Annotated in this window: 60 protein-coding genes (2 of these 60 only partly in view); 45 read left to right on the top strand and 15 right to left on the bottom strand. The window is 68.0% G+C overall.

Annotated features, from left to right (window positions below):
• Positions 1–183 carry the start of an OsmC family protein gene (locus C1927_RS05595; RefSeq protein ID WP_079220964.1) on the bottom strand. Its footprint begins 249 nt before the window's first position, so the window shows 183 of its 432 coding nt (coding positions 1–183); it begins with the start codon at positions 181–183; its stop codon lies beyond the left edge, outside the window.
• 370 nt (positions 184–553) lie between these two features.
• Here C1927_RS05595 and C1927_RS05590 point away from each other — a divergent pair, with 370 nt between their 5' ends.
• The 4 genes from C1927_RS05590 (at position 554) to C1927_RS05575 (ending at position 2,798) form a co-directional block, all read left to right on the top strand.
• A complete protein-coding gene (locus tag C1927_RS05590) occupies positions 554–952 on the top strand; it encodes an HU family DNA-binding protein (RefSeq protein ID WP_079220963.1) in 399 nt (132 codons plus the stop codon).
• 266 nt (positions 953–1,218) lie between these two features.
• Positions 1,219–1,527: a DUF3861 family protein gene (locus C1927_RS05585; protein ID WP_108746124.1), complete on the top strand. Its 309-nt coding sequence runs from the start codon at positions 1,219–1,221 to the stop codon at positions 1,525–1,527.
• A 56-nt stretch (positions 1,528–1,583) separates the two neighbouring features.
• The gene (locus C1927_RS05580; RefSeq protein WP_108746123.1) at positions 1,584–2,123 is read left to right on the top strand and encodes a hypothetical protein; all 540 of its coding nucleotides are present in this window, start codon (positions 1,584–1,586) and stop codon (positions 2,121–2,123) included.
• A gap of 78 nt (positions 2,124–2,201) precedes the next feature.
• The gene (locus C1927_RS05575; RefSeq protein WP_108746122.1) at positions 2,202–2,798 is read left to right on the top strand and encodes a DUF1439 domain-containing protein; all 597 of its coding nucleotides are present in this window, start codon (positions 2,202–2,204) and stop codon (positions 2,796–2,798) included.
• A 74-nt stretch (positions 2,799–2,872) separates the two neighbouring features.
• Here C1927_RS05575 and C1927_RS05570 read toward each other — a convergent pair whose 3' ends face one another.
• A complete protein-coding gene (locus C1927_RS05570) occupies positions 2,873–3,415 on the bottom strand; it encodes a type 1 glutamine amidotransferase domain-containing protein (RefSeq protein WP_108746121.1) in 543 nt (180 codons plus the stop codon).
• Between the two features lie 164 nt (positions 3,416–3,579).
• Positions 3,580–4,047, bottom strand: a complete 468-nt coding sequence (locus C1927_RS05565; RefSeq protein ID WP_012479369.1) for an SET domain-containing protein-lysine N-methyltransferase — start codon at positions 4,045–4,047, stop codon at positions 3,580–3,582.
• Between the two features lie 219 nt (positions 4,048–4,266).
• On the opposite strand from C1927_RS05565, the gene C1927_RS05560 reads away from it, so the two are divergent.
• The 5 genes from C1927_RS05560 (at position 4,267) to C1927_RS05540 (ending at position 9,559) form a co-directional block, all read left to right on the top strand.
• Positions 4,267–4,722 (top strand): SUF system Fe-S cluster assembly regulator, encoded by a 456-nt coding sequence (locus C1927_RS05560; protein WP_108746120.1) that lies wholly within the window; start codon positions 4,267–4,269, stop codon positions 4,720–4,722.
• Positions 4,723–4,739: 17 nt separating this feature from the next.
• Positions 4,740–6,215: a Fe-S cluster assembly protein SufB gene (sufB, locus tag C1927_RS05555; RefSeq protein WP_079220956.1), complete on the top strand. Its 1,476-nt coding sequence runs from the start codon at positions 4,740–4,742 to the stop codon at positions 6,213–6,215.
• A 64-nt stretch (positions 6,216–6,279) separates the two neighbouring features.
• Positions 6,280–7,044: a Fe-S cluster assembly ATPase SufC gene (sufC, locus tag C1927_RS05550; RefSeq protein ID WP_108746119.1), complete on the top strand. Its 765-nt coding sequence runs from the start codon at positions 6,280–6,282 to the stop codon at positions 7,042–7,044.
• Positions 7,044–8,306, top strand: a complete 1,263-nt coding sequence (sufD, locus tag C1927_RS05545) for a Fe-S cluster assembly protein SufD (RefSeq protein WP_108746118.1) — start codon at positions 7,044–7,046, stop codon at positions 8,304–8,306. Before sufC ends, sufD begins: the two co-directional genes overlap by 1 nt.
• Positions 8,303–9,559, top strand: coding sequence for a cysteine desulfurase (locus C1927_RS05540; RefSeq protein ID WP_079220952.1), 1,257 nt, complete (start codon positions 8,303–8,305; stop codon positions 9,557–9,559). Before sufD ends, C1927_RS05540 begins: the two co-directional genes overlap by 4 nt.
• A 68-nt stretch (positions 9,560–9,627) precedes the next feature.
• Here C1927_RS05540 and C1927_RS05535 read toward each other — a convergent pair whose 3' ends face one another.
• Positions 9,628–10,107, bottom strand: a complete 480-nt coding sequence (locus C1927_RS05535) for a hypothetical protein (RefSeq protein ID WP_159095298.1) — start codon at positions 10,105–10,107, stop codon at positions 9,628–9,630.
• 107 nt (positions 10,108–10,214) lie between these two features.
• On the bottom strand, positions 10,215–10,685 hold the full coding sequence (locus C1927_RS05530; protein WP_108746116.1) for a hypothetical protein: 471 nt from the start codon (positions 10,683–10,685) through the stop codon (positions 10,215–10,217).
• Positions 10,686–10,817: 132 nt separating this feature from the next.
• On the opposite strand from C1927_RS05530, the gene C1927_RS05525 reads away from it, so the two are divergent.
• The 12 genes from C1927_RS05525 to C1927_RS05470 all read left to right on the top strand — a co-directional run bounded on the left by C1927_RS05525 (position 10,818) and on the right by C1927_RS05470 (position 23,662).
• Entirely contained in the window at positions 10,818–11,357 is a 540-nt protein-coding gene (locus tag C1927_RS05525; protein WP_079220948.1) for a GNAT family N-acetyltransferase, read from the top strand.
• Positions 11,354–11,686: a non-heme iron oxygenase ferredoxin subunit gene (locus C1927_RS05520; protein WP_079220947.1), complete on the top strand. Its 333-nt coding sequence runs from the start codon at positions 11,354–11,356 to the stop codon at positions 11,684–11,686. The genes C1927_RS05525 and C1927_RS05520 overlap by 4 nt, the downstream gene beginning before the upstream one ends.
• A gap of 219 nt (positions 11,687–11,905) precedes the next feature.
• Complete coding sequence (locus C1927_RS05515) at positions 11,906–12,307, top strand: hypothetical protein (RefSeq protein ID WP_108746115.1); 402 nt, start codon at positions 11,906–11,908, stop codon at positions 12,305–12,307.
• Between the two features lie 117 nt (positions 12,308–12,424).
• Positions 12,425–14,749: a catecholate siderophore receptor Fiu gene (locus C1927_RS05510; RefSeq protein ID WP_108746114.1), complete on the top strand. Its 2,325-nt coding sequence runs from the start codon at positions 12,425–12,427 to the stop codon at positions 14,747–14,749.
• Between the two features lie 51 nt (positions 14,750–14,800).
• Positions 14,801–15,478, top strand: coding sequence for a Fe2+-dependent dioxygenase (locus C1927_RS05505; protein ID WP_108746113.1), 678 nt, complete (start codon positions 14,801–14,803; stop codon positions 15,476–15,478).
• Positions 15,479–15,655: 177 nt separating this feature from the next.
• Positions 15,656–16,057 (top strand): hypothetical protein, encoded by a 402-nt coding sequence (locus C1927_RS05500; protein ID WP_079225117.1) that lies wholly within the window; start codon positions 15,656–15,658, stop codon positions 16,055–16,057.
• Positions 16,058–16,214: 157 nt separating this feature from the next.
• Complete coding sequence (locus tag C1927_RS05495; RefSeq protein WP_108746112.1) at positions 16,215–18,632, top strand: TonB-dependent receptor; 2,418 nt, start codon at positions 16,215–16,217, stop codon at positions 18,630–18,632.
• 341 nt (positions 18,633–18,973) lie between these two features.
• Positions 18,974–19,612 carry a PepSY-associated TM helix domain-containing protein gene (locus C1927_RS05490; protein WP_108746111.1) on the top strand — a complete coding sequence of 213 codons (639 nt, stop codon included), beginning with the start codon at positions 18,974–18,976 and terminating at the stop codon, positions 19,610–19,612.
• 29 nt (positions 19,613–19,641) lie between these two features.
• Complete coding sequence (locus C1927_RS05485; RefSeq protein ID WP_108746110.1) at positions 19,642–20,160, top strand: DUF2271 domain-containing protein; 519 nt, start codon at positions 19,642–19,644, stop codon at positions 20,158–20,160.
• 73 nt (positions 20,161–20,233) lie between these two features.
• A complete protein-coding gene (locus C1927_RS05480) occupies positions 20,234–21,037 on the top strand; it encodes a DUF4198 domain-containing protein (protein WP_108746109.1) in 804 nt (267 codons plus the stop codon).
• Positions 21,038–21,089: 52 nt separating this feature from the next.
• Positions 21,090–22,061 carry an FAD:protein FMN transferase gene (locus C1927_RS05475; protein ID WP_108746108.1) on the top strand — a complete coding sequence of 324 codons (972 nt, stop codon included), beginning with the start codon at positions 21,090–21,092 and terminating at the stop codon, positions 22,059–22,061.
• Complete coding sequence (locus C1927_RS05470; RefSeq protein WP_108746107.1) at positions 22,058–23,662, top strand: flavodoxin domain-containing protein; 1,605 nt, start codon at positions 22,058–22,060, stop codon at positions 23,660–23,662. Before C1927_RS05475 ends, C1927_RS05470 begins: the two co-directional genes overlap by 4 nt.
• Before the next feature lie 1,439 nt (positions 23,663–25,101).
• On the opposite strand, the gene C1927_RS05465 is transcribed toward C1927_RS05470, so the two are convergent.
• From C1927_RS05465 to C1927_RS05450, 4 genes are all read right to left on the bottom strand, one after another.
• A complete protein-coding gene (locus C1927_RS05465; protein ID WP_079220933.1) occupies positions 25,102–25,707 on the bottom strand; it encodes a HutD family protein in 606 nt (201 codons plus the stop codon).
• Positions 25,708–25,741: 34 nt separating this feature from the next.
• A complete protein-coding gene (locus tag C1927_RS05460; protein WP_079220931.1) occupies positions 25,742–26,467 on the bottom strand; it encodes a murein L,D-transpeptidase catalytic domain family protein in 726 nt (241 codons plus the stop codon).
• Between the two features lie 17 nt (positions 26,468–26,484).
• Positions 26,485–27,555: a L,D-transpeptidase gene (locus tag C1927_RS05455; protein ID WP_108746106.1), complete on the bottom strand. Its 1,071-nt coding sequence runs from the start codon at positions 27,553–27,555 to the stop codon at positions 26,485–26,487.
• A gap of 354 nt (positions 27,556–27,909) precedes the next feature.
• A complete protein-coding gene (locus C1927_RS05450) occupies positions 27,910–28,305 on the bottom strand; it encodes a helix-hairpin-helix domain-containing protein (protein WP_254051539.1) in 396 nt (131 codons plus the stop codon).
• Positions 28,306–28,438: 133 nt separating this feature from the next.
• Between C1927_RS05450 and C1927_RS05445 the strand changes: the two genes are divergently transcribed.
• The 4 genes from C1927_RS05445 to murU all read left to right on the top strand — a co-directional run bounded on the left by C1927_RS05445 (position 28,439) and on the right by murU (position 32,066).
• Positions 28,439–29,932: a M20 family metallopeptidase gene (locus C1927_RS05445; RefSeq protein ID WP_079220928.1), complete on the top strand. Its 1,494-nt coding sequence runs from the start codon at positions 28,439–28,441 to the stop codon at positions 29,930–29,932.
• Between the two features lie 68 nt (positions 29,933–30,000).
• Positions 30,001–30,270 carry a GlsB/YeaQ/YmgE family stress response membrane protein gene (locus C1927_RS05440; protein ID WP_079220926.1) on the top strand — a complete coding sequence of 90 codons (270 nt, stop codon included), beginning with the start codon at positions 30,001–30,003 and terminating at the stop codon, positions 30,268–30,270.
• Positions 30,271–30,330: 60 nt separating this feature from the next.
• On the top strand, positions 30,331–31,356 hold the full coding sequence (locus tag C1927_RS05435) for a phosphotransferase (RefSeq protein ID WP_108746104.1): 1,026 nt from the start codon (positions 30,331–30,333) through the stop codon (positions 31,354–31,356).
• The gene (murU, locus tag C1927_RS05430) at positions 31,356–32,066 is read left to right on the top strand and encodes an N-acetylmuramate alpha-1-phosphate uridylyltransferase MurU (protein ID WP_108746103.1); all 711 of its coding nucleotides are present in this window, start codon (positions 31,356–31,358) and stop codon (positions 32,064–32,066) included. The genes C1927_RS05435 and murU overlap by 1 nt, the downstream gene beginning before the upstream one ends.
• 539 nt (positions 32,067–32,605) lie before the next feature.
• On the opposite strand, the gene hda is transcribed toward murU, so the two are convergent.
• The 3 genes from hda to C1927_RS05415 are packed head-to-tail and all read right to left on the bottom strand — an operon-like array spanning position 32,606 to position 35,609.
• Entirely contained in the window at positions 32,606–33,313 is a 708-nt protein-coding gene (gene hda / locus C1927_RS05425; protein WP_079225113.1) for a DnaA regulatory inactivator Hda, read from the bottom strand.
• Positions 33,313–34,485 carry an AI-2E family transporter gene (locus C1927_RS05420; RefSeq protein ID WP_079220921.1) on the bottom strand — a complete coding sequence of 391 codons (1,173 nt, stop codon included), beginning with the start codon at positions 34,483–34,485 and terminating at the stop codon, positions 33,313–33,315. The genes hda and C1927_RS05420 overlap by 1 nt, the downstream gene beginning before the upstream one ends.
• Entirely contained in the window at positions 34,482–35,609 is a 1,128-nt protein-coding gene (locus C1927_RS05415) for a DUF2066 domain-containing protein (protein WP_234458502.1), read from the bottom strand. Before C1927_RS05415 ends, C1927_RS05420 begins: the two co-directional genes overlap by 4 nt.
• Positions 35,610–35,721: 112 nt before the next feature.
• On the opposite strand from C1927_RS05415, the gene purM reads away from it, so the two are divergent.
• From purM to C1927_RS05385, 6 genes are all read left to right on the top strand, one after another.
• A complete protein-coding gene (gene purM / locus C1927_RS05410; RefSeq protein WP_079220917.1) occupies positions 35,722–36,780 on the top strand; it encodes a phosphoribosylformylglycinamidine cyclo-ligase in 1,059 nt (352 codons plus the stop codon).
• A gap of 19 nt (positions 36,781–36,799) precedes the next feature.
• Complete coding sequence (locus C1927_RS05405) at positions 36,800–37,291, top strand: hypothetical protein (RefSeq protein WP_079220916.1); 492 nt, start codon at positions 36,800–36,802, stop codon at positions 37,289–37,291.
• Positions 37,292–37,298: 7 nt separating this feature from the next.
• On the top strand, positions 37,299–37,736 hold the full coding sequence (locus tag C1927_RS05400) for a hypothetical protein (RefSeq protein ID WP_079220915.1): 438 nt from the start codon (positions 37,299–37,301) through the stop codon (positions 37,734–37,736).
• The gene (gene purN, locus C1927_RS05395) at positions 37,733–38,386 is read left to right on the top strand and encodes a phosphoribosylglycinamide formyltransferase (RefSeq protein ID WP_108746102.1); all 654 of its coding nucleotides are present in this window, start codon (positions 37,733–37,735) and stop codon (positions 38,384–38,386) included. The genes C1927_RS05400 and purN overlap by 4 nt, the downstream gene beginning before the upstream one ends.
• Before the next feature lie 67 nt (positions 38,387–38,453).
• Entirely contained in the window at positions 38,454–39,266 is an 813-nt protein-coding gene (locus tag C1927_RS05390) for a DUF3108 domain-containing protein (RefSeq protein WP_108746101.1), read from the top strand.
• A 2-nt stretch (positions 39,267–39,268) separates the two neighbouring features.
• Complete coding sequence (locus tag C1927_RS05385; protein WP_079220909.1) at positions 39,269–39,952, top strand: DUF3108 domain-containing protein; 684 nt, start codon at positions 39,269–39,271, stop codon at positions 39,950–39,952.
• A 120-nt stretch (positions 39,953–40,072) separates the two neighbouring features.
• On the opposite strand, the gene C1927_RS05380 is transcribed toward C1927_RS05385, so the two are convergent.
• From C1927_RS05380 to C1927_RS05370, 3 genes are read right to left on the bottom strand one after another with little or no spacing between them, the layout of a single operon-like run.
• Positions 40,073–40,390, bottom strand: a complete 318-nt coding sequence (locus C1927_RS05380) for a hypothetical protein (protein ID WP_079220907.1) — start codon at positions 40,388–40,390, stop codon at positions 40,073–40,075.
• A complete protein-coding gene (gene murA / locus C1927_RS05375) occupies positions 40,387–41,658 on the bottom strand; it encodes a UDP-N-acetylglucosamine 1-carboxyvinyltransferase (RefSeq protein WP_079220906.1) in 1,272 nt (423 codons plus the stop codon). Before murA ends, C1927_RS05380 begins: the two co-directional genes overlap by 4 nt.
• Positions 41,659–41,679: 21 nt before the next feature.
• On the bottom strand, positions 41,680–41,910 hold the full coding sequence (locus C1927_RS05370; protein ID WP_021202589.1) for a BolA family protein: 231 nt from the start codon (positions 41,908–41,910) through the stop codon (positions 41,680–41,682).
• 54 nt (positions 41,911–41,964) lie between these two features.
• Here C1927_RS05370 and C1927_RS05365 point away from each other — a divergent pair, with 54 nt between their 5' ends.
• The 14 genes from C1927_RS05365 to mgtE form a co-directional block, all read left to right on the top strand.
• Complete coding sequence (locus C1927_RS05365) at positions 41,965–42,966, top strand: KpsF/GutQ family sugar-phosphate isomerase (RefSeq protein ID WP_079220905.1); 1,002 nt, start codon at positions 41,965–41,967, stop codon at positions 42,964–42,966.
• 65 nt (positions 42,967–43,031) lie between these two features.
• The gene (locus tag C1927_RS05360; protein WP_108746100.1) at positions 43,032–43,580 is read left to right on the top strand and encodes an HAD hydrolase family protein; all 549 of its coding nucleotides are present in this window, start codon (positions 43,032–43,034) and stop codon (positions 43,578–43,580) included.
• Positions 43,577–44,152 carry an LPS export ABC transporter periplasmic protein LptC gene (gene lptC, locus C1927_RS05355; protein ID WP_108746099.1) on the top strand — a complete coding sequence of 192 codons (576 nt, stop codon included), beginning with the start codon at positions 43,577–43,579 and terminating at the stop codon, positions 44,150–44,152. Before C1927_RS05360 ends, lptC begins: the two co-directional genes overlap by 4 nt.
• Positions 44,153–44,256: 104 nt before the next feature.
• The gene (lptA, locus tag C1927_RS05350) at positions 44,257–44,778 is read left to right on the top strand and encodes a lipopolysaccharide transport periplasmic protein LptA (protein WP_079220901.1); all 522 of its coding nucleotides are present in this window, start codon (positions 44,257–44,259) and stop codon (positions 44,776–44,778) included.
• Positions 44,778–45,497 carry an LPS export ABC transporter ATP-binding protein gene (lptB, locus tag C1927_RS05345; RefSeq protein WP_079220900.1) on the top strand — a complete coding sequence of 240 codons (720 nt, stop codon included), beginning with the start codon at positions 44,778–44,780 and terminating at the stop codon, positions 45,495–45,497. The genes lptA and lptB overlap by 1 nt, the downstream gene beginning before the upstream one ends.
• 40 nt (positions 45,498–45,537) lie before the next feature.
• Complete coding sequence (locus tag C1927_RS05340) at positions 45,538–46,974, top strand: RNA polymerase factor sigma-54 (RefSeq protein WP_108746098.1); 1,437 nt, start codon at positions 45,538–45,540, stop codon at positions 46,972–46,974.
• Between the two features lie 58 nt (positions 46,975–47,032).
• The gene (raiA, locus tag C1927_RS05335; RefSeq protein ID WP_079220898.1) at positions 47,033–47,350 is read left to right on the top strand and encodes a ribosome-associated translation inhibitor RaiA; all 318 of its coding nucleotides are present in this window, start codon (positions 47,033–47,035) and stop codon (positions 47,348–47,350) included.
• A gap of 21 nt (positions 47,351–47,371) precedes the next feature.
• Positions 47,372–47,824, top strand: coding sequence for a PTS sugar transporter subunit IIA (locus C1927_RS05330; RefSeq protein ID WP_079220897.1), 453 nt, complete (start codon positions 47,372–47,374; stop codon positions 47,822–47,824).
• Positions 47,821–48,771, top strand: a complete 951-nt coding sequence (gene hprK, locus C1927_RS05325; RefSeq protein ID WP_079220896.1) for an HPr(Ser) kinase/phosphatase — start codon at positions 47,821–47,823, stop codon at positions 48,769–48,771. The genes C1927_RS05330 and hprK overlap by 4 nt, the downstream gene beginning before the upstream one ends.
• A 23-nt stretch (positions 48,772–48,794) precedes the next feature.
• A complete protein-coding gene (gene rapZ, locus C1927_RS05320) occupies positions 48,795–49,679 on the top strand; it encodes an RNase adapter RapZ (protein ID WP_079220895.1) in 885 nt (294 codons plus the stop codon).
• A gap of 352 nt (positions 49,680–50,031) precedes the next feature.
• The gene (locus tag C1927_RS05315; protein ID WP_005408386.1) at positions 50,032–50,424 is read left to right on the top strand and encodes a hypothetical protein; all 393 of its coding nucleotides are present in this window, start codon (positions 50,032–50,034) and stop codon (positions 50,422–50,424) included.
• Positions 50,417–50,686 (top strand): HPr family phosphocarrier protein, encoded by a 270-nt coding sequence (locus C1927_RS05310; RefSeq protein WP_108746097.1) that lies wholly within the window; start codon positions 50,417–50,419, stop codon positions 50,684–50,686. Before C1927_RS05315 ends, C1927_RS05310 begins: the two co-directional genes overlap by 8 nt.
• Positions 50,687–50,688: 2 nt before the next feature.
• Positions 50,689–52,458: a phosphoenolpyruvate--protein phosphotransferase gene (ptsP, locus tag C1927_RS05305; RefSeq protein ID WP_108746096.1), complete on the top strand. Its 1,770-nt coding sequence runs from the start codon at positions 50,689–50,691 to the stop codon at positions 52,456–52,458.
• A 643-nt stretch (positions 52,459–53,101) separates the two neighbouring features.
• A protein-coding gene (gene mgtE, locus C1927_RS05300) for a magnesium transporter (RefSeq protein ID WP_079220892.1) crosses the window boundary here: on the top strand, positions 53,102–54,114 show its 5' portion. It continues 349 nt past the right edge of the window; only the first 1,013 of its 1,362 coding nucleotides appear in the window; it begins with the start codon at positions 53,102–53,104; its stop codon lies beyond the right edge, outside the window.

The following is a 54,114-nucleotide window of genomic DNA, read 5'->3' as shown; positions in this document are numbered from 1 at the left end:
GAAGCAGCCGGCGTGCGCGGCGGCGATCAGCTCCTCCGGATTGGTGCCTTTCTCATCGCCGAAGCGGCTGTTGAAGCCGTAGCGGGTCTTGTCCAGCAGCCCGCTCTGCGGCGTGCTCAACTGGCCCTTGCCCGACTTGAGGTCCCCTTCCCAGTGCGCGGTGGCGTGTCGCGAGATTCCCATGTGCTGCTCCTGCGTGGCGGTGATGAACGGCTACCCTCGCACGGCTCGCGTTAGCCCTGCGTCGCCCCGCCGCAGGGCACGCCGCAGTCCCAGGCCAGCCCGGTGGACACTTCCTCGCCAGCGCGAAATGAATTTTTCCCTTGTTTTCAGCGGTTTCGCGCGTTCCGCAGCAGCGGCACCCCCTATTGCGCACTGCAGCGCACCGCCTGTTTGCCCGCTTCCGGACATGTACTGAATCGGCCTGGATATGAAAAAACATGCACTTTCAGCGCTCCGGGCTATTGGCGGCGCTCGAGAGTTGCCCTACATTGCGCTTGCCGACGGGGTTCGGCGCCGACCACACAACCAACCGTTCACGGAACAGGAAACCATGGCAAAGACCGCTAAGAAGGCTGCCCCGAAAAAGGCAGTGAAGAAAGTCGCGACGAAGGCTGCCGCCAAGCCGGCCGCTCCGAAGCCGATCAAGGAAGTGCTGACCAAGTCGGGCCTGGTTGCACACATCGTGGAAGCGTCCGGCGTTGTTGCCAAGGACGTGCGCGCGGTGCTGGCCTCGCTTGAAACCGCCGTTGCTTCCTCGGTGCACAAGAAGGGCGCTGGCTCCTTCACCCTGCCGGGCCTGCTGAAGATCTCGACCGTCAGCGTGCCGGCCAAGCCGAAGCGCAAGGGCATCAACCCGTTCACCAAGGAAGAGCAGTGGTTCGCTGCCAAGCCGGCCACCACCAAGCTGAAGGTGCGCCCGCTGAAGAAGCTGAAGGACGCCGCGCTCTAAGCGCGCGCCCAACGGCATCTTCCGACGGGACGGCGCAGGCCGTCCCGTTTTTGTTTGGGGCGGCGCCCGCCCCCATGCAAACCGCAACACAGCGTTTCCGTCCCGCAGCGTTCCCGCTGACAGCCGCACCAGCATTGGCCGGGACCTCGTTTTTCACTGTCGGGAACGGACCGGGTGGAACACTGCGTGCAGCCCCGGCCGTCGCCGCCGGTCGCCGCCTTGCCTATGGTGGGCACATCCCTCCACACCCAGGCGAGCACACCCTCATGGCCAGCCCCTCCACCCGCTACCGGATCTCGGTGACCCCGATCGAAAAGGACGGGCACCAGTGCACCGGGCGCTGCACCATCGAACTGGAACACCGCGCCCGCCGCGACCTGATGCGCCTGCTGGAAACCGCGCCGCGCACGGCCGGGCTGAGCGGTGACGAGCGCGCCACCCTGGTGGTCGCGACCCAGCTGCTGCGCGACATCGTGCAGCGCCACGCCGACACCGACGGCCATGCGCTGGCGGCGATCGCCGCACAGGTGCTGCCGGCCCTGGACGCGTTGGAACAGCTGCCCGCATCGCGCTGAGCCCGGCGCTGCCGATACACTGCCGTTCTCCAGGTCGCCTCGGGGAGGAGGCAGACATGCGCAGTGCCCTGTTGTTGATCGCGTCGTTGTCCATGCTGGGCTGTTCCAGCCCGACCCCGCCTGATGCCGCCGCCGAAGCCCCTTCCGCCGATGCGGCGACGGCAGGCCCGGGCCGCCCCGCTTCGACAGGCGAAGCACCCGCCGTGGCGGCGCTCGGCATCGATCCGCTGTATGCGGCCGTCGCGCCCGATGGCGAAACGCCGGCGCGACTGCTCAACCGCTACGTGCTGGACCTGCTCAACCACAACAAGGCCGGTATCGAAGCGGCGTGGGCCATCGCCCCGCCCGATGCACGCCGTGCCGATGATGCTGCGCTGCGCCTGCTGCCGGACGTGCGCAACCTGCGCCTGGACAGCGACCCGCCCGTGCCACGGGACGAACAGCAGCCGCCACGCCTGCTGGAAGTGCCGGTACGCATCCGCGCCACGACCGGCGAGGGCCTGTTCCGCTACCACGGCTGGTACCGCGTGCAGCCGCGCACCGATGGCCAGGGCTGGCAGATCCAGTCAGCGCATCTGCAGCCAACGCTGGACTGAACCGTTGCAGCGGCATGCACGCACGATTCAGCGTGCAAAGCTACTCTGTAGCCCTCATTCATCCCCCCGGCCACCGCCATGCGCCTGCGTTCCCTGATGACCCGCCTTGCCGCGTCCACCGTGCTGATCGCCGTGGCGATCGGCGCGCAGGCGGCCCCCTCGATTTCCGGCCGCGAACTGGCGGTTGGTGCCAGCGACGTGCAGCAGTATCTGGATGGCAGCTTCCCGCGCACCCAGGATGCGCTGGGCGGCCTGATCGCGCTGACCATGAGCCACCCGCAGCTGAGCCTGCCGGCGGGCGAGCGCCTCGACCTGGGCATGGACCTGGCACTGGCCACCGCCGGTGGCAGCCCGACCAACCTGGGCAAAGTGAAGCTCAGCAGCGGCCTGCGCTATGACGCGCAGACCCAGGGCTTCCACCTGCAGGACCCGACCGTGGATGACTTCAGCCCGGCCAGCCAGGGTGGCCGCCTTGATTCGCGTACCCGTGCGCTGCTGAATGCCGCGCTGAGCGACTACGCCCGCCGCGAACCGATCTACAAGCTGGATCCGGCCGTGGCCGGCCTGCTGGGCGCGCTGCAGGTGCAGTCGGCGCAGGTGAAGAACGGCAAGCTGGTGGTCACCTTCAACCAGAACCTGGGCAACCTGGTGCCGGCTGGCCTTCTCGGCAAGTAAGGGTAGTGCCGGCCGCTGGCCGGCAGCCCGGTTACCGCATCTGCCGGCCAGAGGCCGGCACTACCAGCAACGCATCATGCAGCCAGTGCCTTCACCACGGCCTCGCTGAAGGCCGGGATGTCGTCCGGCTTGCGGCTGGTGATGAGGTTGCCGTCCACGACCACCTCGGCGTCGCGCCAGCGCGCACCGGCATTGGCCAGGTCCTGCTGCAGCGAGGGCCACGAGGTCACCTCCCGACCCTTGGCCAGCCCGCTGTTGATCAGCAGCCACGGGCCATGGCAGATGGCTGCTACTGGCTTGCCCGCCCCCGCCACGCTGCGGATGAAGCCCAGCGCGGCGTCATCGGTGCGCAGGGTGTCCGGGTTGATGACCCCGCCGGGCAGGACCAGCGCATCGAAGCGGCCGGCATCGGCGTCGGACAGCGGCAGATCCACCGCCACCACGCCGCCCCAGTCCTTGTCCTTCCAACCCTTGATGCTGGCCTCTTTTGCCGGCGACACCACGGTGACGATGGCGCCCTCCGCTTCCAGCAGGCGCTTGGGTTCGATCAGTTCGGACTGCTCGAAGCCGTGGGTGGCGAGGATGGCGACCTGCTTGCCGGCGATACGCTTTGCCATGGTGTGTGCTCCGGGAAAGGGAGCACACAGGGTCGGCCAATGGCCATTGGACCGCGGTGACCCTGCCGTGCACGGCAGGTGCAGACGAGGCCGGTAGTGCCGGCCGCTGGCCGGCATCCCGGTCAGGCCCATGCCGGCCAGCGGCCGGCACTACCCCATACCGGTCAGCGCTTGGGCTGCAGCATCGTGCCGGTGCACTTGGGCGAGCCGCAGCGGCACTCCCAGATCTTCTTCAGCTTTGCCGTGTGGCGCTCGGCCAGGGTGATGCCGTAGTTGTAGGTCAGCTCCTCGCCGGCCTTGATATCGCGCAGGGCCTCGATGAAGACCTTGTCGCCGCGGCTGTCGCCGTCCTCGTCTTCCTCGATCACCGCTTCGCAGTTCGGGTCGCAGCTGTGGTTGATCCAGCGTGCGTCGTTGCCCTTGTAGTTGGCGTCGATCACCCAGTCGTCGTTGAGGGTGAACAGGAAGGTATGGCCGCTTTCGACGTCGCCGCTGTCATCGGCATCGACATCACCGTGGCTGCGCAGCAGGCCCTTGTACTGGATCACGCGCTCGCCCTGCTTGATCGGGGCCACGGCGAACACGCCGTTGCCATGGATGGCGGACTTGCGGGCTTGGATCTTCTTGGGCATCGGCAAGGGAGGTCTGCAGCGAAAGGAACCCCGATTCTCACCCATTCCGGGTGATTGCGAAAACAACCTGCATGCCGCAGCATTACGCCCCGGTGGCGCCCGGTGTGTTGTTCCCGGCCGGCCCAGGACCGCCCCCAGCGCTGGCTGAATGCCCGGGTTGGATGCTGGCGAAGAAAAGCGTACAATTTCAGTCCGCTTTAAGAACCACTCGCATCCCCCATGTTGCGCGTCACCAAACTTACCGATTACGCCACCGTCGTGCTGACCGTGCTTGCCGCCCGCCCGGGTGAAGTGCTGAGCGCGACCGAGCTGGCCGAATTCACCGGTCTGGAACCGCCCACCGTCAGCAAGGTGCTCAAGCCGCTGGCCCAGGCCGGCCTGGTCGAGGGCCTGCGCGGCGTGCGCGGCGGCTACCGGCTGACCCGCCCGCCCATCGAGATCTCGCTGTTCGAGGTGGTCGAAGCGATGGAAGGGCCGCTGGCCCTGACCGAATGCAGCCACGACCACCACCAGTGCGGCATGGCGCCCAAGTGCGGCGCGCGCAGCAGCTGGCGGCTGATCAACGATGTGGTCTCCGAGGCCCTGCGCGATGTCACCCTCGCCCAGATCCTGCCCCCCCTTCCCCTTGTCGATGACGAACAGCGCCGCACCATCGCTGTCGACGTCGTCTCCTGATCCGTAGGCAGCCCCCCATGGCCACCGAAACCATCGAAACCGTCGCCCACGACGACACCCCCAACCGCGAGATCCATGAGCAGCTCGGCCGCAAGTATTCGGCCGGCTTCATCACGGAGATCGAATCGGACTCCCTGCCGCCGGGCCTGGACGAGGACACCATCCGCGCCCTGTCGGCCAAGAAGGAAGAGCCGGAGTGGATGACGCAGTGGCGCCTGGACGCCTACCGCCACTTCCTGACCATGCCGATGCCGAACTGGGCCAAGCTGCAGATCGCCCCGATCGACCTGCAGGCGCTCAGCTACTACTCCGCGCCGAAGGGCCCGAAGTACGCCTCGCTGGATGACGTGCCCAAGGAACTGCTCGATACCTACGACAAGCTGGGCGTGCCGCTGCACGAGCGCGCCAAGCTGGCCGGCGTGGCGGTGGACGCGGTGTTCGACTCGGTGTCCGTCGGTACCACCTTCCGCAAGGAACTGGCCGAGAAAGGCATCATCTTCTGCTCGATGTCCGAGGCCATCAAGGAACACCCGGAGCTGGTGCGCCAGTACCTGGGCACCGTGGTGCCGGTGGGCGACAACTACTTCGCCGCGCTCAACTCCGCGGTGTTCTCCGATGGCAGCTTCGTGTTCATTCCCAAGGGCGTGCGCTGCCCGATGGAACTGAGCACCTACTTCCGCATCAACGCCGGCCACACCGGCCAGTTCGAGCGCACCCTCATCGTGTGCGAGGACAAGGCCTACGTGTCCTACCTGGAAGGCTGCACCGCGCCGATGCGCGATGAGAACCAGCTGCACGCCGCGGTGGTCGAGCTGGTCGCGCTGGAAGATGCCGAGATCAAGTACTCCACCGTGCAGAACTGGTACCCGGGCGACGAGAACGGCGTCGGCGGCATCTACAACTTCGTCACCAAGCGTGCCGAATGCCGTGGTGCGCGCAGCAAGGTCACCTGGACCCAGGTCGAGACCGGTTCGGCCATCACCTGGAAGTACCCCTCCTGCGTGCTGCTGGGCGACGATTCGGTGGGCGAGTTCCACTCGGTCGCGCTGACCCACCACCGCCAGCAGGCCGACACCGGCACCAAGATGATCCACGTCGGCAAGCGCACCAAGAGCAAGATCGTCAGCAAGGGCATCAGCGCCGGCCGCGGCCAGAACACCTACCGCGGCCTGGTCAAGGTCGACCGCAACGCCGATGGCGCGCGCAACTACACCCAGTGCGATTCGCTACTGATCGGCAAGCAGTGCGGTGCCCACACCTTCCCCTACATCGAGGTGAAGAACCCGGGCGCGACCGTCGAGCACGAGGCCACCACCTCCAAGATCTCCGACGACCAGCTGTTCTACTGCCGCGCCCGTGGCATCAGCCAGGAAGACGCGGTGTCGATGATCGTCGACGGCTTCTGCAAGCAGGTGTTCCGCGAACTGCCGATGGAATTCGCAGTGGAAGCCAAGAAGCTGCTGGAAGTCTCGCTGGAAGGTTCGGTCGGCTGACCCGCCTGCTGCCCTCGTTCTGATTATTCAGCCACGCATGGCGTGGCTCTACTGGATTCGTATCATGCTGAAGATCGACAACCTCCACGCCCGCATCGGCGACAAGGAAATCCTCAAGGGCCTGTCCCTGGAAGTGAAGCCTGGCCAGGTGCACGCCATCATGGGCCCCAACGGCGCCGGCAAGTCCACCCTGGGCAATGTCCTGGCCGGCCGTGACGGCTATGAAGTGACCGAAGGCAGCGTGCAGTTCGAAGGCAGCGACCTGCTCGACCAGGATCCGGAAGCGCGCGCCGCCGCCGGCCTGTTCCTCGCCTTCCAGTACCCGGTGGAAATCCCGGGTGTGAACAACACCTACTTCCTGCGCGCGGCACTGAATGCCCAGCGCAAGGCACGTGGCGAGGAAGAACTCGATTCCATGCAGTTCCTCAAGCTGGTGCGGCAGAAGCTGGCCGTGCTGCACCTGAAGGATGAACTGCTGCACCGTGGCGTCAACGAAGGCTTCTCCGGTGGCGAGAAGAAGCGCAACGAGATCTTCCAGCTGGCCGTGCTCGAGCCGAAGCTGGCGATCCTCGACGAAACCGATTCGGGCCTGGACATCGACGCGCTGAAGAGCGTGGCCGACGGCGTCAACGCGCTGCGCGCAGCCGACCGTTCGTTCCTGGTCATCACCCACTACCAGCGCCTGCTGGACTACATCAAGCCGGACGTGGTGCACGTGCTGGCCGATGGCCGCATCGTCAAGACCGGTGGCCCGGAACTGGCCCTGGAACTGGAAGCGCACGGCTACGATTTCCTCAAGGATCGCGTGGTGCGCGAGGCGGCGGTCTGATGAGCGCCCTGCTCGACTCGATGGCCCAGGCCTTCTGCGGCAGCGATGCGCGCCGCGAAGTGCTCGACACGGTGCTGCGCGATGGCCTGCCGGCTGCCCGCAGCGAAGCCTGGAAGTACACCTCGCTGCGCCAGCTGGAGCGCCGTGCTTTCGCCGCTGCGCCGCTGTCGCCGCCGGCGCTGGACGTGGCCGTGCTGGAAGACATCCCGGCACCGCGCCTGGTGTTCGTCAACGGCCGCCTCAGCGACGCGCTCAGCGACACCCACGGCCTGCCGGCCGGCGTGCAGCTGGAACCGCTGTCCTCGGCGCTGGCCGCCGGTGAGGATGCCGCGCGTTTCCTCGGCCGCCGCTACGAGCGCAGCGACGAGGTGTTCGCCCGCCTGAATGCCGCGCTGGCCGATGAAGGCGTGGTGCTGCGCGTGGACGAAGGCGTGCAGGTCGAGGTGCCGCTGCAGCTGGTGTTCGCCAGCGTGGCTGGCGATACCGACCTGGCCTGGCACCACCGCCACCTGATCGAACTGCGTGCCGGCGCCAGCCTTGGCGTGGTCGAGCACCGCTTCAGCGTGGGCGATTCGGCGCACCTGGACAACACCGTGCTGCATGCCCACGTGGCCCGCGACGCCGTGCTCAAGCACGCCCGCGTGCAGGCCGGCAGCGCGCGCCAGACCAGCTTCCTGCGCACCGATGCGGTGCTGGCGCGTGATGCCCAGTACCACCGCGTGGACCTGGAGCTGGGCGCCGCGCTCAGCCGCCACGAACTGAACGTCCGCCTGGAAGGCGACAACGCCCAGCTGACCGCCAATGGCGTGCTGCTCGGCAATGGCCGCCGCCATGTCGATACCCGCCTGGGCATCGACCACATCGCCCGCGATACCAGCAGCGAGCTGCTGTGGCGCGGCGTCGCGGCCAACCGCAGCCGCGTGGTGTTCCATGGCGGCATCCAGATCCGCGAGGGCGCCGATGGCACCGACGCGAACCTGTCCAACAAGAACCTGCTGCTGTCGGCCGACGCCGAGATCGACACCCAGCCGGTGCTGGTGATCGACGCCGACGAAGTGAAGGCCGCCCACGGTGCCACCGTCGGCCAGCTCGATGCCAATGCGCTGTTCTACCTGCGCTCGCGCGGCCTGCCGCAGCCGCAGGCACAGGCGCTGCTGAGCGCCGCGTTCTGCCACGAACCGCTGAAGGTGCTGCCCGAAGTGCTGCGCGAACAGCTGGCGCGTCGCTTGGACAAGGCCCTGGCCGAGGCAGGCGTGGCATGAACCTGTCCACGCCGCGCCCGATCGAATCCCCCGCCGGCACGCCCGACTGGGACCGCGTCCGCCTCGACTTCCCGCTGCTGATGCGCGAAGTGCACGGCAAGCCGCTGGTGTATTTCGACAACGCCAACACCGGCCAGAAGCCGGTGCAGGTGATCGGCGCGGTGGACGAGTTCTACCGCCGCTACAACGCCAACGTCAGCCGTGCCGTGCACGCGCTGGGCACCGAGGCCACCGACGCCTACGAGGGCGCGCGCAACAAGCTGGCCCGCTTCCTCAACGTGCGCAGCAGCGAACTGGTACTGTGCAGCGGCACCACCTTCGCCATCAACCTGGTGGCGTACTCGTGGGCGCTGCCGCGGCTGAAAGCCGGTGATGTCATCCTGGTCTCGCGCATGGAACACCATGCCAACATCGTGCCGTGGCAGCTGGTCGCCCAGCGCACCGGTGCAACCATCCGCGTGGCCGAGATCACCCCCGATGGCGCGCTGGACCTGGATGCACTGCGCCGCGCGATGACTCCTGAGGTCAAGCTGCTGGCCGTGGCCCACGTCTCCAACGTGCTGGGCACGGTCAACCCAGTGCGCGAGATCTGCCGTGAAGCGCGCAAGCGCGGCATCATCACCGTGGTCGATGGTTCGCAGGCCGTGCCGCACCGCAAGGTCGACGTGGCTGCGATCGGCTGCGACTTCTACGCCCTCACCGGCCACAAGATGTGCGGCCCGACCGGCACCGGCGTGCTGTGGGCCCGCCGCGAGCATCTCGACGCGATGCCGCCGTTCCTCGGCGGTGGCGAGATGATCAAGGAAGTCAGCTTCGACGGCACCGTGTTCAACGATGCCCCGCACAAGTTCGAAGCCGGCACCCCGAACATCGCCGGCTTCATCGGCTTGGGCGTGGCCGTGGATTACCTGCAGGGCCTGGGCCTGGAGCACGTGGAAGCGCGTGAGGCCGAGCTGCTGGCGCACTTCACCGAAGAGCTGCGCAAGGTCGATGGCCTGCGCATCCTCGGCGAAGCACCGGAAAAGGCCGCCGTGGTGTCCTTCCTGATCGACGGCGCGCACGCGCACGACCTGGCTACCCTGCTGGACCTGGAAGGCGTGGCCGTGCGTTCAGGCCAGCACTGCGCACACCCGCTGCTGCAGTATTACGGCGTTGCCGCCACCTGCCGTGCCTCGCTGGCGTTCTACAACACGCATGCCGAGATCGAGCGCTTCATGGCTGCGCTGACCAAGGTACGCAAGCTGCTGGGCTGAGGCTCTGGCAACTTGACGGAAGCAGAACGCCACGGGAGACCGTGGCGTTTTTCGTTGGTTCCGCTGCGTTACACGCGCGATGGCCCGCGCTCACGGCGCGCCCGGGTGAACCCGGAGAATTCCACTGCATAGCCGCCACCGTTGTCGAACAGCACGGTGTGCCGGTAGCGCCCCGGTTCGACCACCGATACCTCATGCACCAGCACATCGACGCCGGGGTCGTCACTGCACAGCGTTTCCTGCAGGAGATAGCCCATCACGCCCGAGTACGTCATCAGCATTTCGCCTTCGAACTGCTGATCAAGCAGGACCACCTCGATGCTGACCGTCGCCCCTTCGGCACCGTCAACAGCCGACTTTTCAACCCGGAACGCGCTCATGCGCGCGTCGTGCAGGGAATCGCGGCCGCGCAGCGCGTAGTTGCCGAAATCGAGCGCGAACTCGCGAAGTGTGTCGGGCAAGTCCGCCGCTGCCCCTGCCAGATAGTCGAAGTAGGCATCGAAATGCCACCCCTGCTCATCCTGGCGAATCCAGTTCATTGCGATCATGGTGTCCCGCATGTCCTCCGGCCTGGCCATGCCGCCAGGCGCTGTGATGGCGTCATCGTCTCACATCGTTTGCAGAGGGCCTGGCCAGCACAGCGCCCCACGCCCGGTCACGCCTGCAACCGTCGCACCGACGCCACGCACAACTCGGCCGGCCACTTGCCTAGATGCCCCTTGCCGCTCACCGCATCCGGTCGCGCCGCCGACACGATCCCGGTCATTTCAACGGCCTGCTCCGTCGGCAGCGTCATCGGCGCAATGCCCTCCACCCAGATGCCGTCCGCCGCCCACGGGTCACTTACCGGCGGCCCCGGATGCAGCGCCGACATTTCCCAGCCATCGACATACGCGCCACGCACCTTCACCAAGCGGCCCTGGTAGCGGACCGGGTGCGCGCGCAGTTCCTCCAGCGCGACAGGCAGTGCACGCGTCGGGTTGAACCTGGGGCAGGCAAAGCTGTTGAACGCAGCGTCCCTGCCCGCAACGGAGGCATCCATGCGCGCCAGAAGGGTGGAGAACGCCACGACCAGACCGAGCGTCACGACCTTCGCAGCCACACCGCCTCCGCTTTGCCTGTTCATTCCTGCCTCCTGCGGGAACGCGATGAACGGGGAGCATAGCCGGTACCCAAGGATCAGAGCCCTTTCGCGCTGCGAAAGGGATCTGACCCCGCACCATTTTGCGGGCGCCCCTGCCCCACCTAGAATGGCGGCATGAGCACCCTGACTTTCCGTGCCGCCACGCCGGCCGACATCCCCGCCCTGATCACCCTGGTCACCTCGGCCTACCGCGGCGACGCCAGCCGTGCCGGCTGGACCACCGAGGCCGACCTGCTGGACGGCGCCCGCATCGATGCCGAGGGCATCCAGGGCGACCTGGACCGCCCGCGCTCGACCATCCTGCTGGCTGAGCGCGAGGGCCGCCTCGTCGCCTGCGCCCACGTTGCCGATGTCGACGGCAAGGGCTACTTCGGCATGTTCTCGGTCGACCCGGCCCAGCAGGGCGGTGGCGTCGGCAAGCAGCTGATGGACGCGGCCGAAGCCCATGCCGCGCGCGAGTGGAACGTGCCGGTCATGCAGATGACGGTGATCGACGTGCGCGACGAACTGATCGCCTTCTACGAGCGCCGCGGCTACCAGCGCACCGGCATCAAGAAGCCGTTCCCTTATGGCGACGAGCGCTTCGGCATCCCCAAGCGCGACGACCTGCGCTTTGAAATCCTGGAAAAGCCGCTGGCCGGGGCATCGGCATGAGCGAGGCCTGGACCTTCGTCTGCGCCGGCGCCGAGCTGCTGCCGGGTGAAATGAAGAGCGTGTTCGATGAAGTGACCGGCACGCCCATCGTGGTGTTCAACCTCGATGGCGAGCTGTATGCGCTGGAAGACCAGTGCACGCACGAGGAATTCGAGCTGTCCTCGGGCGAGTTCAACACCGCCGAAGGCAGCATCGAGTGCGTGCTGCACGGCGCGCGCTTCGATGTGCGTGATGGCCGCGCCCTGTGTGCCCCGGCCTACACCGCCGCGCCCAAGTTCCCGGTAAAGCGCGAACACGACGCCATCTGGACCCGCGACGACCGCGAGTGACCCGAGCGGGGACGCGCCCGAGTGCCTGCCCCCACCCACGCCGTCCGTTATCCACCCATGGGGTGGACCTGCCACAGATTGGCCACCCGCGCCCTCTGCGCGCCCTCCCAGCACCCCTGCGTACCGCCCAGCCGCCGCTGCCAAATGCGCAGATGCGAATCATTATCGTTGGTGTTATCCTGCGCGCCTGATTCGTAACGGTTTGTAACGGACCGCACCTTGGCTTCGCCTGCACCCATCGCCGCGTTGTACCTGCTCGCCCGTCAGGGGTGGCCGCTGCTCGTGGCCGCGCTGCTGGCGCTGTGGCTGGGTTGGTCGGCGCTGCAGGAAGGCCGCCGTGTATCCGGGGACGCAACCCTGTCCCCGTCTGCAGCGGCGCTGGATGAACACGCCAGCGGGCGTGCCGGCGAATCGCCACCACCCGAGCCCTTGGCCCCGCGCATCGAATCCGGCCCAGAAGGCAGCCACGGCGACAGTCCGCCCCTGCTGAACCGCCTGTGCCTTCTCGTCCCGCTGTCGGGCCCGCAGACCCTGCGCCTGCCTGTGCGCGCCGCAGCAGCGGTACGCCTGGCGGGCCGTCGTCAGCCGCCCTCGCACGCACCTCCAGCCCTGCTGAGCTGAGCCGCTGCGCCGGCACCGGCGCCGCCCCCGCGTTTCCGTACCGGATTCCCCCCGCGCAAACCGCCCTGCCGACCGCCGCGTCGACGGGGCCTTCCTGCCCCTGGCAAAGCCCATCCCATGACCTCGATCAAGAGCCGCAAGCACGCCTCCCCGCTTCGTTCACTGCCCCTGGCCACCGCCAGCCTGGCCGCCGGCCTCGGCCTGGCCGCGCTGCCCGCCGTGGCCCTGGCAGACGCTACCGACAATGCCCGCACGCTGGACAAGATCGACGTGCACGCCACCCGCGGCTACAAAGCCGACAAGGTCGCCTCGCCGAAGTTCACCCAGCGCCTGCAGGACACGCCGCAGACGATCCAGGTCATCACCAGCGACCTGTTCAACCAGCAGGGCGCCACCACCCTCACCGAAGCGCTGCGCAACAGCCCGGGCGTGGGCACTTTCTATGCCGGTGAGAACGGCAACACCACCACCGGCGACGCGCTGTTCATGCGCGGCTTCGACACGTCCAACAGCCTGTTCGTGGACGGCGTGCGTGATCTGGGTTCGATCTCGCGCGATGTCTTCAACATCGAGCAGGTGGAAGTGACCAAGGGCCCGGCCGGCACCGACAACGGCCGCTCGGCGCCGACCGGCGCGATCAACCTGGTCAGCAAGCAGGCCAACCTGCAGGATGCGACCTCGGCCAGCGTGTCCGTAGGCAGCGACCAGCAGCGCCGCGCCACCGCCGACTGGAACCAGTCGCTGGGCGCAACCAGCGCGCTGCGCATCAATGGCATGTGGCAGGACAGCGACCAGCCTGGGCGCGACCACTTGCAGAACAAGCGCTGGGGCATCGCGCCGTCGCTGGCCTTCGGCCTGGGCACCGCAACCCGCTATTACCTCAACCTGCTCTATGTGAAGCAGGACAACGTGCCCGATGGCGGCGTGCCGACCCTGGGCCTGCCCGGCTGGACGCCGCAACCGACGCTGGAAGCGCTGGCCGGCCATCCGGTGGACCCGGAGAACTTCTACGGCACCCGCGCCGACCACGACGACGTCACCGCGAAGATGGCCACGTTCCGCTTCGAGCACGACTTCAACGACAACGTGCGCCTGACCAACACCGCCCGCTGGGGCCGCACCGAGCAGGACTACCTGCTCACCGCCTTCATGGGCACCGGCGTGCGCGGCGCCAACGGCCGGCCGACCGGCAACATCACCTATACCAACGCAGCGGATCTTTCGACCTATGCGATCGCGCGCAGCCTGCCGACCTTCAAGGACCAGCGCAACACCATCCTGACCGACCAGCTGAACCTGCGCGCCGACTTCAACACCGGCGCGGTGGGCCACGCCCTCAGTGCCGGACTGGAGTTCACCCGGGAAGAACTGGACAGCTACGGCCAGGCCGCCACCGGTGGCAGCAGCTGGCCTGCCGCGAACCTGTACAACCCCGACTGGAACGTGGCTGGCCTGAGCTGGGCACACAACGGTGCCGACGCGCACGGCAAGACCACCACGTCCTCGGCCTACCTGTTCGATACGTTGTCGTTTGGCGAGAGCTTCCTGCTGACCGCAGGCGTGCGTGCCGATCATTACAGGACCGAGTACGCCAGCGCCTCGGTGTGTGGCGGCCGTGGCGGCCCGGTGTGTGGCAGCAACCCCACCGGCACTGTGCTGCGCAATCCCACGCTGGAAGCCTCCGATACGCTGCTGAACTGGAAGCTGGGTGCCCTGTACAAGGTCGGTGACACGGTCAGCGTCTACGCCAACTACGCCATTTCGCAGCAGCCTCCGGGCGGCGCCAACTTCCAGCTGAGCAGCTCGGCCAGCAGCGCCGACAACCCGAAGCTGGATCCGCAGAAGGCCAAGACCTTCGAGGTGGGCAGCAAGTGGGCCTTCATGGAAGATGCGCTGGCGGTGAACCTGGCGCTGTTCCAGACCGATGTGGAAAACGAAATCAACACCACCGTGTTGGACGACGCTGGCAACCCGACGCAGACCGGCAGCAAGCGGGTGAAGGGTGTTGAGCTGTCCGCCGTGGGCCGCGTGTCCGAGAACTGGTCGATCAGCGCAGGCTACAGCCACTTGAACACCGATGTGAAGGATGGTGCCAAGGTGGCCGCCGATGGCACCAACAACCTGGTCTATACCCCGGACGATACGTTCACCGGCTGGACCAGCTACGTGCTGCCGCATGGCATTACCGTGGGCGGCGGCGTCCGCTATGCCGCCGGCATGCACCGCGGTACCGACGGTGCCGTCGGCACGCCGGCGTTCACCAAGTCGTATGTGGTCTATGACGCGGTGGTGTCCTGGGCGATCAACGAGAACGTGTCGCTGCGCTTGAACGGCTACAACCTGTTCGACAAGCAGTACGTGGCCAGCATCAACAAGAGCGGCTACCGTTACACCCCGGGTGCCCCGCGCACCTTCCTGCTCAGCGCGGACGTCCGTTTCTGATGCACCTGCGCGGGGGAGCCTGACTCCCCCGCGTATCGACGAGGAACCGCCATGCTGCTGCATATACCCAACGTGCTTGCCCCGGAAGAGGTGGCACAGATGCGCCAGCGGCTGGATGCGGCCGATTGGGCCGACGGTCGCGAGACCGTCGGCGCCCAGGGCGCGCTGGTGAAGCACAACGAGCAACTGCCCGATGCCTCGCCATTGAAGGCCGAGCTCGGCCAGGGCGTGCTGGCCGCGCTGCGGCGCAACCCGCTGTTCTTTGCGGCCACGCTCCCGCTGAAGATCCTGCCACCCCGCTTCAACCGCTACAGCGGCGGCGGCACCTACGGCTTCCACGTCGATGGCGCGGTGATGAACCTGGCCCACGGCGAACAGCTGCGCTCGGACATCTCCTGCACCCTGTTCCTGTCCGCGCCGGAGGAGTACGACGGCGGCGAACTGGTGATCAGCGATACCTACGGCGAGCACGAAGTGAAGCTGCCCGCCGGCGACCTGATCGTGTACCCGTCCAGCAGCCTGCACCAGGTCAACCCGGTCACGCGCGGTGCGCGCGTGGCCTCGTTCTTCTGGGTGCAGAGCATGGTCCGCGACGATGTGCAGCGGTGCCTGCTGTGGGAGATGGACACCTCCATCGAACGCCTGCGGCAGACCGGCGGCGACGCTGGTGCAGTGCTGCAGCTGACCGGCGTTTACCACAACCTGCTGCGGCGCTGGAGCGAAGTCTGAGGCCGGCGCAGCGGCCCTGCGACACTTTGGCAATCATTCTCATTTGCAACCGCTAACAGCTCTCATTACAATCACGCCCCGTTGACGCCGGATGGTCCGGCGTACGCCCAGGGGTTGCCTGCCTTGCGTCGCCCGTTCCGCCCTCGCCCGCTTCGCCTCGTGCAGTTCGGTACCGCCATGCGCGGTCATCGCCCTGCACTGGCCAGCCTGTTGGCGTGGGTGGCGATGCTGGCGTTGCTGCTGGGCACCCTGCCGCTGCTGCCGCACGGCCAGGCGGAGGCCGCCGCGCAGGCGTGGCAGCAGCCCCTCGAAGGCCGCGGTGGTGAAGTGCCGGTGGAAGAAGACGCGCCGGCCAAGCTGCGCCGTTGCGTCTGCACACCGACCAAGGCCGCCGACAAGGCACCGCCGCCGCCGCTGCTGCTGGCCAGCCAATGGCTGCGCAGTGAACTGGATCTGATTCCCCTTGCCCCGGTCCACGCCGGGGCCCGTCCGCACTGGCCGCTGGCCACGCCGGACACGCCGTGGGCCGATGCGCCCGGGCGCCGCCAGCAACGCGGCCAGGCGCCGCCGCTGGCCTGATCTCCGGCCCTTCGTGACCGCGCCTGCGGTCGCGCCTGCGCGCCGCTGCCTGCTTCATCCCCTGCTGCATCCCTGCTGCCCCTGACCGGGGCTCCCCGTGCATGCCACGCATTCCGCGCTGGCATCGCACCACCCTGCATCCTTCGAGGTTACTGCCATGGCCCAGCGCCATCGTGTCCGTTCGTCCCTGTCCCGCCACCTGCTGACCAGCGCCGTGCTGGCCGCCTTCGCCAGCCCCGCCTTCGCCCACGGCGAAGCCGCCGCCCCGCAGACCCTGGACAAGGTGGTGGTCACCGCCTCCGGCTTCGAACAGAAGGTGGTCGATGCGCCGGCCAGCATCAGCGTGGTCAGCCGCGAAGAACTGAGCAAGCGCCCGTACACCAGCCTGGTCGATGCGCTGCGCGACGTCGAAGGCATCGACGTGGGCCTGGAAGCCACCGACAAGAACGGCCGCGCCACCATTTCCATGCGTGGCCTGCCGTCCGAATACACCCTGGTGCTGATCGACGGCCGCCGCCAGAGCAATGTCGGCCAGCTGTACCCGAACAACTTCGGCGGCGGCCAGTTCTCGTACCTGCCGCCCCTGGAGGCCATCGAGCGCATCGAAGTAGTGCGCGGCCCGATGTCCACCCTGTACGGCTCGGATGCCATGGGCGGCGTCATCAACATCATTACCCGCCGCAACCAGGACAGCTGGCACGGCTCGCTCAGCCAGGGCTTCACCGTGCAGCAGGACGACCAGTTCGGCGATGCGCGCACCACCGATGTCTACCTCAGCGGCCCGCTGCTGAAGGACCGCATCAGCATGGCCGTGCGCGGCAGCTACTACGACGCCAAGGCGTCCAACCCCGAATGGGATGCGCTGACCCTGCCCGATGGCACGCCGTGGGAGCGCAGCATCGGCTTCGGCGGCGGCGGCAAGTCGGTGGCCAACACCAACTGGAACACCGGCCTGCGCCTGGATTTCCGCATCAACGACGACCACGAGCTGTGGCTGGACTACGACGTCTCGCGGCAGAAGTACGACAACAGTGAAGGCCAGACCGGCACCCTGGACAGCCTGGCCAGCCTGTGGCGCGTCGGCAACGCGGTCATCCCCAACCCGAACGGCAGCGGCACGATCACCCGCCGCGTGGTGCAGCCGCGCGTGGGCTACACCGCCTACCAGCGCTACGAGCGCGACCAGCTGTCGCTGACCCACCAGGGCCGCTACAGCTTCGGCACCTGGCAGACCTCGCTGACCCACAGCAAGAGCAACAACCTCGGCCGCTCGCTGCCGCTCACCCTGGACGAGCGCGCCAACCTGCAGACCCTGTGGAACGACGTCTGCCAGCGCACCGGTGCCGCCAACAACTGCGCCGCCGGCCGCAGCAACGCGCTGGGTGCGCTCAACGCCGAGGAGATGGCGCGCCTGCAGGCGTTCCTGCCGCGTCCGCTGCGCACCATGGAACTGGAAGGCTACGTGCTGGACACGATGCTCGACCTCGACTTTGGCGCGCACAAGCTGACCGTCGGCGGCCAGTACAACGACACCGACATGATCGACGGCGTGTTCGGCATGGACGGCGCCGGCTACCGCAGCAACACCAAACAGAAGCACCGCATGTGGGCGCTGTTCGCCGAGGACAACTGGTCGCTGACCGACACCCTGACCGCGACCTTCGGCCTGCGCTACGACGACCACAACGTGTTCGGCAGCCACGTCAGCCCGCGCGGCTACCTGGTGTGGAATGCCAGCGACGCCTGGACCCTCAAGGGCGGCGTCAGCACCGGCTACAAGACCCCGCGTCCGGACCAGCTGTTCCCCGGCATCAGCGGCTTCGGCGGCCAGGGCGTGCTGCCGCTGGTGGGCTCGCCCAACCTGAAGCCGGAGACCAGCACCAACTACGAGCTGGCCGCGTACTACGAAGGCCAGCGCTGGGGCATGAACGTCACCGGCTTCATCAACAAGTTCGATGACAAGATCGCCAGCGGCGGCACTTTCCCGAACTGCGAAGTGGCGCCGGCCGGCAGCGGCTACTGCGTGGACATCGGACCGGGCTGGGCGGAACTGGGCTACAGCACCTTCACCCAGAGCGTGAACATCGACAAGGCCGAAACGCGTGGCGTGGAAATGGCCGCGCACGTCGACCTGCTGCAGAACCTGCAGCTGCGCGGCAACTACACCTGGACCAGGAGCGAGCAGACCAGCGGCCCGCAGAAGGGCCTGCCGATCACCGGCACCACCCCGGCCAAGCACATGGCCAACGCCAGCCTCAACTGGCAGCTCAACGATGCCATCAGCCTGTCGCTGATCGGCGAAGGCCGCTACGACCGCTACCGCGACACCATCCTCGATGCCAGCGGCGCCAGCCACAACCGCTACTATCAGGACTACACGATCTTCCACCTGGGCGGCAGCTGGGATGCCACGCCGTGGCTGACCGTCAATGCACGCGTCAACAACCTGCTGGACAAGGACTTCGTCTCGCAGTCGTGCCTGCTGATCAGCCAGAGCGAGTTCAACTGCGTGGATGACTATGCGACCAAGGACCAGCGCCGCAGTTACTGGATCTCGTTGAACGCGAAGTTCTGATTACGTCCCCGGGTAGTGCCGGCCGCTGGCCGGCATTGCCCTGCTGTGGCATCCACGCATGACGTGGATCTACTGCACACCGGTAGTGCCGGCCGCTGGCCGGCATTGCCCTGCTGTGGCATCCACGCATGGCGTGGATCTACTGCACCGGTAGTGCCGGCCGCTGGCCGGCATTGCCCTGCTGTGGCATCCACGCATGGCGTGGATCTACCGCACCGGTAGTGCCGGCCGCTGGCCGGCATTGCCCGGGCTCCTCCGCACGGGATACACAACGACACCTAATTGCGAGCCATTCTCATTAATGCTGTAATGGGTAGTCTTCACCCGCCCCGAAAAACACCGTGAGCCGTCCCGTGTCCTCCACCGTGCAGCAGCAACAGAGCCGTGGCTTCTGGCTGCGTACGCTGCACCAGTGGCACTGGATCAGCTCGGCGGTGTGCCTGATCGGCATGCTGCTGTTCGCGGCCACCGGCCTGACCCTGAACCACGCGGCGAAGATCGAAGCCAAACCGCAGGTGCAGAACCAGAAGCTGGAACTGCCGGCTGAGCTTCTTGGCGCGCTGGGTGACCGCGAAGACGGCAACGCCCCCATTCCGCTGCCGGCCCGGCAATGGCTGGATGCGCAGCTGGACATCGGCATCGGCGGGCGCCCGGCCGAATGGTCGCCGGAAGAAATCTACCTGTCGCTGCCGCGCCCCGGTGGCGACGCCTGGCTGAGCATCGACCGCGAAAGCGGTGCGGTGGAATACGAATCGACCTCGCGCGGCGCGGTGTCCTACCTCAACGACCTGCACAAGGGCCGCAACGCGGGCCCGGCGTGGGGCTGGTTCCTGGACCTGTTCGCGGTGGCCTGCCTGGTGTTCTGCATCACCGGCCTGTTCCTGCTGCACCTGCATGCGCGGCAGCGGCGCATGACCTGGCCGCTGGTCGGCCTGGGCCTGATGATCCCGCTGCTGATCGCCCTGCTGCTGATCCACTGACTTCCATCCGTTCCCTCCGGAGCCGCCCCATGCGCGTCACCCTCACCATCGCCCTCAGCGGCCTGCTGGCCACCTCGCCGGCCTATGCCGCCACCCTCGACATCAACGTCGAAGTGCCCAAGCTCAACGTTGCCGAATACCACCGCCCGTATGTGGCCGTGTGGCTGGAAGGCGCCGACCAGAAGGCCGCCGCCAACCTGTCGGTCTGGTACCAGCAGACCAGCAACAGTGAAGGCCATGGCACCAAGTGGTTGCCCGACCTGCGCCAGTGGTGGCGCAAGAGCGGCCGCACGCTGCAGGTGCCGGTGGATGGCGTGACCGGTCCGACCCGCCCGGCGGGCAAGCACGCACTGTCGTTCAACGACCAGCAGCCGGCCCTGAAGCAGCTGGCCCCGGGCAGCTACACCCTCGTGGTGGAAGCGGTGCGCGAAGTCGGCGGCCGCGAACTGCTGAAGATCCCCTTCACCTGGCCGGCCACCGCCGCGCAGAACGGCAAGGCGCAGGGCGCCACCGAGCTGGGCCAGGTCACCCTCGCCGTCAAGCCGTAACTGCATGACCCCCGGGTCGGATCCCTTCCGCAGGAAGGGCTCTGACCCCACCACCACCCCTGGAGTCTTCCGCATGAAGCGCACGCTCGTCCTAGCCGCCGCCCTGGCCGCTGCCCTTCCGTTCTCCGCCCTGGCCCACAAGGCCTGGCTGCTGCCCTCGCAGACCGTCATCGCCGGCAACGCGCCGTGGATCACCGTCGACGGTGCGGTCTCCAACGACCTGTTCTATTTCAACCACGTGCCGCTGCGCCTGGAGTCGCTGGTGATCACCGCGCCGGACGGCAGCAGCGTGCAGCCGCAGAACGCCGCCACCGGCAAGTACCGCAGCGTGTTCGACATCGAGCTGAAGCAGCAGGGCACCTACCGCATCGCCTCGGTCAATGACGGCCTGTTCGCCACCTACGAACAGAACGGCGAGCGCAAGCGCTGGCGTGGCACCGCCGCGACCTTCGGCGAACTGCCCAAGGATGCGAAGAAGCTGGAAGTGAGCCAGTCGGTGGGCCGCGTGGAAACCTTCGTCACCAACGGCGCGCCGAACACCACGGCGCTGAGGCCGACCAACCGCGGCATCGAGCTGCTGGCCGTGGGCCATCCGAACGATCTGTTCGCTGGCGAGGAAGCCACCTTCCGCGTGCTGGTGGATGGCAAGCCGACTGCCGGCCTGGAATTCGAGATCGTGCGTGGCGCCACCCGCTACCGCAACGCGCAGGACGAGCTGAAGCTGACCAGCGACGCCAAGGGCGAGATCAAGGTGACCTGGCCCGAAGCGGGCATGTACTGGCTGGAAACCGGCACCGAAGACAACAAGACCTCGGTGAAGCAGGCCGCCAAGCGCCGCCTGAGCTACGTCGCCACCTTGGAAGTGCTGCCGCAGTAACGTGGACCGCGGTGCCGGGCCCGCCCCGGCACCGCGCCTGCAACGCCCCGCCATGACCGATCCCCTGTCCGACATCGCCCGCCTCGGCGGCACCACCATGGGCACCACCTGGAGTGTGTCGCTGGTGGCGCCACGCCAGCGCGACCTGCACCCGCTGCACGCTGGCATCCAGGCGCGCCTGGATGAGGTGGTCGCGCAGATGAGCACCTGGGACGCCGGCTCGGACCTGGCCCGCTACAACCGCGCCGCCGCCGGCCAGTGGTGCCCGTTGCCGGCCGAAACCCGCCATGTGCTGGCCGCCGCGCAGGCGATTGCCGCCACCAGCGACGGCGCATTCGATCCCACCCTGGGCCCGCTGGTCGCGCTGTGGGGCTTCGGTGCACAGGCCGGCCCACGCCGCGTGCCCGACGCCGCCACCCTGCAGGCCACGCGTGCGCGCTGTGGCTGGCAGCAGTTGCAGTGGCGCGCTGACGCCCTGCTGCAACCTGGCGGCCTGGAACTCGATCTCTCTGCGATTGCCAAGGGCTTCGGTGTCGACCACGTCGCTGCCTGGCTGCGCGCGCAGGGCATCACCGCGGCACTGATCGAAGTGGGCGGCGAACTGACCGGCTACGGCCGCAAGCCGGATGGGCAGCCGTGGCGCGTCCTGGTGGAGTCGGCCCCGGAAGAAGATGCGCACGGCGATACGCCGCCGCGCGTGCTGGCGCTGGATGGCAAGGCCGTGGCCACCTCGGGCGACCGTTGGCACCAGTACCACGCCGATGGCCAGGCCTACAGCCACAGCTTGGACCCGCGCACCGGCATGCCGGTGCGGCAGGTCGCCGCCGCAGTGACCGTGGTGGCCGACGATGCCATGCACGCCGATGCCTGGGCCACCGCGCTGACCGTGCTCGGCCGCGAACAGGGCCTGGCCCTGGCCGAGCGCGAAGGCCTGGCCGCACGCTACCTGGAACGCGCGATCGACGGTCCGCGCGAACATCTCAGCAGCGCCTTCCAGCGCCTGCTGGACGAGCAGGCCGCATGAGCCGCCGGCCAACGCGCGCCGTGCTCGGCAACCTCATCGTGATGGTGCTGCTGGCCGTGGCCGGCTACGCCCTGCTGCGCCTGCACCTGGGCGAGACGTGGTGGCAGGGCGCCCCGCCCGCGCGCCACTGGCACGGCGCCGTCCTGGCCTTCGCACTGTATGCGCTGGCCTGCACCGCAGTGTGGTGGCGTGGGCGCCCGCGCGATGACGCCGCCAGCGGTGATGTCGCGCCGCTGCTGCTGGTGTGGTCCAGCCAGACCGGCTTCGCCCGCGAACTGGCCGAACGCAGCGCCGAGGCCCTGCGCGCCGCCAGCCTGCCGGTGCGCGTGCGTGGGCTGCATGAAGTCGACACCGCGCTGCTGGCGCAGAGCCAGCGCGCACTGTTCATCGCCAGCACCACCGGCGAAGGCGACGCCCCCGACCACGCCCTGCCCTTCCTGCGCCGGGTGATGAGCACCTCGCCCTCGCTGGGCCACCTGCAGTTCGGCGTGCTCGCGCTGGGTGACCGCAGCTACGGCCATTTCTGCGCGTTCGGCCACCGGGTCGACGACTGGCTGCGCCAACACGGCGCGCACCCGATGTTCGATGCGATCGACGTCGACAACGCCGATCCGGCCGCGCTGCGCCACTGGCAGCAGCTGCTGGGACAGATCGGCGGCGGTGCCAGCGAACTGCCTGACTGGAGCCCGGCGGAGTACCAGCCGTGGCCGCTGCTGCAGCGCGAACACCTCAACCCCGGCAGCCTCGGCGGGCCGGTGTACTGGCTGCGCCTGCAGCCACCGGCCGGCAGCGATGCGCAGTGGCAGGCCGGTGACATCGCCGAAATCGGCCCACAGCACGCTGCCGTTTCCACACGCGCGTGGCTGCTGGAGCGCGGTTTCGATCCGGACCTGCGGCTGGACGATGGCGTGGCTCTGCTGGATCGCGTCGTGCGCTCGCACCTGCCCAGCCTCGTCGCACCGGGCGACCTGCCCGGGTTGCTGGCGTCACTGCAGCCGTTGCCGCATCGCGAGTACTCGATTGCCTCGGTGATGGCCGACGGCGCGCTGGAACTGCTGCTGCGCCGCCAGCTGCGTGCCGACGGCACGCCCGGCATCGGCAGCGGCTGGCTGTGCGACCACGCGGTGGTGCATGAGCCGGTGCAGCTGCGCCTGCGTCGCAACGCCAATTTCCATGGCGTGGCCGCCGAGGTACCGCTGCTGTTGATCGGCAACGGCACCGGCATTGCCGGCCTGCGCGCGCACCTGCACGAGCGCGCCCGCAGCGGTGCGCGCCGCACCTGGCTGCTGTTTGGCGAACGTTCGGCCGCGCACGATTTCCATTTCGGCGAGGAGCTGCAGACGCTGCTGGCCGACGGCACGCTGGCGCGGCTGGATGCGGTGTTCAGCCGCGATGGCGGCGCCCACCGCTACGTGCAGGACCGGCTGCTGGCCGAAGCAGCGACGCTGCGGCAGTGGGTGGATGAAGGCGCCACGATCCTGGTCTGCGGCAGCCTGCAGGGCATGGCCCCGGCCGTGGATGCGGTGATCGAACAGGTGCTCGGTGCCGAGGGCAAGGAAGCACTGTTGATGGCCGGTCGTTACCGGCGCGACGTGTATTGACCATTGTAGAGCCGAGCCCATGCTCGGCTGGCGACGCCCCACGACGCCGGGGATCGCCCGGCGCTACCCGGGCGTCGTTACCCGTATCGCCAACAACTCACCGCCGCCCTGCACCGCGTGGCGTTGCCTTATCCACGCATGGCGTGGATCTACTGCGATGCTCGTTGCCCAGTAGATCCACGCCATGCGTGGATGACGCCCCATGGCGCCCCACGATGCCAAGGATCGCCCGGCGCTACCCGGCGCGCGTTACCCGTATCGCCAACAACTCACCGCCGCCCTGCAATGCATGCCGTTGCCTTATCCACGCATGGCGTGGATCTACTGCGCTGCTCGTTGCCCAGTAGATCCACGCCATGCGTGGATGACGCCCCATGACACCCCACGACGCCGGGGATCGCCCGGCGCTACCCGGCGCGCGTTACCCGTATCGCCAACAACTCACCGCCGCCCTGCACCGCGTGGCGTTGCCTTATCCACGCATGGCGTGGATCTACTGCAATGCTCGTTGCCCAGTAGATCCACGCCATGCGTGGATGACGCCCCATGACACCCCACCACGCCGGGCATGGCCCGGCGCTACCCGGCGCGCGTTACCCGTATCGCCAACAACTCGCCGCCGCCCTGCAATGCATGCCGTTGCCTTATCCACGCATGGCGTGGATCTACTGCGATGCTCGTTGCCCAGTAGATCCACGCCATGCGTGGATGACGCCCCATGACACCCCACGACGCCGGGGATCGCCCGGCGCTACCCGGCGCGCGTTACCCGTATCGCCAACAACTCGCCGCCGCCCTGCACCGCGTGGCGTTGCCTTATCCACGCATGGCGTGGATCTACTGCGATGCTCGTTGCCCAGTAGATCCACGCCATGCGTGGATGACGCCCCATGGCGCCCCACGATGCCAAGGATCGCCCGGCGCTACCCGGCGCGCGTTACCCGTATCGCCAACAACTCACCGCCGCCCTGCAATGCATGCCGTTGCCTTATCCACGCATGGCGTGGATCTACTGCGCTGCTCGTTGCCCAGTAGATCCACGCCATGCGTGGATGACGCCCCATGACACCCCACGACGCCGGGGATCGCCCGGCGCTACCCGGCGCGCGTTACCCGTATCGCCAACAACTCACCGCCGCCCTGCACCGCGTGGCGTTGCCTTATCCACGCATGGCGTGGATCTACTGCAATGCTCGTTGCCCAGTAGATCCACGCCATGCGTGGATGACGCCCCATGACACCCCACCACGCCGGGCATGGCCCGGCGCTACCCGGCGCGCGTTACCCGTATCGCCAACAACTCGCCGCCGCCCTGCAATGCATGCCGTTGCCTTATCCACGCATGGCGTGGATCTACTGCGATGCTCGTTGCCCAGTAGATCCACGCCATGCGTGGATGACGCCCCATGACACCCCACGACGCCGGGGATCGCCCGGCGCTACCCGGCGCGCGTTACCCGTATCGCCAACAACTCGCCGCCGCCCTGCAATGCATGCCGTTGCCTTTCACCGGCACCCAACCACGCGGTATCGCCGGCCTGCATCGGTGGCAACCCGCTGTCCGCGCCGAATTCCGCATGCCCGGCCAGCAGGTACAGCGCCCAGGCCACGCCCGGTTCGCAGAAGAAGAACATCGACCCCACCAGCGGCCGGTGCAGCAGCTCGGCCTGCAACAGCCCGCGCTTCCACATCAGGTTGAAATCGTGGGTGGTGCCATCGACCAGCTCGCCGTCAAGCGCTTCTTCGCCAGCAAAGCGCACGCGCCCGTGCGGTGGCAGCACCTCGGCCACGCGGCCATCGGCAAAACGCAGGCGCACGCCATTGCCCTGCAGCAACACCAGCTCGCGCTCCACGCCGGGGAACGCCGAAAACGCGGCGTCCTGCTCGATCTCGGCCACCGACAGGCGCAGCGCCCAGTCATCACCCTGCGCGGGCAGGCGCAGGATCTCGCGGGTCCAGCCCAGGCCGTTGCGCCAGCGTTCGCGGCGGTAGTCCAGGCTGGAGATCACCTGGCTCGGGGTGCGCAGCAGAGCATCTATGTCCATGCGCGCATTGCATCATGCCGCGCGCGATCGCGCATCACCGCGCAGCAACACCGCCCGCTTCGCCACACTGCGGCGACAGCAGCTGCGAATGCTGCAGCCATTGCGGGTCGGGATAGTAGGCGAACACCAGGGTGCCGCCACGCAGCGAATCGATCAGCGGCCGCGACACCGACAGGCGTACCGCCGGGCAGCCCAGGCTGCGGCCCAGCCGGCCCTGCAGGCGGGCCATCGTCGGGTTCACATAGGGCGCACCGTGGATGACGATCGCGCGGTCACGTGCCTTGTCGTTGAAGCCCGGCTCCAGCCCGTCCAGCCGCAGCGAATAACCGTTGCCGCCCATGTAGGTTTCCTGCGCAGTGAAGGCACCGATGCTGGACATGAAACTGCCATCGCGGTTGGAGAAGTGCTCGGTGCGGTTGCCGCCACTGTTGCGGCCGTGCGCCACCCATTCCTCGAACAGCAGCCGCTGCCGCGCCAGGTCGAACACCCACAGGCGCTGCTCGGTGGACGGCCGCGAGTAATCGATGACGCCCAGCCGCTCGGCCTTGATGCCCAGTTCCGGACGCTGCAGGGCGCAGCGCAACGCCGTGGCCGCCAGCTTCAATACGTGGCGGTCGGCATTGGGTGCCGTGCGCGCCAGCAGCGCGGTCAGGTCGTCGGTGCTTGCGGTGGCGGGCGGCGCCGCGGCGACAGCGCTGCCGGCGGCGACCAGCGCGAGCAGGCCGCAGGCGGCCTGCCAGCGCGTGCGTGAAGCAATCATGGGCACACGGTATTCACTCAGGACTTTTTCGACGTGGGCGTGGCGGGTTCGGATTCCAAGACCGGCTGCAATCCCGATTCAGCCGCGCTTGGGCGCACCGCCGGCAGCGAGGTGACCAGCAGGGTCGTGCCCGGCACCAGCACCTGGTACAGCTGGCGGGCGAAATCGGCCGGCAGCGCCATCGGCAACGACGGCGTGGCCAGCAGGTCCGGGGTGGCCTGCGCGCGGTCCTGGCCCAGCAGCGGGTAGGCGGTCCACTGGTGCAGGCGCTGCTGCGTGTCCAGCGGGCTGGGCGTATCGCTGAAGCCCTGCCCCATCACGAACAACGTGGTGCCCTGGAACGCCGGCAGCGCATCGGCCCGCAGCGGCGATTCGCCGATCATCACGCCATCGCGCAGCACGTACAGGCGCTGGTCGTGCAGGCTGACCAGGATGCCGACCTGGCCGCTGGGGGCGACCGCATCGTCCCACCAGGCCTTGGCCGGGCTGGCGCCTTCGGTTTCCGGCAGGGCCTGGCCACGCGCGTTCACCGGTGCCAGCACCGCCGGGTAGGCCAGGGTCATCGGCGCACTCTTGGCGTCGGCCACCACGACTGTGTCGCCGCGCTGGGTTGCGCTGAACAGCTTCTGCGCGAACGCCTGCGGCAGGCGCACGCAGCCGTGCGAGGCCGGGTGCCCGGGCAGGCTGCCGCCATGCAGGGCAATGCCATCCCAGGTCAGCCGCTGCATGTAGGGCATCGGTGCGCTGTTGTAGAGGTTGGATTTGTGGTCCTTGTCTTTCTGCAGGATCGTGAACACGCCCGTGGGTGTTTCATGCCCGGCCTTGCCCGAACTGATCGTGCTCAGGCCGATGGCGATGCCGTTGCGGTACACGTAGGCGCGCTGCTCATCCAGGCTGACCACCAGCACGATCGGGCCGGCCGGCGACACTTCCGGATGCCACAGGTACTCACCGGGCTTCAGATCGGTTGGGCCACGTACCTCAGCGGTAGCGGCGGTAGCGGCGGTGGTGGCGGGCGTGGCGGCCTGGGCCGCCAACGGCAGGGCCAGGGCAAGTGCGAGCATCAGGGGCAGACGGGGCAGGCGCATCCAGCAGGTTCCAATCCGTGGGGAACCTTCAACCTACACCATTGGCGGCGCAGCGCCGTGCCAGAACGTGCCCGCGCCAGAAAGCGAAATGCCCGGCGACACAGCCATGTGTCGTACCGGGCACTCGTTACGTCCTTGTCGGCCTGCTGCCACCCCCTCGCATCCTGCGCTGTGGGGGCGGCGTTGCATCCTGCACGCGGCCGCGTTCGTCCTGCTTGTATCTCAGCCCCTTCCACAGGTCTGTGATGCCACCATCCTGGTGATTGGTGCCGCATCCCTGCGACGGTCGGTGGGCACGTCCTTCCTGTCCGTGTCCGATGAACCAGCCTCCTGCCGGTCCCGACGATCCTGCTGTCAACGCCTGGGTACGGAGCGCACCGGTACCGATCCGGGTACCGGATCCGCTGGCAACATCGTGTTGCCGACGGTGATCCGCTGTCGATTCCGTTCGACGATTGCTGTCCCTATCCCCTTCACCTGCGTCAGGTCCTCGACGCGATGAAATGGGCCGTGTCTGCGCCGGTGCTCGACGATTGCCGCTGCCTTTACGGCCCCGACCATCGTCAATCCCTGCTGCAGCGCGTGGGCATCGGCCCGGTTGATGTCGATCGGCTCGGCGGCTTGCGCCCCCACCATCCACATCCCCATTACCAACACCCTGAACACGACTGACCAAGGCACGACGTGTATCTCCTTGTGGTTCTGGCCGTCTCGACCGGCAATCCCGTCGGTCGAAACAGTGTCCGTCACCACATGCACACAGACTATCGGTTTCCGGGATTTCTAAAAGCCAGCCAAATACCCGACGTGCTGTAGGAAAAACCCTACCCCCGGCACAGGCGTAGAATGGCCGCATCACACGCCCATGCAACCGGAGTTTCAGATGGACAGCGCCAAGCTCGGCCAATTCGTCAATGACAAGTGGGACAGCGAGATCGTCCCGCAGTTGGTCGACTACATCCGCATCCCCAACAAGTCGCCGATGTTCGACGCCAACTGGGTGCAGAACGGCTACATGGAACAGGCGGTCACCCTGATGGAAAACTGGGCCAAGGCCCAGGAACTGCCCGGCCTGAAGGTCGAGGTGGTCCGCCTGGAAGGCCGCACGCCGCTGATTTTCCTGGAAATTCCGGCCACCGGCGCCGAGACCGGCGACGACACCATCCTGCTTTACGGGCACCTGGACAAGCAGCCGGAAATGACCGGCTGGGACGAGGATCTGGGCCCGTGGATCCCGGTCCTGCGCGGCGACAAGCTGTATGGCCGCGGTGGCGCCGACGACGGTTACGCCATCTTCGGTTCGCTGGCGGCGGTGCTGGCCCTGCAGGCCCAGGGCCTGCCGCACGCCCGCTGCGTGGTGCTGATCGAAGCCTGTGAAGAATCCGGCAGCTACGACCTGCCCGCCTACGTCGACCACCTGGCCGACCGCATCGGCAAGCCGTCGCTGGTGGTCTGCCTGGATTCGGGCTGCGCCAACTACGACCAACTGTGGTGCACCACCTCGCTGCGCGGCCTGACCGGCGGCAACTTCACCGTCAAGGTGCTCAACGAAGGCGTGCATTCCGGCGATGCCTCCGGCGTCATCCCGTCCAGCTTCCGCCTGCTGCGCCAGATCCTGTCGCGCATCGAGGACCAGGACACCGGCCGCATCCTGATCGACGGCATGAACGTGGAGATCCCGGCCGAGCGCCTGGCCCAGGCCAAGCGTGCCGCCGAAGTGGTCGATACCGAGATCTTCGAGAAGTTCCCGATGGTCGACGGCCTGCGCCCGATGAACGAGGACCTGACCGAGCTGGTGCTCAACCGCACCTGGCGCCCGGCGCTGTCGGTCACCGGCGTGGGTGGCATGCCGCCGCTGGAATCGGCCGGCAACGTGCTGCGCCCGCAGACCTCGGTGAAGCTGTCGCTGCGCCTGCCGCCGACCGCCGACGGCAAGACCTGCGGCGAACTGCTGAAGGAAGCGCTGCTGCGCGATCCGCCGAACGGCGCCCAGGTCACCCTGGACCTGGAAAAGGCCTCCACCGGCTGGAACGCCCCGGCCATGGCGCCGTGGCTGACCCAGGCCATCGACGACGCCAGCCAGGCCTTCTTCGGCAAGCCGGCGATGTACATGGGCGAAGGCGGCTCGATCCCGTTCATGGGCATGCTGGGCGAGAAGTTCCCGGGCGCGCAGTTCATGATCACCGGCGTGCTCGGCCCGCACTCCAACGCGCACGGCCCGAACGAATTCCTGCACATCCCGATGGGCAAGAAGGTCACCGCCTGCGTGTCCAAGGTCATCAGCGAGCACTACGCCGCCAGCCTGCGCGGCGAGACCAGCGGCTCGCCGGTGGCAGCCGACAGCGGCACCCGCCACGGCGACCACGGCTGCTGCTGATCGCACACCCGTGACGGACGCAGCCTGGCCTTGCTAGGCTGCGTCCACCCCAAGCGGAACGCATGCACATGAATGGTCTGTTCGGCAGCAGCAGCTGGCTGTACATCCTGCTGGTCGGTTTCTTCGTCGGCCTGCTCGGGCGTTTCTTCATGCCCGGCAACAACCGCATGGGCTGCCTGCTGACCATCGTGCTCGGCATCGTCGGCGCATTGGTGGCCGGCTGGTTCGGCCAGTACATGGGCTGGTATTCGCCCGGCGAGCCGGCCGGTTTCCTCGGCGCCGTGGTCGGCGCGGTGGCCGTGCTGGCGCTGATGCGGCTGTTCACCCCACGCCGCTGATCTTCGTATTTCCTCTTTACTCCTGAGCGTGGCGCGCCTGTCGCGCCCGGAACTGCCTGCATGACCGAACCCGCCTCCGATCCCCAGCGCAGCGCGCAGCGCCTGCAGTGGGCCCGCACCCAGCTGGACGACGCCAACACGGTGGTCGAGCGCGCTTCGGTCGACGCCGGCCTGCGCAGCTATTGGCGTACCACCAGCCGTGGCGGCAGCCACATCGTGATGGATGCCCCGCCCGGCCTGGAAGATCCGCAGCCATGGTTGCGCATGCGCGGCCTGCTGCACGACCACGGCCTGCGCGTGCCCGCCCTGCTCGCCCAGGATCTCGACGCCGGTTTCCTGTTGCTGGAGGACCTCGGTGGCCCGACCCTGGCCAAGGTGCTGGACGAACGCAATGCCGATGCCTGGTTCGGCCGCGCCATCGACCAGCTGCTGCGCCTGCAGGCGATCCCGGTGCCCGATGATTTCGGCCGCTTTGGCGAAGCCCTGCTGCAGCGCGACGCCGGCCTGTTCGACGAATGGTTCCTGCAGCGCCACCTGGGCATCACCCTGGACGCCGCCGAGGCCGAAGGCCTGCAGCAGGCGCAGCGCCTGCTGATGGACAACGCGCTGGGCCAGGCCCAGTTGATGACCCATCGCGATTACATGCCGCGCAACCTGATGCCGGTCGACGATGGTCCGGCCATCCTCGATTTCCAGGACCTGGTGCGTGGCCCGATCGCCTACGACGCGGTGAGCCTGTTCAAGGACGCGTTCCTGAGCTGGCCGCTGCCGCGCGTGGACGCATGGCTGGCGCAGTACCACCAGCGCGCGCTCGACGCTGGCCTGCCGGTGCCTGACCGCGCGACCTTCCTGCGCGACGCCGACTGGATGGGCATCCAGCGCCACCTGAAGTGCCTGGGCATCTTCAGCCGCCTGCGTTACCGCGACAACAAGGGCCACTACCTGGACGACGTGCCGCGCTTCATCGGCTACCTGGACGAAGTGCTGCCGCGCTACCCCGAACTGGCCACGCTGCAGCAGCTGCTGGACATGCGCATCAAGCCGGCCCTGGCCGAACTGGCCGCACCGATGCGCGTGGTGCGCTGATGAAAGCCCTGATCTTCGCCGCCGGCCTGGGCGAGCGCATGCGCCCGCTGACCCTGCACACGCCCAAGCCGTTGTTGGCGGTGGCCGGCAAGCCGCTGCTCGCCTGGCACCTGGAGCGGCTGGCCGCACTGGGCGTGCGCGAGGTGGTCATCAACACCGCATGGCTGGCCGAGCAGTTCCCGGCCACGCTGGGCGATGGCAGCCACTGGGGCCTGCAGCTGCACTTCGTGCACGAAGGCGAGACGCCGCTGGAAACCGGCGGCGGCATCCTCAACGCGCTGCCGCGGCTGGGCGATGCGCCGTTCCTGGTGGTCAACGGCGATATCTGGACCGATTTCGATTTCGCCACCCTGCCCCGCGAGCCGCAGGGCCAGGCACACCTGGTACTGGTGGACAACCCGGCGCAGCACCCGGAGGGCGATTACCGCCTGGATGCGCAGGGCCTGCTGCACCACGACCGCGCGGGCCCATGCCTGACCTATGCCGGCATCGGCGTGTACCGCCCGTCGATCGTGGCGGACTGGCGCGCAGTGATCGGCGATGCGCCGGGCAGCGAGCGGGTCCCGCCGAAGTTCTCGGTGGTGCCGCTGCAGAAGCATTTCATGGCGCAGGGGTTGATGACCGGGCAGCACCATCGCGGGCGCTGGACCGATGTCGGGACGGTGGATCGGCTGCGTGCGCTGGACGCGGAGTTGGCAGCGAACGGCTGAGCCCCTCGTGGCTTGAAGCGTGGTGCGTTGGGATCACTGATGTCTGGCCGGGCGGATGGGCTGCGCAGGGGACGCTGCAAGTACGTCCCTGTAAGCTCGGTCGCCGCATCCATGCGGCTCACGCCCCTGCGCAACCCATCCGCCCGGCCACGGACAATTTCCGTGCGCGTCCAGCCACGGAAAAGAAAAAGAAAAGCAAAAGCGGATCGCGTCGCTGCGCTCGCTCCGGTGTCGACCAACGGTCGACACCCACCAAGAGCCGCGGGAACCTGTCGAAGGCGGGGCGCTGTGGGCTTGCGGGGTGTGAGCCGCATGGATGCGGCAACCAAGCCCCCATGGGTGAGGGCGCTTTGCTTGCGAAGCACTGCTTCGCAAGCGCCCGAACGCACAGCCGCCAGCGGCTGGGCCGGACCCCGGAGGGGGGTTTACGGCGTCCCCGCAAGCCCACAGCGCCCCGCCTCCCCTCAGGAAGCCAGCACTTGATCTTGACGTTGCTCCAGCGGGTGCAGGGCAGCAGCCCTGCAAAGAAAACACACCCCTCAGTAGCGAGGGCGGCCTTCTTCCAGTACCTGGCGCAGGAACGGCACCGTGATCCGCCGCTTGGCCGCCAGCGATTCCCGGTCCAGCCAGTCCAGCAGCGTGATCAACCCACCCAGCTCGCGCCCGGTGTGCGACAGCAGCCACTCGATGGCCGCCTCGTCGATCGCCAGCCCGCGCCGCAGCGCGCGCTCGCGCAACACGGCCGCGCGGCCTTCCTCATCCAGCGGCTGCAGCAGCACGCGCACGCACTGGCCCAGCCGCGAACGCAGGTCCGGCAGCACCAGCCCCAGCTCGCCAGGCGCACGCTGCGCCGTGTACAGCACCGTCACCCCCGCCGCGCGCGCGCGGTTGTGGAAGTCGAACAGCGCGATCTCGTCCTCACGATGGCCCGCCACCGCATCCAGGCCATCCAGCGCGACCAGTTCGCGCTGCTCCAGGCCATCCAGCGCCGCCGCCACCCGGCCGACTGCACCGGCCAGCGGCACGTAGGTCGGCAGGCGCCCGGCCTGCTGCGCGCTGGAACACATCGCCAGCGCCTGGTGGGTCTTGCCCGTGCCCGCCGCACCTTCGAGGTAGACCCAGTCATGGCTGGCACCCACCGCGATGGCACGCAGCTGCGCCAGCGCGCCATCCGGCGCGCCGATGAAGGTCTCCAGGCGCTGGTCCCGCGGGTAATGCAGGGCCAGCGGAAGTTGCGGCACACCAATCACTTCGGGTCCGGGCCGTTCTCGTAGGGGTCGAGGATGATATGGGGCGCATCGATCACGCCATCAAGCACGATCGCCGGCTTTTCGCCGACGTACAGCTCGCTCTGGCGGTAACGCTGGTGCGCATAGCGCAGCAGCACGTTGCTGACCGCCGCCACCGGCAGCGCCAGCAGCATGCCGAGGAAACCGAACAGCTGGCCACCGGCCATCACCGCGAAGATCACCGCCACCGGGTGCAGGCCGATCTTGTCGCCGACGATGCGCGGGGTCAGCACGTAGCTCTCCAGCAGCTGGCCAACGGTGAACACCACGCCGACCAGGAGCAGCAGCTTCAGGTCGATGCCCTGTGCCTGCACCAGCGCTGCCACCACCGCCATCACGATGCCGGTGGTCGCGCCCAGGTAAGGGATGAAGCTGATCAGGCCAGCCACCAGGCCGATCAGCAGGCCCAGCTTCAGGCCGACCATCGACAGGCCGGCGGCGTAGATCACGCCCAGCGCCACCATCACCAGGAACTGGCCACGGATGAACGCGCCCAGCACCTCGTTGGATTCGCGGGCCAGGTTGGTGATCGTGCCGATGTGGTTGCGCGGGATCACCGAGGCCACGCGCTCGACCAGCTTGTCCCAGTCACGCAGGAAGTAGAACGCCAGGATCGGCAGCAGCGCCAGGTTGACCATCCAGGTCACCACCGTGAAGCCCGAGCGCGAGACGTAGCCCATGAAGGTCGTGGCGAAGCCGCCGGCCTGCTGCCAGTGGCTGCGCACCCACTCGATCAGGCGGTCCGGGTCCATCCACTGCATCACTTCCAGGCCGGTCTTCTGCTCGAACCAGGGGATGCCGGTCTGCATCAGCCAGGCCTGGGCCTGCGGAACAGCGGCCATCAACGTGGTGATCTGGCGCTCGATCATCGGCACCAGCACCAGCAGCAGCGCGGTGATGACCAGCACCATGGCCACGAACACCAGCACCACGCCGGTATTGCGCGAACGGCCGGTGGCCTCGATGCGGTCGACCAGCGGGTCGCCCAGCCAGGCCAGCGCCAGGGCCAGCACGAACGGGGTCAGGATGGGGGCCAGCAGCCACACCACCCAACCGATCAGCAGGGCGACGGCCACGTACTTCAGCCGTCGCAGGAACTGCGCGATTTCCGCTTCCGGGGCCTGGATCATCGCAGTCGGTACTCGTTGCTGACCGGGGCCGGCTGCGGTGCGCCGGTGCTGTCATCGATCGGCGCCGGCAGGGCCGGCAGGGGCGCCGAAGGCACCAGCACGCCGTTGTCGCCCAGCATGCGGTTGAAGCCGGCCAGGCCGGTGGTCATTTCCAGGTTCAGCTCCAGGCGGTCGCCCGTCGCCCGCAGCGGGGTGACGTTGCGCACCACCGGCACCTCGCGCAGGCCGGCGGCCAGGCGCAGGTACTCATCGGCGCTGTTGATGCCGGTCACCACCACGCGGTAGGCACCGGCTGCACCAGTGGCCGCGCCGGCCTTGGCGTAGCGCTTGACCAGGGCATCGGCGGCGCCGTCGGCACCGGCCGCCATCGCGCGCATGGCGTTGGCGTCCTTGGTGGTCCACTTGTTCAGCTCGCGGCCGTTGTCGACGAACACCCAGTCCGCCTGCCAGCCGCCATTGGCGCGGTACAGCTTGCCGATCAGCTGCATCGGCGGCGAGTAGCGAGACGACGCGCGGGCCACCGCAGCGCTGTCCTGGCGCCAGATCGCGCCGGCCAGGGCCTGTTCGGCGGCGCCGCCACTGGGCAGGCCCAGCTTGTAGCCGCGCTCGATGGCCCGGTTCAGCAGCGGGCGCGCGGCATTGGCCTGCTGCACGCTGACCAGCCGCGGGCCACTGCCGTCGTCCACCGCCAGCCAGACCACCGGCTTCGGCCGCGGCTGCGGCCACAGCGGCAGGCCCAGGGCCGACACCAGCGCATCGACGTCATCTTCGCGGAAACGGGCCACCAGCAGGGTCCGGTAGCTGGGTGCGCCACTGGCACCCACGCTCTGGTCCTGCTTGAAGTCATAGCTGGCCACGTAGTCCTTGGCGTTGCGCAGGGCCTGCGCGACGCCGGGGCGCGACATGACGCTGCGGTCACCGGACAGCTTGCCCAGGACCACGCTCAGGGCACGGGCCAGGCCACCGTTGCGGTCGGCCTCGGCCTGGCTGTTGACGGGCACTTCGGCCTCGTAGGCACCACTGGCGGTGGCGACATCTCCCTCGGTGCGAAGGCCGCTCTGGGCCATCGTGGCCACCGGCAGGCACAGCGCAAGGAGCAGGGTGAGAATAAGGCTGCGGCGCATCAGGACATCCATTGGCTCGACGTATCCGGGGGGAATTGTTGCCCGAATACGGACTTTGCGCCAATGCGGCCTGTTAAAATCGCCCGTTCAACCCCTGCCAGCGCCGACGCCCGTGACCAACACCCCGTCTTCCGCCCCCTCCCCCCTCACCTACCGTGATGCGGGCGTCGACATCGACGCCGGCAACGAACTGGTCGAGCGGATCAAGCCCCTGGTCAAGCGCAGCTTCCGCCCGGAAGTGATGGGCGGCCTGGGCGGCTTCGGCGCCCTGTTCGACCTGTCCAACAAGTACCGCGAGCCGGTGCTGGTGTCGGGCACCGACGGCGTGGGCACCAAGCTGAAGCTGGCCCACCAGCTGAACCGCCACGATACGATCGGCATCGACCTGGTCGCCATGTGCGTCAACGACGTGCTGGTGCAGGGCGCCGAGCCGCTGTTCTTCCTGGACTATTTCGCCACCGGCAAGCTGGACATCGACACCGCCGCGGCGGTCGTGGGCGGCATCGCCAACGGCTGCACCGAGGCAGGCTGCGCGCTGATCGGCGGCGAAACCGCTGAAATGCCCGACATGTACGCCCCGGGCGAATACGACCTGGCCGGCTTCACCGTCGCTGCGGTCGAGAAGAGCGAACTGAAGGACGGCGCCAGCGTGGCCGCCGGCGACGTGCTGATCGGCATCGCCTCCTCCGGCCCGCATTCCAACGGCTACTCGCTGGTGCGCCGCATCTACGACCGCGCCGGCCAGCCGGCCGACCTGGAGCTGGAAGACGGGGTGAAGCTGGTCGATGCGCTGATGGCGCCGACCCGCCTGTACGTCAAGCCGATCCTGTCGCTGCTGAAGTCGCATGGCGCGGCCATCCACGGCATGGCCCACATCACCGGTGGTGGCCTGACCGAGAACATCATCCGCGTGGTGCCCGAAGGCCTGGGCCTGGACATCCAGGCCTCGGCCTGGCCGCTGCCGCCGGTGTTCCAGTGGCTGCAGAAGGAAGGCGCCGTCGTCGACAGCGAAATGTGGCGCACCTTCAACTGCGGCATCGGCTTCGTGCTGATCGTCGCCCCGGAGCAGGTCGCTGCCGTGTCCGAAGCCGTGCAGGCGCAGGGCCTGGCTCACTGGCCGATCGGCCAGGTGGTCACCGCCAGCGGCGCCGAGCGCGTCCGCATTGCCTGATACGTACCCAGGAGCCCGCATGGACGCTACGCCCCCCCTGCCCACCGCACCGGTGCCGCCCCCGGCACCGGCCGTGCCCGGGCTGACCTCGCAGGACAACGACCACCTCCGCCTGCTGTCGATCTTCCACTACGTGGTGGCCGGGCTGGCGGCGGTGTTCGCCCTGATCTTCGTGTTCCACATCGTGATGGGCATCGCCATGCTCAACGGCACCCTGCCGATGAGCTCCAACGGCCAGCCCAGCTCGGCGCAGGAACAGCAGTTCGCGGGCTGGTTGTTCATCATCATGGGCAGCGGCGTCGTCTCGCTTGGCCTGGTGATGGCCGGCTTCATCGCCTATGCCGGGCGCTGCCTGAAGCAGCGGCGGCGTTACCTGCTGTGCCTGGTCGTGGCCGGCCTGTCGTGCCTGTTCACCCCGTTCGGCACCGTGCTGGGCGTGTTCACCCTGATCGTGCTGCTGCGGCCGCAGGTGAAGGCCGCCTTTGCCGCCAACGTCCCTACCCGAAGCTGAGTTGCCGATGGCCGTCGCCCCGCCCCCGCTGAACCGGCCACGCGGCTGGACCGATCTGCAGGTCAACAGCCACCTGCATTCGCTGAAGATCCTGTTCTACATCTACGGCGGCCTGCAGCTGGTGCTGGCCGTCCTGCTGCTGCTCGCGGCCGCCGGCGGTTATGTCAGCGAGAGCCACAGCACCGATCCCGAGGCGTCTCCGGCCCTGCTGGCCGCGCTCTTCGTCGGTGCCAGCCTGGTCTTCGCCGCGCTGGGCAGCCTCAGCCTGACCGCAGCACGCCGCCTGTCCCAGCGCCGCCAGCGCACACTGTGCATGGTCGCCGCCGGCGCGGCCTGCCTGGGCGGTGCGCTGGGCATCGCGCTGGGCGTCTACGCGCTGGTTGTGCTGCTGCGTGCCGAAGTCGTGGCCAGCTTCAGCGAACCGGGCAGCGCCGTCGTCGCATGACCGCCCGTATCGCCGTACTGGCTTCCGGCCGTGGCAGCAACCTGCAGGCCATCCTCGATGCGATCGCGGCCGGCCGCCTGCCGGCCGAGGTGGTGGGCGTGTTCTCCGACCGCCCCGATGCGGCCGCGCTGCAGCGGGTCGGGCCCGGACAGCGCTGGGCGCACGCGCCGAAGACCTTCAGCGACCGCGCTGCCTACGAACAGGCACTCGGCGATGCCGTCCACGCCGTGGCCCCGGACTGGATCGTCTGCGCGGGCTACATGCGCATCCTCGGTGCCGACTTCGTGCAGCGCTTCAACGGCCGCCTGGTCAACATCCATCCGTCGCTGCTGCCGCTGCACAAGGGCCTGCACACCCACGCCCGCGCCCTGGATGCCGGCGACGCCGAGCATGGGGCCAGCGTGCATCTGGTGGTGCCGGAGCTGGATGCCGGCACCGTGCTGGCCCAGGTGCGCGTCCCGGTGCTGCCCGGCGATGACGCAACCCGCCTGGCCGATCGCGTGCTGGCGGTCGAGCATCCCCTGCTGATCGCCACCCTGCAGCTGCTGTGCGATGGCCGCCTGGCTGAACGGGAGGGCCGGCCGACACTCGACGGTCACCCCCTGTTTAGCCCATTGGCTCTAGATTCCGCCGGGAACCTGAACCGGTAACGCCCGTGCACACGCCCCGCTGACTGCGGGGCTGGCATCCTGCCACCTCCTGCGGTTCCTGCCTGCCATGAAGAACACGCCCCCGTTGCGCAAATTCCTGCTGCTGCCGTTCGCCGTGCTCGCCTGTGCCGCCTGGGCGCAGACCCCGCCGTCGGCCGAACCGGCGCCCGTGGTGGAGGCACCGGCCGAACCGCCCCTGCCCGCGCTGCCGGCCATGGCCTGGGAACCGCCGCCGCTGCAGCCCTTCAGTGCCACCTACCAGGCCTTCTACAAGGGCAAGGAGGCCGGCGACGCAACCATGCAGGTGACCCACACCGGCGGCAACCAGTGGCGGGTGGACATGCAGGTGGTCGGCCGCCGCGGCTTTGCCAGCGTGCTCGGCCTGAACCTGGAGCAGAGCACCGTGTTCGACGTGCGCAATGGCGTCTACGCGCCGTTGAGCCAGAGCACCGTGCGCAAGGGCCTGTTCCTGGGCAAGAAAGCGGTGGGCACCTACAACTGGGAAACCGGCACCGCGCAGTGGACCGGCGATGTGAAGAAGGACCGCGCCAAACCCATTCCGCTGCAGCCCGGCGACCAGAGCGCGCTGCTGCTGAACCTGTCGCTGATGCGCGACGCCCGCCCCGGCGTGGCCATGCACTACCGCTACGTTGAACTGGGCAAGGTGCGCCAGCACGATTACCAGGCGGCCGCGCAGACCGAGAACGTGGAAGTCGGCGACCTGTCCTACAACGCGCTGAAGGTGTACCGCACCAACGGCGGCAACAACGAAACCATTCTGTGGATCGCCAACGGTGTCCCCACGCCGGTGCGCATCCTGCAACGCGAAGATGGCGAGGACCGTGTCGACCTGCGCCTGATCGAATACCAAGGAGTATGAGCATGACGACCCTGACCCGCCCGCTGACCTGGATCGCCGCTGCCGCACTGTCGGTGGCCAGCCTGCCGGCCATGGCCCTGCAGCCGTTCAAGGCCGATTACCTGGCCAGCTACATGGGCATGCAGGCCAACGGCACCATGACCCTGGCCAGCGAAGGCACCGGCAAGTGGCGCTACAACCTGCAGGTGAAGAACCAGCTGGCCGACCTCAGCCAGAGCACCGTGTTCGAGGAAGTGCGTGGCCAGTTGCGCCCGCTCAGCAGCCAGGACCGCTCGGCGCTGCTGGTGAAGAAGCGCAACGTGCAGGCCAACTACAACTGGACCAGCAACCAGGCCACCTGGACCGGCGACATCAAGCCGGACCGCGCCGGCCCGGTCGCGCTGAAGGCCGGTGACATGGATGCGCTGCTGATCAACCTGGCCATCGCCCGCGACCTGGCCGCCGGCAAGCCGCTGACCTACCGCATGGTCGACGAAGGCCGCATCAAGAACATGACCTACAAGGTCGTGGGCAAGGAAGCGGTGACCGTGGGCGGCAAGAGCTACCAGGCCACCAAGGTGTCGCGCGTGGATGGCGACAAGGAGCAGATCGCCTGGATCGTGCCCGAGTTCCCGGTGCCGACCCGCATCCTGCAGCGCGAAGGCGGCCGCGATGCGCTGGACCTGACCATCAAGGCGCTGAACTGACGCGCGAGCCGGTAGTGCCGGCCGCTGGCCGGCATTCCCGCGATGCTCCGCAAGGTCCATGGGGTTGCCGGCCAGCGGCCGGCACTACCGAAAAAAACGCCCGCTTGCGCGGGCGTTTTCTTATTTCTTCTCTTCCGCTTCGGCCGGCTTGAACTCGGTGCGGCAATCCACCCGGATCTGCTGGCCACTGCTGCGCCAGACGAACGTGCGGCAATGGCGGTTGCCTTCCTGGCTGTCGTTCACCGCAACGGCATAGAACGACTGGATGATCTCGTCACGGCTGACCGTGCCATCGCCATTCCAGTCCATGTCCTTCTGCTCGATGCCCTTGGTGATGGCCAGGTTGGCGTACCAGGCATAGCCCAGCCACGCCAGCACGATCAGCACCAGCGCCAGCAGCGCCTTGCGGCGGGGGCTGAAGCGGCCGCGCAGGATCATGGCACGCGCCGGATGGTGGCACCGAGCGAAGACAGCTTCTCTTCGATGTTCTCGTAGCCACGGTCGAGGTGGTAGATGCGGTCGATGGTGGTCTCGCCGTCGGCCATCAGGCCGGCCAGGATCAGCGACGCCGACGCGCGCAGGTCGGTGGCCATCACCGGCGCACCGCTCAGGCGCTCGTGGCCGCGGGCAATGGCGGTGTGGCCTTCCACCTGGATGTCCGCGCCGAGGCGCAGCAGTTCGTTGACGTGCATGAAACGGTTCTCGAAGATCGTTTCGTTGATCACGCCTACGCCATCGGCCACGCAGTTGAGCGCCATGAACTGCGCCTGCATGTCGGTCGGGAACGCCGGGTACGGCGCGGTGGTCAGGTTGACCGCCTTCGGCCGCTTGCCGTGCATGTCCAGGGTGATGCTGTCTTCGGTGGTCTCGATCGTCGCACCAGCCTCGACCAGCTTGGACAGCACGGCGTCCATGGTGTTCGGGCGCGCGCGGTTCACGGTCACCTTGCCGCCGGTCATCGCTGCGGCCACCAGGAAGGTGCCGGTTTCGATGCGGTCGGGCAGCACTTCGTGGCGGCCACCGGACAGGCGCTCGACGCCTTCGATGACCAGGCGGGCGGTGCCCAGGCCCTCGATCTTCGCGCCCAGCGCGATCAGGCAGTGCGCCAGATCGGTCACTTCCGGTTCCATCGCGGCGTTGTCGAGGATGGTGGTGCCCTCGGCCAGCACGGCCGCCATCAGCACGTTCTCGGTGCCGGTGACGCTGACCATGTCGAAGGTGAAATGGCCACCCTTCAGGCGCTTGGCGGTGGCCTTGATGAAGCCGTTCTCGACCACGATGTCCGCACCCAGCGCCTGCAGGCCCTTGATGTGCTGGTCGACGGGGCGCGAACCGATCGCGCAGCCGCCGGGCAGCGACACTTCGGCCGCGCCGAAGCGGGCCAGCAGCGGGCCCAGCACCAGGATCGAGGCGCGCATGGTCTTGACCAGCTCGTAGGGGGCCACGTGCTGGTTGACCGGGCGCGGGTCGACCACGATCGCGCTGCCGCGCGACAGGGTGCCCTGGTCGATGGTGACCTTGGCGCCCAGTTCGCCCAGCAGCTTCACCGTGGTGACCACGTCGTGCAGGTGCGGCACGTTGGTGATCTCCACCGGCGCATCGGCCAGCAGGGTCGCGCAGAGGATGGGGAGGACGGCGTTCTTCGCGCCGGAGATGCTCACTTCACCGTGCAGCGCAGCGCCGCCGGTCACAACGATCTTGGCCATGTATTGGGAATCTTCTGCGGTTCAGCCGGCTTCGGCCGGGGTCACGGTTTTCAGCGCCAGCGCGTGGATCGCGCCGCCCATCAGGTCGCCCAGGGTGGCATAGACCATCCGGTGGCGGGCCAGCGGCATCTTGCCGGCAAAGGCCTCACAGACCACGGTCGCTTCGAAGTGCACGCCATCGTCACCGCGCACGTCGGCGCGGGCGCCCGGCAGGCCGGTTTCGATCAGGTTGCGGATGGTGTCGGCGTCCAACGGGCTTTCCTAATAAAATGAACCCTCATTCTACTTCCGCTGCGTGGCGTCCGCATGGCCGAGTCCTCCCTGCCCCCCCGTTCCGTCGATCCTGCCGCCCTGGTGGCCAGCGGCCGCCGCGTGTTCGAGATCGAACAGCAGGCGCTGCAGGCCGTCGCCAGCGGGCTGGGCGAGGCATTCCAGCAGGCCTGCCAGGCCATCCTGGGAAGCCGCGGCCGGGTGGTCGCCACCGGCATGGGCAAGTCCGGCCATGTCGCCCGCAAGATCGCCGCCACCCTGGCCTCCACCGGCACCCCGGCCTTCTACGTGCACCCGGGCGAGGCCGGCCACGGCGACCTGGGCATGATCACCGAGGACGATGTGGTGCTGGCGCTGTCCTATTCGGGCGAATCGGACGAGGTGCTGATGCTGCTGCCGGTGCTCAAGCGCCAGGGCAACGTGTTGATTTCCATGACCGGACGGCCGCAGTCCAGCCTGGCCAAGGCCGCCGACGTGCACCTGGACGTGAGCGTGCCGGCCGAGGCCTGCCCGCTGGCGCTGGCGCCGACCTCCAGCACCACCGCCTCGCTGGCGATGGGCGATGCGCTGGCCGTCGCCCTGCTCGACGCGCGCGGCTTTACCGCGGACGACTTCGCCCGCTCGCACCCGGCCGGCAGCCTCGGCCGCCGCCTGCTGCTGCATATCACCGACGTGATGCACAGTGGCGAGGACCTGCCCAAGGTCGACGCCGGCGCCAGCCTCAGCCAGGCGCTGGTGGAGATGAGCCGCAAGCGGCTGGGCATGACCGCCGTGGTCGATGCCCAGGGCGTGCTGATCGGCCTGTTCACCGACGGCGACCTGCGCCGTGCGCTGGACACCGAACTGGACGTGCGCACGGCGAAGATCGCCGAGGTGATGACCCGCAACCCGCGCACCATCGGTGCCGACCAGCTGGCGGTGGAAGCCGCCCGGCTGATGGAAACCCACAAGATCAACGGCCTGATCGTGGTCGACGGCGAGGGCCGGGCGGTCGGCGCGCTGAACATTCATGACCTGTTGCGGGCCCGGGTGGTTTAACCGAGAGTCCGTAGACCCCATTCAGACTGTAAACCGCACCCGCCCCGAACGAGCCTGATGCCCTGATGCCCTGGTCCCCCCTGCCCGCCTTCCCCGCCCACCTGCATGCCACCGCGGCCCGTATCCGCCTGGCCTGCTTCGACGTGGACGGCACCCTCACCGACGGTCGGCTGTACTACGACAAGGACGGCAACGAGAGCAAGGCGTACTTCGTGCAGGATGGTCTGGGCCTGAAACTGCTGCAGCAGCACGGTATCCACCCCGTGCTCATCACCGCGCGCAACAGCCAGTCCGCGCTGCGGCGCGGCGCCGACCTGGGCATCGACACCCAGATCGCGGTGGGCGACAAGCTGGCCAGCGTGCAGGCACTGTGTGCCCAGCACGGCATCGGCCTGGACCAGGTGGCGTTCATGGGCGACGACCTGCCCGACCTGGCGCCGCTGGGCGCGGTCGGCCTGGCCGTGGCCCCGGCCAACGCGCACCCGTGGATCGCCGAACGCGTGCACTGGACCACCCGCAGCGACGGCGGTCGTGGCGCCGCCCGCGAACTGTGCGACGTGCTGCTGGCCGCGCAGGGGCATATCGATGCGGTGCTGGCGAGGTTCGGCGCATGAATGCTCCGTCGCTGAACTGGCGCACCGTGCTCGGCATCGGCCTGCTGCTGGCGGCCCTGCTGAGCAGCTGGGCCGCCCTGCGCAACCGCGACAAGGGGCCGGCGCAGACCGGCCAGGACGTAGGCGTGGATTACATCCTGCACGACTTCCAGATCGTGGCGCTGGACGAACAGGGCAAGGAATCGACCACCCTGCGCGCACCGCTGCTGGAGCGCCAGCGCGGCGACCAGACGATCAACATCACCACCCCGCTGTTCGAGATGCCCGACAAGGACGGCCAGCACTGGACCCTGCGCGCGCAGACCGGCTGGCTCAGCGCCAAGGGCGACCAGATGAAGCTGAGTGGCGACGTTTCCGGCGACAGCCCGGCCGCCCCCGGCGTGGTGCCCACCACTTTCCGCACCGACCACCTGGACGTGTTCCCGAAGGAAAGCCGCGCCCGTACCGATGCCCGGGTCACCATGACCCGACCGGGCATGGAACAGTCCGGCGTCGGGTTCGAGGTGGATTCGAAGAACAACACGTATCATTTCCTCAGCCAGTCCAAGGGCCGCTACACGCCCCAACGCTGATTCCGCCGCTGGCCCGCGACGTCGCCATGGCGACTGGCGCGAGGCCGCAGCCCCCACCCGCCGCCCGGCATGACCGGGCAGCCTCACCGGTAGAACGGACCCCGATGAAGATTCCCTTTGCTGCCCTGCTCGCCTTCGGTCTGCTGGTTCCTGCCTTCGCGCAGGCCAAGTCCACCGACCGCAACGAGCCCATGAACATCGATGCCGGCGCACAGGCCGGCAACCTCACCGGGGATGGCAAGACCACCCTGTCGCAGGGGGTGGTCATCACCCAGGGCTCGCTGGACCTGCGTTCGTCCGAGGCCGAGATCTACATGAAGGACGGCGAAGCCGTGCGTGCCGTGTTCACCGGCAAGCAGGCCAAGATGAAGCAGCAGCTCGACGACGGCACCTGGATGGATGCGGTGGCCGACAAGATCGACTACGACATCAAGACCGAGATCATCACCCTCACCGGCAACTACAAGGTGACCAGCGCGCGCGGTACCAATGCCGGCCAGCGCATGGTCTACAACACCCGTACCGGCGAAATGAATTCCGGTGGCGACGGCAGCCGCGTGCGTACCGTCATTCCGCCCAAGAACAAGACGCCTGCGGCGCAGCCGGCGGCCGGGAGCAAGAAGTAATGCTTGTCGCCAAGGGCCTGCGCAAGAAGTACAAGCAGCGCGAAGTCGTCAAGGACTTCGGGCTGACCCTCGATGCCGGCGAAGTGGTCGGCCTGCTCGGCCCCAACGGCGCCGGCAAGACCACCTGCTTCTACATGATCGTGGGCCTGGTGGAGGCCGATGCCGGCAGCATCGTGCTCGACGGCCAGGACATCACCGGCGACCCGATGTATACGCGCGCCAAGCAGGGCGTGGGCTACCTGCCGCAGGAACCGTCGGTGTTCCGCAAGCTGACCGTGGCCGACAACCTGCGCCTGGTGCTGGAACTGCGCGACGACCTGGATGCGGCCGGCCGCGAGCGCGAACTCAACAGCCTGCTGGACGAACTGCAGCTGGGCCACGTGTCCGAGCAGCTCGGTGCCAGCCTGTCCGGTGGTGAACGCCGCCGCTGCGAGATCGCCCGCGCACTGGCCGCCAAGCCGCGCCTGATCCTGCTGGACGAACCCTTCGCCGGCGTCGATCCGATCTCGGTCGGCGAGATCCAGCGCATCGTCACCCACCTCAAGCAGCGCGGCATCGGTGTGCTCATCACCGACCACAACGTGCGCGAAACCTTGGGAATCTGCGACCGCGCGTATATCCTCGCTGAGGGCACCGTACTGGCCCAGGGCTCGCCGGAAGCGATCCTGGACAACGCCGACGTCCGTCGCGTCTACCTTGGAGACTCCTTCAAGCTGTGACCGCGGCCGCCGGGCCCTTCCCCTCCGTTTCGGCACAGGCATGAAGACTCGGCTGCAGACATCGTTGGGACAGCAGCTGGTGCTGACACCACAGCTGCAGCAGGCGATCAAGCTGCTGCAGATGTCCACCACCGAGCTGGAGCTGGAAATCGCCCAGGCGGTGGAAAGCAATCCCCTGCTGGACTGGGCCGACAGCAGCGATGACGGCGCCGGTGCGGGCAGCGATGCCGGCGATGACCACGGCGCCGACAGCGATGCACCGCCGGAGCCCGCGCAGGCCAGCGGCGACGACTGGGCCCCCGCCGAGCAGGACTGGAGCAATCCGGGCAGCAGCGGCAGTTTCGACGACGATGAAGACACCGGCAGCGCCGCCGAGCGCGTGGCCGAGGTCGAGACCCTGGCTGACCACCTGCTGTGGCAGCTGCACCTGTCGCATCTGTCGATGCGCGACCGCAGCATCGGTGCCGCGCTGATCGATGCGCTGGAGGAAGACGGTTACCTGCGCGAGCCGCTGGCGACCATCGCCGAGACCCTGCTGCCGGCCATCCACGCCGGTGAAGACGAGATCCTGACCGTGCTGCACCAGGTGCAGCGCTTCGACCCGGTGGGCGTGGCCGCACGCTGCCTGGGCGAATGCCTGCGGCTGCAGCTGGACGTGCTGCCCACCGACACCCCCGGCCTGGCCCTGGCCCGGCAGGTCGCCGCCGGACCGCTGGAGCGCCTGCCGCGCAGCGGCGTGGCCGGCCTGGCCCACGAACTGAAGCAGCCGCTGGCCGAGGTCGAGACCGCCGTCGCGCTGCTGCGCTCGCTCGACCCGCGCCCGGGTACCCAGATCGCGCCGCTGGCGCAGGACACCTACGTGGTGCCGGACGTGGTGGTATGGCGGCAGAACGGCCTCTGGCGCGCCGCGCTGGCCGCCCATGCCGGGCCCAAGGTGATCATCCACCGCGGCTACGAACAGATGATCCGCCGCTGCGGCGAAGCCGACGCCGGTTACCTGCGCGCCCAGCTGCAGGAAGCCCGCTGGCTGCTGAAGGGCCTGCAGGCGCGCGGCGAAACCCTGCTGCGCGTGGTGCACAGCCTGATCCACCAGCAGGCCGGTTTCCTCGAATTCGGTGAACAGGCGCTGCGCCCGCTGACCCTGCGCGAGATCGCCGCCGAACTGGGCCTGCACGAATCCACCGTCTCGCGGGCGATCGCCCGCAAGCACGTGCGTACGCCGCGCGGCACCCTGCCGCTGCGCGCGTTCTTTGCATCGGGCATCGACACCGAAGGCGGTGGCGAAGCATCCAGTACCGCCATCCAGGCGATGATCCGCCGCCTGATCGATGACGAAAACCCACGCAAGCCGCTTTCTGACGCCAAGCTGGCTGACCTGCTCAAAACGTCGGGAATCCCAGTAGCGCGGCGCACCGTGGCGAAGTATCGTGAGGCCATGAACATCTCCGCCTCGCACGAAAGGGTCAGAATCGCTTGACGCGCCGCCGCGCCCGGCGGAGAGGTTCATTGGCACATCCGAACACAGGAGAAACCCGATGCGCATCGAAACGTTTGGCAAAGATGTCGAAGTCACCCCGGCCCTGCAGTCGTATGTTGAAGAAAAGCTGGCCCGGGTCGGAAAGCACTTCGACCAGCACTGCGAAGCGCGGGTAACCCTCAAGCTGCAGAAGACCGAACACCACGTCGACGCCAGCCTCAATATTCCCGGCCAGACCCTGCATGCCGAAGCCGGCGGCCAGACCATGTATGCCGCCATCGACGTGCTGGCGGACAAGCTCGACCGCCTGGTGATCAAGCACAAGGAGAAAAAACAGCAGCACGCACCACTGCCGGTGGGCGACAATGGCGGCTGATCGCCACCGTTCCCCGCAGACATGCCCCTGACTGACCTCCTGGCGGCCGTGCAGACCCAGCTCTGCACGGCCACCGACCGCGACAGCGTCCTGCAGGCCGCCGCCGGGTTGCTGGCCTGCCGCCAGGCCAACGCCGAACAGATCTACCTCAACCTGTGCCAGCGCGAAGCCCTGGGCAGCACGGCGATCGGTTGCGGCATCGCCATTCCCCATGGCCGGGCCCCTGCCCTGGACCGTCCCCGCGGCGCCCTGCTGCGGTTGCAGACCCCGGTCGATTTCGGCGGCGATGAACCGGTGGACCTGGTGTTCGCCATGGCCGTCCCCGCCCACTACACCCACCAGCACCTGATGCTGCTGTCGGAACTGGCCGAGCTGTTCTCGACGCCCTCGATCCGCGACGCCCTGCGCGCGGCGGGCGATGCGCGGGCACTGCGCGAGGCCCTGGACCTTCCCCCATCGGCGAGCGCCGCATGAATACCAGCATCACCGCACGCGAACTGTTCGACCAGCAGCGCGAGCGGCTGGGGCTGCGCTGGGCCGCCGGCAAGGCCGGTGAGAAACGCGAGCTGGAAGCCGGCAACACGGTCTCCCGCCGCCCCTCGCTGGCCGGCTACCTCAACGCGATCTACCCCAACAAGGTGCAGATCCTCGGGACCGAGGAGTTGTCCTGGCTGGACGCGCTGGAACCGCGCCAGCGCTGGGAAACGATCGAGAAGATCATGCAGTCGCACCCGCTGGCGCTGGTGCTGACCCGCAACCAGGCCTGCCCGGAAGACCTGCGCGCGGCCGCCGATGAATCCGGCACGCCGCTGTGGCTGTCGCCCAAGCGCGGCCACGAACTGCTCAACCACCTGTCCTACCACCTGGCGCGCACGCTGGCGCCGCGGGTGATCCTGCATGGCGTGTTCATGGAGATCTACTCCATCGGCGTGCTCATCACCGGCGAGGCCGGCTCGGGCAAGAGCGAGCTGGCGCTGGAACTGCTCAGCCGCGGTCACCGCCTGGTGGCCGACGACGCCCCCGAATTCACCCAGATCGCCCCCGACGTGCTCGACGGCACCTGCCCCGAACTGCTGCAGGACCTGCTGGAAGTGCGCGGCCTGGGCGTGCTGAACGTGCGCGAGATGTTTGGTGATACGGCGGTAAAGAAGAACAAGTACCTTCGGCTGATCGTCCACCTGACCAAGCCGATGACCGAACCCACCCCGCACGGCTACGAGCGCCTGACCGGCGATTCGGGCACCCGCCACGTGCTGGACCTGGACGTGCCGCTGATCACCCTGCCGGTGATGCCCGGCCGCAACCTGGCGGTCCTGACCGAGGCGGCCACCCGGCTGCACATTCTGCGTACCAAGGGTATCGACCCGGCGGCGATGTTCATCGCCCGCCACAGCAACCTGCTGGAACGACGAACACCCTGAGCCCCACCACCAAGAGCCTGTCCATGAGTACCGTCACCCCCACCGCCCCGACCCTGATCATCGTCAGCGGCCTGTCCGGCTCGGGTAAATCCGTCGCCCTGAAGACCTTCGAGGATCAGGACTACTACTGTTCGGACAACCTGCCGATCCAGCTGCTGCCCGATTTCGTGCGCAGCGTGCTGGAAAACCATGACGGTGGCGCGCCGCGCCGGCTGGCGGTGGGCATCGACGTGCGCGGCCAGGCCGACCTGAGCCAGCTGTCCAACTGGCGCAAGCTGGCCACCGATGCCGGCGTGGAAGCGAAGGTGCTGTACTTCGAGGCGAGCGACGAGACGATGCTCAAGCGCTATGCCGACACCCGTCGCCGGCATCCGCTGAGCCAGCTGGGCCTGTCCCTGCCCGAAGCGATCGCCCGCGAGCGCGAGCTGATCGCACCGCTGCGCCGCGAGGCCGACGTGGTCATCGATACCAGCGCGTTGAACGTCCACCAGCTGCGTCGGCGCATCATCACCGAGTTCGCGATGGGGCACGCCACGCGCCTGTCGCTGCTGTTCGAATCGTTTGCCTACAAGCGCGGCGTGCCGGCCGAGGCCGACTTCGTGTTCGATGCACGCGTGCTGCCCAACCCGCACTGGGACCCGGACCTGCGCGCGCTGAGCGGCCGCGAGCCGGGCGTGCGCGATTACCTGGAAGCGCAGCCGGACGTGCAGCGCTACCTGGGCCAGCTGATGGATTTCCTCGACACCTGGCTGCCCAAGCTGGGCGATGGCACCCGCAGCTACGTGACCGTGGCCTTCGGCTGCACCGGCGGCAAGCACCGCTCGGTGTACCTGGCCGAGCGCATGGCGCGGCATGCCCGCGAGATGGGCTGGGATGACGTGGCCACGTACCACCGCGAACAGGATTGAGGGCAGCCGGGCTGCGCCCGGCACTTGCCGGTAGTGCCGGCCGCTGGCCGGCAACAGCAACAGCGGCATTCCCTGGAATGGCGGGGCGGTGTGGGTATGCAGGACACGCCGTGAACCCATCCATGGGGGCTCGTAGGCGCCATCCATGGCGCCTGCGGTCATGCATACCCACACCGCCCCGCCTCTGACAGATTCCGTGTGCTGTTGGTAGGTTTCGACCTTGGTCGACACGATGGGGTCGGATCCCTTTTTCAACGAAAAATGGCTCTGACACCGGCAACGCTGAATACGGGACACAGTGCCCCTCTCCTGCTGCTATCGCCGATTCACCTTGACCTGTTAACGTGCAGTAATGACCTGTGGCATTCTCCTCGTAACACATCCTGGGGTCGGGACCGCCCTGCTTGACGTGGCGACCCGGCTCCTGCGGCAATTGCCGCTGAAAACCGAAGCTTTCGAAGTACCGTTCGACGCAGACCTGGATGCTCTTCTCCCGCTCGCCTCGGCTGCCTTGCGCCGGGTCGACGGTGGGGATGGCGTGCTGATCCTGACCGACCTGTACGGCGCCAGCCCCGCCAACCTTGCCGGGCAGCTGGCCCGGTTGGGGACCCCGGTTCGCCGGGTGTCGGCGCTGAGTCTGCCGATGTTGCTGCGGGTGATGAATTATCCGGAACAGGGACTGGATCAACTGCCCGCCACAGCCGCGGCGGGCACCCGTAATGGAGCGATAGTCGACGATGCTTGAACGAGAACTCACCGTGAGCAACCGCCTGGGCCTGCACGCCCGGGCCACCGCCAAGCTGGTGCAGACGCTGGCCCCATTCCGCTGCAACGTGACCATGGCCGCCAAGGGCCGTGAGATCAACGCCAAGAGCATCATGGGCGTGATGCTGCTGGCCGCCGCCCAGGGTACGCCGGTCACCATCCGCATCAACGGCGAGGATGAAGCGGCGGCGATGGACGCGGTGGTCGAGCTGTTCGAGCGCCGCTTCGACGAGGACAGCTGAGCGTGCCACGCGCACGCGCCGGCCAACCTGCCACCGGCCAACGGCCGGTACAGCTGCTGGCCGGCCACGGCGCTGCACGCGGTTCGGCGATGGGACGCGCGCGGGTGCGCCTGCCGCACGCCCTGGAAGTGGCCGTACAACGCGTCGCGCCGCAGCAGGTGGAGGCCGAACTGGTCCGCCTGCATCGCGCGGTGGATGCCGCCCGCGCGGAAATGCACGAACTGCGCCAGCGCCTGCACGGCGCACTGAGCCAGGACGTCGGCGAGTTCCTCGACCTGCATGCCCTGCTGCTGGACGACCCCGAACTGCTGCACGGCCTGGACGAACTGATCCGCAGTGGTCCCTACAGTGCCGGCTATGCGCTGCGCCTGCAGCGTGACCGCCTGGCCAAGGTCTTCGATGGCATGGACGATGCCTACCTGAAGAGCCGCATGGACGACCTGGACCATGTGATCGGCCGCATCCACGCGTTCCTGCAGCCAGAGCGCCCGCCAGTGGTGAAAGGCCTGGCCGGCGAGATCCTGGTCTGCGACAACATCGCCCCGTCCGAACTGGCCCAGCTGCAGTCGCAGGGCGTGGTCGGCATCGTCACCGCCGCCGGCAGCGCGCTGTCGCACAGCGCGATCCTCGCCCGCAGCCTGCACCTGCCGCTCATCGTCAACGTGCAGCAGGTGCTCAGCCGCATCGTCGATGGCGACGTGCTCATCATCGATGGCGCCGACGGCAGCATCACGGTCAACCCGCAGGCCGACAACCTGCGCGACTACCGCGTGCGCCTGAAGGAACACGCGCGCGAGCAGCGTGAGCTCGGCCGCCTGCGCAGCAAGCCCAGCCGTACCCGCGACCAGGTCGACATCGCCCTGCTGGCCAATGCCGAATCGCTGGAAGACGTGACCCAGGCGCATGCGCTGGGCGCACAGGGGCTGGGCCTGTACCGCACCGAATTCCTGTTCCTGCAGCGCAACGAGCTGCCGGACGAAGAAGAACAGTTCCAGACCTACCGCGATGCCGCCCTGGGCATGAGCGGGCGACCGGTGACCATCCGCACCCTCGACCTGGGCGCGGACAAGGCCGACCGCACCGGCCTGACCCTGAGCAACGAGGAAAACCCGGCGCTGGGCCTGCGTGGCGTGCGCCTGTCGCTGGCGCGGCCGAAGGTGTCCGACACCCAGCTGCGCGCGATCCTGCGCGCCTCGGCCTACGGCAAGCTGCGCGTGCTGGTGCCGATGGTCAGCACCCGCGAGGAACTGTTGGCGGTACGCCGACGCATGCTCAAGCTGACCGAGCAGCTGCGCGGCGAAGGCCACGTGGTGGCCGAGCACGTGCCGCTGGGCGCGATGATCGAAGTGCCTGCCGCTGCGCTGGCGCTGGAGAGTTTCATCGACCTGGTCGACTTCCTGTCGATCGGCACCAATGACCTGGTGCAGTACCTGCTGGCCGCCGACCGCAACAACGAGGCGCTGGGCGAGCTGTATTCGCCGCTGCACCCGGCGGTACTGCGCCTGTTGCAGATGGTCATCGATACCGGCGCACGCCATCGCATCCCGGTGGCGGTGTGTGGCGAGATGGCCGGCGACGCGCGCATGACCCCGCTGCTGCTGGCGCTGGGCTTGACCGAGTTCAGCCTGCACCCAGGCACGTTGCTGGAAGTGCGCCGCGCGATCCGCGATGCCGACCTGGCCACCCTGCGCGCACGCGCGCCAAAGCTGCTGGCCGCGCGCGACCGGCGGGGTATCGAACGCTGGTTGGCACTGGTGGCCGAGACACCCTGACTGCCGCGCTGCGCGCTCGCCGGGCACGGCCCGGCGTTACCAACACAACGTGTCCCCATGAAAACCGCACCACTCGCAGCGCTCCTGGTCCTTGCGGCATTCCCCTCATGGGCAAAAGATTGCCCGGCGGAGACTACGGATACGCCAGCCCATCGGCTCACATCTGGCCTTCAACAGGAGCATCCGGTCATCATCGCTGGCTGCTACCGCGGCACCCGGCACGGACTCTCCCTGCATGACTGCAGCAGCGGTTTTGGATCGGGTGTCTGGCTGGAGCTTGCAGATGGCTTGGACAAGGATCCGTACGTGGATTCATTCATGACCACTGCTTTCAGGATGCAGGCCCGGAAGGGACTGCCCCCATTGCATGTTCGAGTCAGCGGACAGCTCGAGCGGAGTGACGCCTACGTGCCCGGCGGGGTGGTATTCCGTGCGACCGCGCTGCATTGCTTCGAGTCGCCCCCCAACACAAGGGTCGGCAAACACCTCCACCGAAGCCCTTGAGGTTGCCGGCCAGCGGCCGGCACTACCAGCACCCGGCGGCTATGCGTTGAAACATCCGCTTGCGATAATGACGCGCTGAACACCCCTGTTGCCGCATCCTCGCCGGGATCGCGGCTTTTCTCTTCCCGCGGGAGCTGTGATGGCTGAAGCCGTACGCCACGACAAGACTGCACGCCAGCTGCGGATGCTGTCCGATGCACTGGACAGCGGCCGGCTGGGGCCAGTACGTCGGCTCGTCAACACGCTGGCGCCGGCCGAGATCGGCAACCTGCTCGAATCGCTGCCCCCGGGCAAGCGCGAAGTGGTGTGGGGGCTGGTCGATCCCGAGGACGATGGCGAGGTGCTGGTCCACGTCGGCGAGGAAGTGCGCGAGAGCCTGCTCGCGGACATGGACCCGGACGAAATCATCGCCGCGGTCGAAGACCTGGACATCGATGACCTGGCCGACCTGGTCGAGGACCTGCCCGATACGGTCATCGACGAGGTCCTCAAGTCGATGGACCGCGAGAACCGCGAGCGCCTGGAACAGGTGCTGTCGTATCCCGAGGACAGCGCCGGCCGACTGATGAACCCGGACGTGGTGACCGTGCGCGCCGACGTCAACGTCGACGTGGTGCTGCGCTACCTGCGCCTGCGCGGCGAACTGCCCGACCACACCGATCACCTGTTCGTGGTCAGCCGCCGCCACCAGTACCTGGGCCGCGTGTCGCTGGCCGCGCTGGTCACCCACGAAGACACCACGCCGATCAACCGCCTGATCGACGACGAACAGCCGGCCATCGACGTCGGCGAGAGCGACCAGGAAGTCGCCCGGCAGTTCTCCGACCATGACTGGGTGTCCGCACCGGTGGTGGACGACAACAACATCCTGCTCGGCCGCATCACCATCGATGACGTGGTGGACATCATCCGTTCGCAGGCCGAGCACCAGGCACTGGGCGCGGCCGGCCTGGACGAGGAAGAGGATCTGTTCTCGCCGATCAAGCGTGCCGTGCGCGGCCGCGTGGTCTGGCTGGGCATCAACCTGTGCACGGCGTTCCTCGCCGCCAGCGTGATCGGCCAGTTCGAACTGACCCTGCAGAAGGTGGTGGCGCTGGCGGTGCTGATGCCGATCGTCGCCGGCGTCGGCGGCAACGCGGCGGTGCAGGTGCT

This window comes from Stenotrophomonas sp. ZAC14D1_NAIMI4_1, from assembly GCF_003086775.1.
In the GTDB taxonomy this organism is placed as follows: Bacteria; Pseudomonadota; Gammaproteobacteria; order Xanthomonadales; family Xanthomonadaceae; genus Stenotrophomonas.
The sequence above is the reverse complement of the archived record's forward strand: the minus strand, read 5'-3'. Positions and strand labels throughout refer to the sequence as shown.

What these genes read in the sequence shown, in the direction of transcription:
- C1927_RS05590 (WP_079220963.1), top strand. Translation starts at nt 554, where the DNA reads ATGGCAAAGACCGCTAAGAAGGCTGCCCCGAAAAAGGCAGTGAAGAAA.
- C1927_RS05585 (WP_108746124.1), top strand. Translation starts at nt 1,219, where the DNA reads ATGGCCAGCCCCTCCACCCGCTACCGGATCTCGGTGACCCCGATCGAA.
- C1927_RS05580 (WP_108746123.1), top strand. Translation starts at nt 1,584, where the DNA reads ATGCGCAGTGCCCTGTTGTTGATCGCGTCGTTGTCCATGCTGGGCTGT.
- C1927_RS05575 (WP_108746122.1), top strand. Translation starts at nt 2,202, where the DNA reads ATGCGCCTGCGTTCCCTGATGACCCGCCTTGCCGCGTCCACCGTGCTG.
- C1927_RS05570 (WP_108746121.1), bottom strand. Translation starts at nt 3,415, where the DNA reads ATGGCAAAGCGTATCGCCGGCAAGCAGGTCGCCATCCTCGCCACCCAC.
- C1927_RS05565 (WP_012479369.1), bottom strand. Translation starts at nt 4,047, where the DNA reads ATGCCCAAGAAGATCCAAGCCCGCAAGTCCGCCATCCATGGCAACGGC.
- C1927_RS05560 (WP_108746120.1), top strand. Translation starts at nt 4,267, where the DNA reads ATGTTGCGCGTCACCAAACTTACCGATTACGCCACCGTCGTGCTGACC.
- sufB (WP_079220956.1), top strand. Translation starts at nt 4,740, where the DNA reads ATGGCCACCGAAACCATCGAAACCGTCGCCCACGACGACACCCCCAAC.
- sufC (WP_108746119.1), top strand. Translation starts at nt 6,280, where the DNA reads ATGCTGAAGATCGACAACCTCCACGCCCGCATCGGCGACAAGGAAATC.
- sufD (WP_108746118.1), top strand. Translation starts at nt 7,044, where the DNA reads ATGAGCGCCCTGCTCGACTCGATGGCCCAGGCCTTCTGCGGCAGCGAT.
- C1927_RS05540 (WP_079220952.1), top strand. Translation starts at nt 8,303, where the DNA reads ATGAACCTGTCCACGCCGCGCCCGATCGAATCCCCCGCCGGCACGCCC.
- C1927_RS05535 (WP_159095298.1), bottom strand. Translation starts at nt 10,107, where the DNA reads ATGATCGCAATGAACTGGATTCGCCAGGATGAGCAGGGGTGGCATTTC.
- C1927_RS05530 (WP_108746116.1), bottom strand. Translation starts at nt 10,685, where the DNA reads ATGAACAGGCAAAGCGGAGGCGGTGTGGCTGCGAAGGTCGTGACGCTC.
- C1927_RS05525 (WP_079220948.1), top strand. Translation starts at nt 10,818, where the DNA reads ATGAGCACCCTGACTTTCCGTGCCGCCACGCCGGCCGACATCCCCGCC.
- C1927_RS05520 (WP_079220947.1), top strand. Translation starts at nt 11,354, where the DNA reads ATGAGCGAGGCCTGGACCTTCGTCTGCGCCGGCGCCGAGCTGCTGCCG.
- C1927_RS05510 (WP_108746114.1), top strand. Translation starts at nt 12,425, where the DNA reads ATGACCTCGATCAAGAGCCGCAAGCACGCCTCCCCGCTTCGTTCACTG.
- C1927_RS05505 (WP_108746113.1), top strand. Translation starts at nt 14,801, where the DNA reads ATGCTGCTGCATATACCCAACGTGCTTGCCCCGGAAGAGGTGGCACAG.
- C1927_RS05500 (WP_079225117.1), top strand. Translation starts at nt 15,656, where the DNA reads ATGCGCGGTCATCGCCCTGCACTGGCCAGCCTGTTGGCGTGGGTGGCG.
- C1927_RS05495 (WP_108746112.1), top strand. Translation starts at nt 16,215, where the DNA reads ATGGCCCAGCGCCATCGTGTCCGTTCGTCCCTGTCCCGCCACCTGCTG.
- C1927_RS05485 (WP_108746110.1), top strand. Translation starts at nt 19,642, where the DNA reads ATGCGCGTCACCCTCACCATCGCCCTCAGCGGCCTGCTGGCCACCTCG.
- C1927_RS05480 (WP_108746109.1), top strand. Translation starts at nt 20,234, where the DNA reads ATGAAGCGCACGCTCGTCCTAGCCGCCGCCCTGGCCGCTGCCCTTCCG.
- C1927_RS05475 (WP_108746108.1), top strand. Translation starts at nt 21,090, where the DNA reads ATGACCGATCCCCTGTCCGACATCGCCCGCCTCGGCGGCACCACCATG.
- C1927_RS05470 (WP_108746107.1), top strand. Translation starts at nt 22,058, where the DNA reads ATGAGCCGCCGGCCAACGCGCGCCGTGCTCGGCAACCTCATCGTGATG.
- C1927_RS05465 (WP_079220933.1), bottom strand. Translation starts at nt 25,707, where the DNA reads ATGGACATAGATGCTCTGCTGCGCACCCCGAGCCAGGTGATCTCCAGC.
- C1927_RS05460 (WP_079220931.1), bottom strand. Translation starts at nt 26,467, where the DNA reads ATGATTGCTTCACGCACGCGCTGGCAGGCCGCCTGCGGCCTGCTCGCG.
- C1927_RS05455 (WP_108746106.1), bottom strand. Translation starts at nt 27,555, where the DNA reads ATGCGCCTGCCCCGTCTGCCCCTGATGCTCGCACTTGCCCTGGCCCTG.
- C1927_RS05445 (WP_079220928.1), top strand. Translation starts at nt 28,439, where the DNA reads ATGGACAGCGCCAAGCTCGGCCAATTCGTCAATGACAAGTGGGACAGC.
- C1927_RS05440 (WP_079220926.1), top strand. Translation starts at nt 30,001, where the DNA reads ATGAATGGTCTGTTCGGCAGCAGCAGCTGGCTGTACATCCTGCTGGTC.
- C1927_RS05435 (WP_108746104.1), top strand. Translation starts at nt 30,331, where the DNA reads ATGACCGAACCCGCCTCCGATCCCCAGCGCAGCGCGCAGCGCCTGCAG.
- murU (WP_108746103.1), top strand. Translation starts at nt 31,356, where the DNA reads ATGAAAGCCCTGATCTTCGCCGCCGGCCTGGGCGAGCGCATGCGCCCG.
- C1927_RS05420 (WP_079220921.1), bottom strand. Translation starts at nt 34,485, where the DNA reads ATGATCCAGGCCCCGGAAGCGGAAATCGCGCAGTTCCTGCGACGGCTG.
- C1927_RS05415 (WP_234458502.1), bottom strand. Translation starts at nt 35,609, where the DNA reads ATGCGCCGCAGCCTTATTCTCACCCTGCTCCTTGCGCTGTGCCTGCCG.
- C1927_RS05405 (WP_079220916.1), top strand. Translation starts at nt 36,800, where the DNA reads ATGGACGCTACGCCCCCCCTGCCCACCGCACCGGTGCCGCCCCCGGCA.
- C1927_RS05400 (WP_079220915.1), top strand. Translation starts at nt 37,299, where the DNA reads ATGGCCGTCGCCCCGCCCCCGCTGAACCGGCCACGCGGCTGGACCGAT.
- purN (WP_108746102.1), top strand. Translation starts at nt 37,733, where the DNA reads ATGACCGCCCGTATCGCCGTACTGGCTTCCGGCCGTGGCAGCAACCTG.
- C1927_RS05390 (WP_108746101.1), top strand. Translation starts at nt 38,454, where the DNA reads ATGAAGAACACGCCCCCGTTGCGCAAATTCCTGCTGCTGCCGTTCGCC.
- C1927_RS05385 (WP_079220909.1), top strand. Translation starts at nt 39,269, where the DNA reads ATGACGACCCTGACCCGCCCGCTGACCTGGATCGCCGCTGCCGCACTG.
- C1927_RS05380 (WP_079220907.1), bottom strand. Translation starts at nt 40,390, where the DNA reads ATGATCCTGCGCGGCCGCTTCAGCCCCCGCCGCAAGGCGCTGCTGGCG.
- murA (WP_079220906.1), bottom strand. Translation starts at nt 41,658, where the DNA reads ATGGCCAAGATCGTTGTGACCGGCGGCGCTGCGCTGCACGGTGAAGTG.
- C1927_RS05365 (WP_079220905.1), top strand. Translation starts at nt 41,965, where the DNA reads ATGGCCGAGTCCTCCCTGCCCCCCCGTTCCGTCGATCCTGCCGCCCTG.
- C1927_RS05360 (WP_108746100.1), top strand. Translation starts at nt 43,032, where the DNA reads ATGCCCTGGTCCCCCCTGCCCGCCTTCCCCGCCCACCTGCATGCCACC.
- lptC (WP_108746099.1), top strand. Translation starts at nt 43,577, where the DNA reads ATGAATGCTCCGTCGCTGAACTGGCGCACCGTGCTCGGCATCGGCCTG.
- lptA (WP_079220901.1), top strand. Translation starts at nt 44,257, where the DNA reads ATGAAGATTCCCTTTGCTGCCCTGCTCGCCTTCGGTCTGCTGGTTCCT.
- lptB (WP_079220900.1), top strand. Translation starts at nt 44,778, where the DNA reads ATGCTTGTCGCCAAGGGCCTGCGCAAGAAGTACAAGCAGCGCGAAGTC.
- C1927_RS05340 (WP_108746098.1), top strand. Translation starts at nt 45,538, where the DNA reads ATGAAGACTCGGCTGCAGACATCGTTGGGACAGCAGCTGGTGCTGACA.
- raiA (WP_079220898.1), top strand. Translation starts at nt 47,033, where the DNA reads ATGCGCATCGAAACGTTTGGCAAAGATGTCGAAGTCACCCCGGCCCTG.
- C1927_RS05330 (WP_079220897.1), top strand. Translation starts at nt 47,372, where the DNA reads ATGCCCCTGACTGACCTCCTGGCGGCCGTGCAGACCCAGCTCTGCACG.
- hprK (WP_079220896.1), top strand. Translation starts at nt 47,821, where the DNA reads ATGAATACCAGCATCACCGCACGCGAACTGTTCGACCAGCAGCGCGAG.
- rapZ (WP_079220895.1), top strand. Translation starts at nt 48,795, where the DNA reads ATGAGTACCGTCACCCCCACCGCCCCGACCCTGATCATCGTCAGCGGC.
- C1927_RS05315 (WP_005408386.1), top strand. Translation starts at nt 50,032, where the DNA reads ATGACCTGTGGCATTCTCCTCGTAACACATCCTGGGGTCGGGACCGCC.
- C1927_RS05310 (WP_108746097.1), top strand. Translation starts at nt 50,417, where the DNA reads ATGCTTGAACGAGAACTCACCGTGAGCAACCGCCTGGGCCTGCACGCC.